Source organism: Kitasatospora sp. NPDC002227 (assembly GCF_040296285.1).
In the GTDB taxonomy this organism is placed as follows: Bacteria; Actinomycetota; Actinomycetes; order Streptomycetales; family Streptomycetaceae; genus Kitasatospora.
The window spans coordinates 56,975-112,860 of the sequence record NZ_JBEOWY010000011.1 but is presented as its reverse complement, the minus strand read 5'-3'; the positions used below and the strand labels follow the sequence as shown (position 1 = coordinate 112,860).

Below are 55,886 nucleotides of genomic sequence, written 5' to 3'. Positions count from 1 at the left end.
CCCGAGGGCGGCAGGCTCGCCGGTGGTGCGGGCACGATTCACCCGGCCGGCGGCAGCGGCGGGGCTCGGCCGTCCACATATTGGTAACAGGTTTGCACCCTGGTCACCCCTTACTGCACACTCGGCAGATGTCCACCACCTACGAGCCCTCGACGGGCACCTCCGCCGACGTCCTGCTGCCCGCTCCGGGCGAGCCCTCCGGCGAGCGTGGTGGTTGGCGACGACTTGGCACAGCCGTCCCGGCGCCGCTGCTCTGCGTGGCGGCGATGTTCACCGTGCAGCTGGGCATCGCGCTCTCCCAGCCGCTGTTCGGGCCGCTCGGCGTGGGCGGGGCGACCTTCCTGCGGATCACCTTCGCCGCCGTGATCCTGCTGGCCCTCACCCGGCCCCGGCTGCGCGGGCGCAGCCCGCGGGAGCTGGGCATCGGGGTGCTGCTCGGGCTGGCCTCGGCGGGCATGACGCTGCTCTTCGCCGGGGCGGTGGACCGGCTGCCGATGGGCACCGCCGCCACCATCGAGTTCCTCGGCCCGCTCAGCGTGGCCCTCGCCTTCTCCCGGCGGCTCAGCCACCTGCTCTGGGCCCTGCTGGCGGCGGGCGGGGTGGCGCTGCTCACCCTGCTCGGCGAAGGCGGCGGCCGCGGGGGTCTCGACCCGACCGGGCTGGCCTGCGCCTTCGGGGCGGCGGCCTGCTACGCGGCGTACATCCTCTTCACCGGCAAGGTCGGCGCCGTCTTCGAGGGTTTCGAAGGCCTGGCGGTCTCCTTCGCGGTGGGCGCCGTGGCGCTGGCCCCGTTCGGGATCGGCCCGGCCTGGCACGGGCTGTCCACCGCCGCGCACCCGGAGCTGCTGCTGCTCGCCGTCGCCGGGGTGGCGCTGCTGCTGCCGGTGCTCCCGTACGCGCTGGAGATGACGGCGGTGCGGCGGCTCGGGCAGCGGGTGTTCAGCGTGCTGGTCAGCCTGGAGCCGGCGGTGAGCGCGCTGGTCGGGATGGTGGTGCTGGGGCAGTTGCTCGGCGGCGTCCAGCTGGCCGGGATCGCCTGCGTGGTGGCGGCCAGCGTCGGCGCCACGCTGACCGGGCGGCGGTAGCGGGCCGCCGGACACGGACGGAGCGGGGCGGTGCCGGGTCCCGGCACCGCCCCGCTCCGTCTGCTCCGCCTGCCCGGAGGAGGTGACCCTTCCCCGCTCCTGGCCGGCCGGCTGCTCCCCCGCGCCACGCGGGCCGTACGGTCCGGGTGCTCAGCTCACCCGGACCGGCCCCCGTGGCGCACCGGCGACGCCCCCGCCGCCGGTGGGGAGACCGGGCCGGTCAGTGGAAGACGGGCGCGAAGACGAAGTGGTAGTCGCGGTTGGACTGGTCGTTGAAGACGAAGCCGGAGTTGTGGTCGACCTGGAAGTTGTTGTTCTGGTTGGAGGCACCGGAGCCCGTGGCGGTCTGCTGGGTGGTGTTGTAGTTGCCGTCCACCGAGCCGAAGATGTTGCCGCTCTCGTGGTTGGAGACCACGCTGCTGTTGGATCCGTTGCCGGCGAAGGCACCGTTGTCCGCGGCGGCCGCGCCTGCTCCGGCGAGCAGCAGCCCGGCGGCGAGCGGGGCGGCGACCAGCAGGCCGGCCAGGCGGGTGCGAATGCGAGCCATGAAAATCCTCCAGGTGACTGACGGGGCATCAGCTCCGCCGGTCGGTTGTTACGTAAGTGCTGTGCTGTTAGCCGGAGTTCACGGCCAGATGAACCCCTGCGGCTGCGACGCCGAGAGAAAGACTCGCCGACCGGCACGGCAGGCCGCCAGCAGTTGATCTCCTTTTCGCCCGTTAGCGTGACTTTGCCGGCGGGCGCGCATACTCCGTGGACGGCCACTTCGTGGGCGGACACTCCGGCGGCCACCGGCGATTTCCACCGAACGGCCGGGCCGGCGGGGCGGGCGGGGAGGGCGCGCGGGCAGGCCTGGCGCGCCCGGGGCTCACAGCGGAGCGGGCCCGCTCAGAGCGTCTTGCCCGGGTTGAGGATGCCGAGCGGATCGAAGGCCGCCTTGACCCGCCGCTGCAGCTCCAGCCCGACCGGGCCCAACTCGCGTGCCAGCCAGTCGCGTTTGAGCAGGCCGACGCCGTGCTCGCCGGTGATGGTGCCGCCCAGCTCCAGGCCGAGCGCCATGATCTCCTCGAAGGAGGCCCTGGCCCGCTCGGTCTGCTCGGAGTCCGCCGCGTCGAAGACCACCACCGGGTGGGTGTTGCCGTCCCCCGCGTGGCTGACCACCCCGATGGTCAGCCCGTACCGCTCCCCGATCGCCTCCACCCCGCGCAGCATCTCGGCCAGCCGGGAGCGCGGCACCGCCACGTCGTCGATCATCGTGGTGCCCAGCCGGTCCAGCGCCGGAAGCGCCAACCGGCGGGCCTGCAGCAGGAGTTCGGACTCGGCCTGGCTCTCCGCCGGGACCACCTCGGTGGCCCCCGCCGCCCGGCACAGCTCGGCCACCGCCGCCAGCTCGCCGGCCGGATCCACCCCGTCGAAGGCGACCAGCAGCAGCGCCCTGGTCGACTCGGGCAGGCCCATCGCCGCCATCGCGTTGACCGCCCGCACGGTGGTGGCGTCCATCAGCTCCATCAGCGAGGGGGTGTGGCCGCCGGCCATCACCGCGCAGATCGCCGCGCAGGCGCTCTCGGCGCTCGGGAATTCCGCCGCCAGCGCCAACTGCGGCGCGGGGGCGGGCCGCAGGGCGAGCACCGCCTCCACCACCACGCCCAGCGTGCCCTCCGAGCCGACCAGCAGCCTGGTCAGGTCGTACCCGGCGACACCCTTGGCGGTGCGGCGCCCGGTACTGACCAACTCGCCGTCGGCCAGCACCACCTGGAGCCCGAGCACGTACTCGCTGGTGGTGCCGTACTTGACGCAGCACAGCCCGCCCGCGCCGGTGCCGATGTTGCCGCCGATCGTGCAGGACTCCCAGCTCGACGGGTCCGGCGGGTAGAACAGCCCGTGCTCGGCCACGGCCCGGGACAACTCGGCGTTGAGCACACCGGGTTGGACGACGGCGATCCGGTTGACCGGGTCGATCTCCAGGATCGCGTCCAGCTTCAGCAGCGAGAGCAGGATGCAGCCGTCCACCGCGTTGGCCGCCCCCGACAGGCCCGTCCGGGCCCCCTGCGGCACCACCGGCACCCGCAGGGCGGTGGCCGTCCGCAGCACGTGCTGCACCTGCGCCACCGTCTCCGGCAGCACCAGCACGGCGGGCTCCCCCGCCGCGCAGAAGCCCGCCATGTCGTACCGGTAGGCGGCCAGCACGTCCGGATCGGTGACGACGGCGGAGGCGGGGATCACCTGGCGCAGCCGGTCGGCGAGATCGGTCACACGACCTATTCTGCCCCCGCCGACCGGCCGCGGTTCAGTCCTTGACGAAGTAGCCGCTCAGGTCGGCGATCACGTCCACCGTGCCGGCGTTGTTGTAGATGCCCACGGCGCTGGTGAACTCGTAACCGCCGCAGGTCTCCAGCGGGCCCACCGCCGTGGTCACCGCATTGGCCACGGTCTGGCCGGCGGTGAAGTTGAGGTTGGAGGTGGAGTCCAGCGGGCGGAACTCGTGGTCCCAGGAGCAGCCCGAGGTGGGGCGCAGGGCGAGGTAGCTCGGGGCGGTGAGCCTGGTCACGGTGACGTTCATCGCGACCCCGGTGACGCCGAACGGCGGCACACCGTACTTCCAGGAGTTCGGCCGGATGTCGAACTCCTTGCCCCCGGCCGCCGGCTTGCCCGGGTCCTTGCGGGTGTCCAGCACCCGGGTCGGCCCGGTCGGCACGAAGGCCGCGCCGGTGGCGGCGTAGTAGCCGCTGAGGTCGGCGACCAGGTCGACGTTCCCGGCGAAGTTGTACAGGTCCACCTTGCCGCCCCGCACCGGCACCGTCACCTGGTTGGGCACGGTCTGCCCGGGGGTGAAGTTGAGGTTCGAGGCGGTCGGGCGGGCGGCGCCGTGCGGGTACGCGGTGACGTAGCCGCCCGCGGTCGACCGGGTGGCCGTCACGTTCAGGGTCACGGCGGTGGCGTCGGGGTGCTCCTTGGCGATGTCCAGGGTCACCGTGCCGCCGGGGCCGACCGGGGCCCAGTGGTCGTAGAACACGCTGCGGGTGTCCATCAGCCGCTTGGGCGCCACGGGGTTGTACCGCTGACCGCTGTCGCCGGCCAGGTAGTAGCCGCTGATGTCGGCGATCAGGTCGACGTCCCCCGCGAAGTTGTACAGGTCGACCATGCCGCCCTGCACCGGCACCGTCACCTGGTTCGGCACGGTCTGGCCCGCCCGGAAGTTGAGGTTCGAGGCGGTGGGCCGCTCGGCGCCGTGCGGGTAGGCGGTGACGTAGCTGTCGGCGGTGCCGCGGGTGGCGGTCACGTTGAGGACCACCGCCGTGACGCCGGTCGCGGGCACCCCGGAGACGCCCGCGATCTTGACGCCGACCGAGCGGCCGGGGCCGACCTTGCCGAGGCCCTGGCGGGTGTCGAGCAGCCGGGCCGGGGTCATCGGCACGAAGGTGCCCGGCGTGCCGGGGGTGTACGGCTGGAAGCCGTCCTGGCCGGTCCAGTCGTAGCTCACCTCGACCTTGCCGCCGGCGTAGGCCGGATCGGTGGGTTCGAGGGTGGCCTTCAGCGGCGCCGTACCGGTGCGCGGGGCGCCGGTGAGCTGCAGGTACAGCCCGCCGTAGGACCGGTCGGCGCCGGTGCTGGCCGGGACGGTGAGCGTGAGCGAGCCGTCCGGCCGCACCGTCCAGTGCCGGAGCAGCCAGTCGTGCCCGAGGGTGGAGGTGTAGCCGGTGCGGACCTGGACCATCCCGGCCAGCTGCTGCGCGGTGTAGCCGGAGGCGGCCACCGACTCGGCGGAGAGCGTCAGCTTGACGTCGGTGGGCACGTAGCCGTTCCGGCTGTCGTCCAGGGCGTACCCGACCCGGCACCAGGAGGGCGCGTCCGTACCGCCGGGGATGGCGACGTGCCTGTCCTTGGGGTCGAACAGGTCGCCGTTGCCGATGTTGGAGCAGAACACCCAGAGCTTGCGGGGCTCGGGGTCGGCGGCCGAGGCCCCCTGGAGCGGGAGCAGGCCGGAGAGCACCAGTGCCCCGGCCGTGGCGGCCAGGGCACGGTTGAGTACGCGCATGGTCTTCGATCCCCCGGAGAGCGGCGGCCCGACCCCCGTCGGACCGGTCCCTCCGATCGTACGACAGCTCGAATCCGGCCCGGCCGTCAGAGCGACTCGCGCCCGTGCGGGGTGAGCAGCAGCTCCGGGTCGGGGCCGTGGGCGACGATCCGGGTCGGGTTCACGAAGTCGTGGGTGGCGTAGTAGTGCCGCTTCACGTGCTCGAAGTTGACCGTCTCGGAGAAGCCCGGGGTCTGGTAGAGGTCCCGGGTGTAGCCCCAGAGCGCGGGGTAGTCGCGGATCTGGCGGATGTTGCACTTGAAGTGGCCGTGGTAGACCGGGTCGAAGCGGATCAGCGTGGGCCACAGCCGCAGGTCGGCCTCGGTGATCTGGTCGCCGACCAGGTAGCGGCGGGTGCTGAGCCGCTCCTCCAGGGCGTCCAGGCGGGCGAACAGGGCCTTCACCGCTCGGTCGTAGGTGGCCTGGGTCTTGGCGAAGCCCGCCCGGTAGACGCCCACGTTGACGTCCTGGTAGATCTCCTTGGCCACGGCGTCGATCTCCGGGCGCAGCGCCTCTGGGTAGATGTCCGGCGCACCCTCGCGGTGCAGCGCCTTCCACTCCGTGTTGAGGTCCAGGGTGAGCCGCTCGAAGTCGTTGCTGACCAGCTTGCCGCTGGCCACGTCGACCAGGCCGGGCACCGAGACGCCGCCGGTGTAGCCGGGCTCGGCCTTGAAGTAGGCCTCGCGCAGGGCGTGGATGCCGAGCACCGGGTCCTTGCCGCCGGGGCCGCCGTGCTCCTCGCTGAACACCCAGTGGTACTCGCCGTCGATCATCTCCTGGACGGGGTCGACGATCGCCAGCGGGATGGCCTCCTGGAGGCCCATCAGGCTGCGGGTCAGGATGACCCGGTGGGCCCACGGGCAGGCCCAGCTGGCGATCAGGCGGTACTTGCCCGCCTCGACCGGCCAGCCGGAGGAGCCGTCGGCGGTGATCCGGGCGGTGAAATGCTGCGGCACCCGCTCGTGCTCGCGCGGCTTGGCCTGGTCGGTGCTCATGTCCTTGCTCTCCGGTCGGGGCGGTACGGCTGTTTCGACGAGCGGCGGGAGGGCTAACGCCTGCTCCGGCACGCAGAGGCGGCTCACGGACGGGCTCGCAGGGCGGCGAGCTGCTGCTCGAACGGGATGAGTACCTCGACCTGCTCGACGCGCTCCGGCTGCCGGCCGAGCGCCTCGGCCAGCTCGCCCGCGGCGCGGGTGATCCGGCCGCCGAGGCTGTCGTTGCCGCCCGCCGAGCCCCAGTCCTCCGAGGCCGCGAAGACGGCCGTCGGCACCACCTGGGCGCGCAGGTAGGCGAAGAGCGGGCGCAGCGCGTACTCCAGGGCCAGCGAGTGCCGGGCCGAGCCGCCGGTCGCGCCGATCAGCACCGGCTTGCCGCGCAGGGCGGTGGTGTCGAGCACGTCGAAGAAGGACTTGAAGAGGCCGCTGTAGGAGGCCGAGAAGACGGGGGTGACGGCGATCAGCGCGTCCGCCCCGGTCACCGCCTCGATCTCGGCGCGCAGCGCCGGGCTCGGGTAGCCCGTCAGCATGTTGTTGGTGATGTCACCGGCGACGTCCCGCAGTTCGACCACGTGGATCTCGCTGGGCAGCAGCCGGTCGGTCTCGGCGGCCAGCCGGTCCGCCAGCAGGCGGGTGGACGAGGGCTGGCTGAGCCCTGCGCTGATCACGGCAAGCTTCGGCATCGTGCGGCCTCCTCGAAGTCGTACGGTCCTAGTGGGCCTGGGCGGGGTGCACCGGGCCGGCCGGGACGGACTCCGGGCGCCCGTTGGCGAACTCCTTGCGCAGCACCGGCAGGACCTCCTCGCCGAGGATGTCCAGCTGCTCGAGCACGGTCTTGACCGGGAGGCCGCCGCTGTCGAGCAGGAAGAGCTGGCGCTGGTAGTCGCCGAAGGTCTCGCGGAAGCTCAGCGTCTTGTCGATGATCTCCTGCGGGCTGCCGACCGTCAGCGGCGTCTGGTCCATGGTCTCCTCCAGCGAGGGGCCGCCGCGGTAGACCGGGGCGTTCTCGAAGTAGGGACGGAACTCCCGGATCGCGTCCTGGGACTTGGGCCGCATGTAGATCTGCCCGCCGAGGCCGACCACCGCCTGCTCGGGCGTGCCGTGGCCGTAGTGCGCGTACCGGGTGCGGTACAGCTCGATGAGCTTCTGGAAGTGCTCCTTCGGCCAGAAGATGTGGTTGGCGAAGAAGCCGTCGCCGTAGTACGCGGCCTGCTCGGCGATCTCGGGGCTGCGGATCGAGCCGTGCCAGACGAACGGCGGCACGCCGTCCAGCGGGCGGGGCACGGCGGTGAAGCCCTGCAGCGGGGTGCGGAACTTGCCCTGCCAGTTGACGTTGGTCTCGCGCCAGAGCTGGTGCAGCAGCGCGTAGTTCTCGATCGCCAGCGGGATGCCCTGGCGGATGTCCTGGCCGAACCAGGGGTACACCGGGCCGGTGTTGCCACGGCCGAGCATCAGGTCGACCCGGCCGTCGGCGAGCTGCTGGAGGGTGGCGAAGTCCTCGGCGATCTTCACCGGGTCGTTGGTGGTGATCAGCGTGGTCGAGGTGGAGAGGATGATCCGCTCGGTCTGCGCGGCGATGTAGCCGAGCAGGGTGGTCGGCGAGGAGGGCACGAACGGCGGGTTGTGGTGCTCGCCGGTGGCGAAGACGTCGAGGCCGATCTCCTCCGCCTTGAGGGCGATCGCCACGGTGCCCTTGATCCGCTCGCGCTCGGTCGGCGGGCGTCCGGTCAGCGGGTCCGCGGTGAGGTCGCCGACGGTGAAGATCCCGAACTGCATCTGTCCACTCATCTCGGTAGCTGGGTCCTCGGTACTCCAACCACCATCGTGCGGCCGGAGGCGGGAGCCCGTGGGAAACCGGCCGTCACTGAGTCAACTCGCTCGGTGACGGCCGGTGTTCGATATCCGGGTCAGGCCATCGCGGGGGTCTCGGTGGTCTGCTCGGACTTGGCGAAGACCTTCGCCCCGTGCAGCCACTCGACCTTGTCCCACATCTGCTCGGGGCTCAGGCTCGCGAGCATCTCGTTGCGGGCCTTGGCGCCCTCGCCGACGGGGTGGTAGACCTGCTTGCCCATCTCGCGGGCGACCAGCTGGATCGCGCCGGTGCGCTCGCGGCGCTCGGCGTTGAACTGCTGGAAGCGCTCGGCGAAGTCCAGCTCGCAGGCGCCGATCAGCCGGCCGAGCACGACCGCGTCCTCGACCGCCTGGCAGGCGCCCTGGGCGGCGTACTGCAGCATCGGGTGCGCGGCGTCGCCGATCAGCACGACCTTGCCGTCGGTCCAGGTGTCGATCGGGTCGCGGTCGCAGAGCACCCAGGCCTTCCAGTTCTCGCCGAGCTCCAGGAGCTGGCGCGGGATCTCGCCCAGCATCGGGAACTCGTTCAGGACGAAGTCCTTCTCCACGGCCTTGCCGATCACGGCCTCGGTGGCGCCGTCGTCGCGGGTGGCGGCCAGGTTGAAGTACTTGCCGCCGCCGATCGGGTAGTGGACGAAGTGCCACTTCGGGCCGGCCCACAGGGTGACGGTGTTCCAGCGCAGCTCCTCGGGCACCTTCTCCATCGGGATGACCGAGCGGTAGATGGTGTGGCCGGAGACCTGCGGGAAGCCGTCGCCCACCAGCTGCTTGCGGACGAAGGAGTTGATGCCGTCGGCGCCGATCAGCGCCGAGCCCGAGACCTCCTCGCCGTTGCCGAGCACCGCGGTGACGCCGGTGGCGTCCTGGCGGTAGCTGACCAGCTGGCAGCCGGTGCGCAGCTCGATCGCCTCGGAGGCCTGGCAGGCCTCGAGCAGCGGGGCGTAGATGTCGATCCGGTGCACGACGGCGTACGGGTTGCCGAAGCGCTCGCGGTAGGCACCGGTGAGCGGCATGGAGGCGACGTGCTCGCTGGTGGTGCCGTCCATGAAGCGGAGCTCGTCGATGTGCACGGCGCGGGCCCGGACTTCGTCGCCCACGCCCAGCTGGTCCAGGGCGTTGAAGGCGTTCGGGCCGAGCTGGATGCCGGCGCCGAGCTCGGTGAAGGCGTCACGGGCCTCCAGCACGACGACCTCGTGACCCTGGCGGGAGACGCTCAGCGCCGTCGCGAGCCCGCCGATACCGCCACCGGCAATGAGTATCTTGGCCATCTTGGCTCTACTTCCTCGTATGTGTTGGGGGGTTGGCAAGAACGCGTTCGGTCAAGCTTGTTCGCCGAACAGACGGCGCAGTTCCTCGTGGAAGCCGGGGAAGGTCTTCCCGACGCACCGCGGGTCGTCGAGCGTGATGCCGGGCACCAGGAGCCCGAGCACCGAGAAGGCCATGGCGATCCGGTGGTCACGGTGGCAGGCGATGAGCGCCCCCGTGGGAGTGCCGGGGTGGACGGTGATCCGGTCCGGGCCCTCCTCGACCTGGACGCCGAGCGCGCGGAGGTTCCCGGCGACGGCGGCGATCCGGTCGGATTCCTTGAGCCTGGCGTGGCCGATGCCCGTGATGGTGATCGGGCCGTCGGCCAGCGGGGCGATGGCGGCCATCGTCATGAAGGTGTCGGAGATGTCGCCCATGTCGACCTCGAAGCCGCCGCGCAGCGGCCCGGTGCCGGTGACGGTGGTCGCCTCGGGGGTGATCTCCACCTCGGCGCCGGCCTTCGCCAGCACGTGGACGAAGCCCAGGTCGCCCTGGAGGCTGTCACTGCCCAGGTGCGGCACGGTGACGGCGGTGCCGGTGACGGCTGCGGCCGCGAACAGGTAGCTCGCGGTGGAGGCGTCCGGCTCGACCCTGAGCGTGGTGCCGGTGTAGCCACCGGTCGCCACCCGCAGGGTGCCGGCCCCGTCCTCCGTGACGCTGCCGCCGAAGCGCCGCATCAGGGCAATGGTCATGTCGATGTACGGGCGGCTGACCAGGTTGGCCACCGCCACCGTGAGCGGTTCGCGCATCAGCGGGGCGGAGAGCAGCAGACCGGTCAGGTACTGGCTGCTGGTCCGCGAGTCGAGGCTCAGGGCCCCGCCGCGCAGACCGGCTGCCCGGACGGTGAGCGGCAGGCCGCCGCTCTCGCCGGGCTCGACCTCGGCGCCGAGTGAGGCCAGGGCCTCGGTCAGCGGCCGCAGTGGACGCACCGTCAGCTGCTCGGTGCCTTCGAAGCGGAACTCGCCCCGGCCGGTCGCGGCGTACACGGGCAGGAAGCGCGCGGCCGTACCGGCGTCGGCGCACCAGATGCGCGCCGGGCCCCGCACCGGCCCGCCGGCGCCGTGCACCACCCAGGCCTGCGAGCCGAACTCCTCGGGATCGCCAGGGAGTTGCTCGACCTCGATGCCCAGGCCGGTGAGGGCGGTGCGGAAGGCGACGGTGTCCTCGCTCTCCAGCGGGGCGTCGAGCCTGGTGGGGCCGGCCGCCGCCGCGGCGAGCAGCAGGGCGCGGTTGGTGATGCTCTTCGAGCCGGGGACTCGTGCGGTCACCGCGGTCATGGTCAGTGGCCTTCGTTCGTGACTGCGCCGATGTGAGAAGACAGGCTCAGGGACGGGCCCCGGGGTGCCGGGCACCCCGGGGAGTGCCGTCAGGCGGTGGCGCCACCGTCGAGGACGAGGTCGTGACCGACCACGAAGCTCGACTCCTCGCTGGCGAGCCAGAGCACGGTGTTGGCGATCTCCTCGGTCCGGGCGACCCGGCCGATCGGCGAGTCCTGCTGGACCTGCACCGTGGCCTCGGAGTCGACCGAGCCGGGGCTGATCGCGTTGATCCGGACGCCCTCGCGGATGTACTCGCGGGCGGCGGTGCGGGTCAGCGTGGAGAGCGCGGCCTTGGAGGCGGCGAAGGCACCGAAGCCGGGGACCCGGCCGTGGATGCCGATGTTGGCCGCGGTGTTGATGATGACGCCGCCGCCGTTCTCCTTCATGTGGGCGATCTCGTGCTTCATCAGCAGCCAGACGCCGGTGAGGTTGGTGGAGAGCACGTCGCCCCACACCGCCTCGCAGATCTCGGCGAGCGGGGTCGGCTCGCTGGCGTAACTGGCGTTGTTGAAGGCGATGTCGATCCGGCCGTGCCGCTCCACCGTGGTCTTGACCAGGCGGATCACGTCCATGCCGTGGGTGACGTCGGCGGGCAGCGCGTCGGCGACGCCGCCCTCCTTCTCGATCAGGGCGACGGTGTCCCGGAGCTCACTCGGCTCGCGCCCGGCCACCATCACCGTCGCGCCCTCGCGGGCGAAGGCGAGTGCCGTGGCCCGGCCGATCCCGGAGCCGCCTCCGGTGACCAGGGCGACCTTGCCGTCGAAGCGTGCGGTCATCAGCTTCCTCCTGTGCTTGGAGATGTACGCGGTCTCAGGCCGCCGCGATGAGAGTGTCGAGTCCGCCCGACCCGGCCCGGATCTCGTCGACCACGGACCTCAGCGCATCGGTGAAGTAGGCGTCCGTCGCCTCGATGAACCTGCTCTCCTCGAGCGCGCGCTCGGTCGCCTCGGGGGCGAGGCTCACGGCCATCGTCATCAGGAGCCCGCCGTCCGCGCCGCGGTCGATCTGGTTCATGATGAACTCGAGCTCGGGGTCACCGGGCTGGCGGTAGACGATGCAGAGCTCCTCGGGCGAGACCTCGACCCGCTGGAAGACCGTGCGGCCGTCCTTGCGGATCTCCCGGGTGAAACCACCGGGGAATCGGTCGAGCACCCGGCAATCGGTGATTGCCGGCACATAGGCGACCGGGTTCTCGGCCTTGTGAAGAAGGCCGGCCCAAAGCTGTGCTGCGTCTATCTGGTTGTCCCCGGAGCTACCGTCGGAATTGACCGGAATGCTCCAGGACATGGTGACCCCGGACATTGCCTCTCCCTGTATCGGCCGATCCACTCTCTGGTTAAAGACTCTGGATCGTGCTCCGGGCAGGGTCAACGCCGGTTCCGCGACTTCGTCAGCTGATGATTACAACGTCAGGTAGCAAACAACTCCTGGTCAAAGCGCTGGGGATTCCGACAATTCCGGAATCCCCAGCCTTGGTTGGTTCGTCGTGCGGGTGGGCGCCCTTGACAGCAGGGCGCCAAATGGGTCAGGCGCTCTCGAAACCGCGCTTCAGCGCCGAGGCGATCTCCACCGAGCGGCGGGCCTGGAAGGCGATGGCCGCGAGGTTCTCCTCGGTCGGGCCGGAGTGGCCGTGGTTGGAGACCGAGCTGGTGCCGTACGGGTTGCCGTTGGTGTGGCCGAACTGCACCTCGTCCGCGTAGCCGGGGGCCACGATGATGGCGCCCCAGTGGTAGAAGGTGTTGTTCAGGGCGAGCAGGGTGCTCTCCTGGCCACCGTGCTGGGTCGAGGTGGAGGTGAAGGAGGAAACCACCTTGTTCTCCAGCTTGTGCTGGAACCACAGGCCACCGGCGGTGTCGATGAACTGCTTGAGCTGGGCGGCCGGGAGGCCGAAGCGGGTCGGGGTGCCGAAGAGCAGCACATCGGCCCACTCGAGGTCGTCGAGGGAGGCCGTCTCGATGTGCGCGGTGGCCTCGGTGTGCTCGGCCCACTCCTTCTTGCCGGCCACGACAGCGGCCGGGGCGAGCTCGGCACACTTGCGCAGACGGACCTCGGCACCGGCCTTCTCGGCCGCCTGGGCAGCTTCCTGAGCGAGCTGGTACACGTTCCCGGTGGACGAGTAGTAGATGACGGCGACGTTCGTCACTGTGCGCAACTCCTGTTCGGAAGAGATCAGTTGTGCGGGGTGCCGTGGTGCGCCCGCCATCGTGAGTCTCACCGGAACGCCGCCGACCCGGCAAACCGCGCCCGGGCACTTCATCACCTTGCGCGGGCGCGTGATCGGACGTACACCTTTGGCGGTGGCTCCCGCCGTGGGGGAGCCACCGCCAGGAGCGGGCTCAGCTGATCCGCATGGTGCCCATCATGCCCATCGCGCCGTGGTCGAACATGTGGCAGTGGTAGAGGTAGGTGCCCCGGTAACTGTCGAAGGTCATCTGGATCTTGACGGTCTCGCCGGGCAGGACCGCGACGGTGTCCTTGAGGCCCTGCTCGCTCGGGTCCGGTGCCTTGCCGTTGCGCTCCAGGACGCGGAACTGCACCAGGTGGACGTGGAAGTTGTGCGGGGCCTTCACGTTGGCGTTGGTGACCGTCCAGACCTCGGTGCTGCCCCAGGCGATCTCGGTGTCGATCCGGTCGGGGTCGTACAGCTGGTCGTTGATGTACGCGTTCGGGTTGGGCCGGCCGTCGTCCTCCATCCGCAGCACGAAGGTGCGGTTGACAGTGGCGATCTCCGGCGTGGGCAGGGTGCGCAGGCGGCTCGGCACGTAGCTGAAGTCCCGTGCCTCCCGCACCACGTCGAAGCGCATAATCTTGCCGATCAGATCGGCCGGGCCGGGGCCGTTGGCGTTCTGCAGCACGATCTTGGTGCCGGTCTCGTACCGGGAGAAGTCGACCACGATGTCGGCCCGCTCGCCGGGGGAGAGCTTGAGCGTGCTGGTGGTGTACGGCTTCTCCAAAAGGCCGCCGTCGGAGCCGATCTGGGTGAAGGAGCCGCCGTCCGAGAGGCCGAACACGAAGAACCGCAGCGAGCTCGCGTTGAGGATCCGGAACCGGTACTGCCGGGCGGCGACCTGGAGGAAGGGCCACGGGCGGCCGTTCACCAGGATGGTGGTGCGGTTGTTGAAGTCACCCATGGTGTAGACGAGTTGCCCGGTGGTGTCGATCTGGACGTCCCGGATCACCAGCGGGATGTCGTAGGCGCCGGACGGCAGCGGCTGCGCGCGGTCGTTCTCGTCGGAGAGCAGGTACATCGCCTGCAGGCCGCGGTAGACGTGCTCGGACTCCGCGTGGTGCGCGTGGTCGTGCAGCCACAGCGGCGAGCCGGGCTGGTTGTTGGGGTAGGTGTAGGTCTTGGTCCCGCCCGGCGCGATGGTGTTCATCGGGGAGCCGTCGCTGTCCATCGGCACCTCGGCGCCGTGCAGGTGGACCGAGGCCGGCATGTCGAGCTCGTTGGTCTGGGTGACCACCACCCGGCGGCCCGATCGGGCCTTGATGGTCGGGCCGGGGAACTCGCCGTTGTAGGTGTGCACCTCGCTCTGCAGGCCGGGGATGATCTCCTTGACGGCCTTCTTCATCGTCACCGAGTAGTAGTCGGTGGTGGCCGAGACGGCGGTGGGCCGCAGCACCGGCGGCACGGTGAGCGGCACCGCGAACATCGGGGTGGTGGCCGAGACGGCGGCGGCCACGGTGTCGGCGGCCGCGGCGGGCGCCAGCAGCGGCGCGGCCAGGCCGGCGCCGCCGACCAGGCCGGTGGTCACGGCCCCGGCCTTGATGGCGCTTCTTCGGGACAGCTTTCGGTTCAGCATGAGACTCCCCGGTCTCCCATGGGTGGGCTTTTGGGGGAACACTGCTGATTCTTCACACAATCGATCAAATATGGTCCGGAATCCCTGTCAGCTCCGGCCTACTCCGTCAGTTTTCGCATTGACATTCAGCGCTCAACTTGCTACAGAAATAAACAAGTTCCGCGGCCGAGGGCCGGTCTGCCGGGCAGGCGCTCCGGTGACGAAGTATCGGCGATCGGGGGTCAGCTCCACCACAGAGCTGACTCTGTGCCACCGCCTTGCACGCGCTGTACCCGCCGCCTTGCCTAAGGTGGCAAATCCCGGGGAAACCGGCGAGTCCGACAGGTCCGGTGCCAGCCCCCTACGCGGAAGGAGCCCCATCCACCATGCGAGTAGACACGAGGGCAGGCGTCGACCGCCCCAGGCCACGCCGTCAGTCGGCGCACCGCGCCGCGGTGCTCGGCTACCCCGTCGACCAGTCGCTCTACCCGGTCATGCACCGCGCGGCCTACACCGCGATGGAACTGGACTGGACGTACACGGCGGTCGAGTGCGAGGAGCCCGGCCTCGAGCAGCTCATCGGCTCGCTCGACGGATCCTGGGCCGGCCTGTCACTGGGCATGCCGCTCAAGCGCGCGGCACTGCCGCTGATCGACGAGGTCAGCGACCTCGCGATGGACGTCGGCGGCGTCAACACGGTCGTCTTCCGGGACGGCCGCTCCTACGGCGAGAACACCGACGTGCACGGCTTCCTGGCCGCGCTGCGGGACGCCGACGTGAACGCGCTCACCTCCGCCGTGGTGCTCGGCGGCGGCACCGCCGCCTGCTCGGCGCTGGCGGCCGTACGCGAGCTCGGCGTCAAGGAGCCGGCGGTCGTGGTGCGCGAGCCCAGCCGGGCGGCCGAGGCGCATGCCGCGGCGGGCCGGCTCGGCATGGCGGTGGACGTCTACTCCTTCAACCAGTTGGACGGCCTGCTGCACGGCGCGGGGCTGGTCATATCCACCCTGCCCGCCGGCGCGGCCGACTCCTACGCGGCGGCCATCGTGCACTCCCGCGCGGCGATCTTCGACGTGGTCTGCTCCGCCTTCCCCACCCGGCTCGCCAAGGCGGCCGGCTTCGCCGGGTCCACCGTGGTGGACGGTCTCTCGCTGCTCACCTACCAGGCCGCACGCCAGGTGCAGTTGATGACCGGCCGGGAGGACGTCCCGGTGCGGGTGATGCGCGAGGCCGCCCAGGCCGAGCTGACCCGCCGGGCCGGCTGAACCTCCGCTCCCCACCACCCGCACCGTACGTCTCCCCCTGTTTTCTCCGTCATCTCCGCCACTCCGCTCAGGCCGAGAGCTCCTGGGACTTGTCGAATCCCTGGCGCCGGGCCGAGGAGAGCACCGAGATCGCGTGGGCCACCGAGCAGAGCGTCGCGTGCCGGTGCCACCCGGCGTACGACCGCCCCTCGAAGTCCCGCATGCCGACCCGGGTCGAGACCTCCGAGAAGTCCTTGGAGACCCGCCGGGTGAGCCGGCCCAGCCGGAGCAGGGCGACCGGGGGCACCTCGATCAGGTTGGACAGCCACAGCTCGGCCGGCTTGCCCTTCGGGCCGGACCAGCCACCGACCAGCGTCAGTGCGCGCTCGGGCGGCAGGGCCGCGCCGGGCCGGCGGACGGCGGGCAGGGTCACCCGAGTACCGCTGACCAGGATCGAGCGGGTGATCGAGTAGTCCGGGTCCACCCAGCCCACCGGCCGGGAGAACCGCTTGGCCCACTCGACCAACTGCTGGGCCTGGAAGAGGCGTTCGCCCCGGCCGGGCAGGCTGAGGTCGTAGCCCACCAACCGCGTGGAGCCGCTCACCCGCATCACGAAGGGCACCCCACGGCGGGTGAACTCCTCCACGAGTACGGCCGAGTCCAGCTCGCGCGCGTCCAGCACCGCCGGGCGGCGGCGCAACCCCCACTCGGGGCGGGAGAGCTCCGCGACGGTGTTCACCGCACACAGCTCGGGGGACGCGGCGCAGACGTCGTCGGGGATCTTCGCGCGCTTGCGGCGCTCGGCGTCCTCCAGCCACTCGGGCGGCAGGATCAGGTCCCAGTTGACCGGAGCGCTGGTTTCCTCGTTGGCGAGCCAGACTCCGTACGCCTGCTGACTGTTGACGACCCGTCCGAGCTCGGTCCGGAAGGACTCCTCGACACCGACGGAGTGCTCCCCGGCCTTCGGGATCGCCATCGAGTTCAGCACCCAGGCCTGCGGGAGCATCACCCGGTCCAGATGGCGGGCCAGGGCCTGCCGGACTGGCTTCCACCCCCACGAGGAGTCGCTGATGAAGTGGTGCAGGCTCTGCTCCGCCGCACCGTGACCGGCCACCGAGGCGAGCGCCCGCATGGACTTCCGCCCCGGGACGGTCAGCAGCCCGGCGATGTACCACTGGCCCCGGGCGCGCTGGTCGCGCCGCTTGAGCGAGGCCAGCATGCGACGGGAGAACTCGGTGACGAAGTCGTCGGCCACGTCGCCCCACACGTGCTCAGGAACGTCTTTCTCTATGACACCTTCCACAGCCCCCGACTCCTCTTCTGCGCTCGCGGACATGGGGCCTCCGGGCGCAAGCGGGCACTCGGAGATCAGACGCGAGATGCTGATGGCAGCACCTTACAGAACCGACCAGTTGGTTTGCTAGGCCCGTTCACGACTGTCCGGAACGGGGCGGCGGGTCTGCTCCAAGTATAGATACCGCTCGGTTGGTTTGTTAAGCTGTCCGCACACCCAAACAGCGCCAGCCCTCCGGCCGCGCTCCACAGGAGGGAGCAGGATGTCCCGCCAGGAACGTGCGTCCCGCACGCGGCAGCTCATCATCCAGGCGGCCGCCCAGGCCTTCGACCTGGAAGGATTCGCCCTGACCGGGCTGAGCGAGATAGCCCAGCTGTGCGGGGTCTCGAAGGGGGCGCTGTACTTCCACTTCGGGTCCAAGGAGCAACTCGCCGACGCGGTGATGACCGAGTCCCGGGAGACCCTGCGGGACATCGTCCGGCAGGCCCGGAGCCGGCGCGGCGCCGGGCTGCAGTACCTGATCGACCTCTGCCACGGCCTGGCCCGGCAGCTCGACCAGGACGTGGTCTTCCGGGCCGGCCTGCGCCTCACCGAGGAGCCCGGCCTGGCCGACGGCAGCTGCCCGAGCCCGTACCCCGCCTGGGAGCGCCTGGTGGGCCGCCAACTGGCCCGCGCGGTACGGGACGAGGACCTCCACCCCGACGTCCTGCTGGCCGAGGTCACGGCCCTGCTCGCGGCCACCGCGGCGGGCATCGAGTCGCTCTCCCGGCGGGACAAGGGCTGGCTCAGCCCGCACGTCACCACCGGGCTGTGGAACGCCGTGCTGCCCGCGCTCACCCCGGTCGACCGGCTGGGGAAGATCCGGACGGCGCCCGAGGGCGCCGCGGCGGCCCTGCCCGAGCAGGGTGGCCCGCACCACTGGGGCGTCGTGCCCGAGGCGGCCGCGCTGGTGGCCCGCGCCCAGGGCGCCTGAGCCCGGCAGAGCACCTCCGGGTCAGAGCACTTCCGGGTCAGAGCACTTCCGGCCGTACCGCGCCGCGTACCAGGGTGCGTGCTCGGCGAAGCGGGCGGCGAAGCCGGGCCCCGGCGGGCAGCCGGTGATCCGCCACAGCTCCTCGCTGCGGTACCAGTGGTCCACCCCCAGCAGCGACAGCCGCCGCCCCCAACTCCCGCCCCCGAGCGCCTCGGTGGCCTCCGCCAGGCTCAGCGAGCCGCTCGGCGCGGGCCGCCCCAGCGCCTCGGCGGCCAGGGTGAACAGCTCCCGCACCCGGACCGGCTCGGGGTGGCAGGCGTGGTACGTCCGCCCGCCGGCCACCGGCTCCCAGGGGGCCAGCGCGAGCGCCGCCAGCGGCCGTGCCAGGTCGTCCACCGCCGTCATCGAGATCCGGGCCCGCCCGTCGTCGATCCAGTGCGGCAGCCGGGCCAGCAGGTCCGCCACCGCGGGCAGCACCCAGGTGTCCCCCGCCCCGTAGACCAGGTGCGGGCGCACCACCGTGCCGCCGGCGGCCAGCACCAGCCGCTCGGCCAGCATCCGGCTGCGGCTGGTCGCTGAGACCGGTTCGACAACTGCCTGATGCTCCGTCAGATCCCGGTGCACGCCGTCCCGGTAGACCGCCGTGGTGCTGAGCTGGACGATCCGCCGCACCCCCGCCCGGGCCGCCTCGGCGAGCAGCGCCGCGGTGCCGTCCACGTTCACCCGGTGGCACAGCTCGGCGTCCCCGCCCACCTGCGAGGCCAGGTGCAGGACGGTGTCCACCCCCGTGCAGGCGCCGCGCAGCGAGTCGGGGTCGAGCAGATCGGCCCGGTAGGGCTCGATCTCGACCCCCGCCCCGACGGTCGGTTGCGGCATTTCACCCCGCGAGAGCACCCGCAGGGAGTACGCTGGGTGAGCGGTGGTCGACGCAGGGTCGGCAAGCAGGCGCAGGGTCTCTCCCCCGATGAAACCCGTGCCACCCGTCAGCAGTATCCGCATGACTCCGAATCCCCGTTCTTCACCGGCAGGTTGACGTCGGTTGGCTCTGCTGGGCCCTGCGCCTGAAAGCGGTCAGGCGCAGGCGTCGGCGGGCAGCGGGCGCAGCTGGAGGATGCCCTTGGCCACGGGCTGTCCGGCCTGCTCCAGGACGACGCCGACGGTGCGGTCCTGACCCTCGCCGACGGGGCCGAGGCCCGCGCGGACGTAGACCGGCAGGTGCAGTTCGGCGTAGCGCGTGAAGAGGCAGTCGAGCCCGAAGGGGGCGAGCGACTGGCCCTCCGCGACGGCGGCGGCAGCCTGCCGCATCGCCTCCACCAGCACCATCCCGGGCACGTGGTCGACGGCGTGGTCGAAGAGCACCGGGTGGCGCCGGTCGGCCTGCACCAGCCAGCGGTTGGGCACCTCGGTGGGCGTGATCACGGTGTTGGAGATGGTGTCGTCACCGCTGACCGCCTGCTGCGGGAAGCGGAATGACGGAGCGTCAGCCAGGAACGGCGCGCGGATCCGGGCATAGGTGGCCGGGGCCATGCAGTCGAACTTGGCGCTGCCGCCGCCGAGTCGCTCGGTGCCGCGGTAGATGTCGACGTGGTAGGTCATGCCCGCGAGCGCGCCCCGGCGGAAGCGCGGGTCGCAGGTGACCTCGACCGTGAGGTCGGCCGGGCACCAGTTGACCACCATCTGCTCGGGCACGGCCTGGTAGGAGAGGTCCCACATCACGAAGGGGAAGTCCAACGGGACGTTGTACCCCACGTGTGCGACCAGGAGCCCGGCCTGACGGACCGTCTCGGCCAGCAGCAGCGGGTCGTACACCCAGGCGACCGGGCGGTAGAAGCTGTGCGTGCGCGGCCACTGGGCGCCCAGCAGGAACTGGTCCGGAGCGGTGCGCTGCCAGCCGGTGAGCAGGACCTCCGAGACGGAGGCGCGGTGCACGTACCTGCGCGGCACGGTCTGCTGGTGGAGCTCCACGTCACTGCCGGCCGGCCTCTCGGCGGTGAGCAGGCCTATCGTGTCTGACAGTACTGACGTCATTTCGGTCCCCCCTGGACGAGTAAGAAAGAGCCACTGGCCAGTGCTGGATCACGTGCGGTGCCCGGGCGGCGCTGGTGGGGCCCGCGCCGGGGCGGGGCGGCTGGGACACGCCACGGGTTGTCCGTGTGCCCGGGACCGCTCGACCAATTCGGTTGTGAAACTATTGACCGCACTCAAGTAGGCCGCTCCCCCGCGAGGTGCCACATCGGCACCGGGCCCGGCGCAACGCGCGCCACGGCTCAGGCCGCTGCTTGACGGGGTTGGACTTCAAACACTGCTGGTCGGGACCTGGTCCCTTACAGCTAGCGTAGAGTACCATCCGGTCGGTTTGTAGCGGGGGAGCGTTAATTAATCGGGAGAACTATGGCTCAGCAGGCGCGAGCGGTGAAGACCCGTCGCGAGATCATCAAGGCCGCGGCCGAGGTGTTCGAGCGTCGTGGCTACGCCGCCGCCACCATGGCCGAGATCATCGCGGCGGCTGGCGTCACGAAAGGAGCGGTCTACTTCCACTTCGCCTCGAAGGAGGAACTCGCCCAGGCCGTCATCGACGTGCAGTCCGACTGGGTCGACACCGGCCTGGAGCCGGCGCCCGGGTTCCAGGCCGTCATCGACGCGACGATGGTCTACGCGAACGCTCTGATCAACGACGTGATCGTGCGGGCCACCAACCGGCTGGTGATCGAGCACGGCAGCTTCGACATGCCGAACTCGGAGCCCTACCAGACCGACATCCTGACGATCCGCGATCTGGTGATCCGGGCCGACGAGGCGGGGGACATGCTCCCGCGGCTCGACCCGTACGCCGTCGCGAAGACCATCACCGGTGCGTTCACGGGCATCCAGCTCAGCTCGCAGGTGCTGTCCCAGCGGACCGACCTGGTCGAACGGCTGGTCTTCATGTGGCGCGTACTGCTGCCCGGGCTGGTCCAGCCCGAGCGGCTGCTCACCCTGGACCCGACGGGCTCACCCCACGTGCGCCCGAGAGCGGCCGCCTGAGCTGCGCCAACCCTGCTCGACCCGCCCGGGGGGCCGCCACCTCCGGGCCGGACTGTGTCACCTCGCGCCGGAGAGGGGAGAACCGGCCGGGGGTACGCACCTCAGTCACTGAGCTGTCACCGGGGACCGGTCGGCCCAGGGCCTGTCCGGAGCAGCGCGGCGATCCGTGCGGCGACCAGCCGGGACGGGCCGTCCCCGGAGACGGTGTGGCTGGCCAGGCGCCGGTAGATCGGGGTCCGGACGGCGAGCAGGGTCCGTAGCCGGGCCTGCGGGTCGTCGACCAGCAGGGGGCGGCTCTTGGCCCGGCCGATCCGGCTGGTCAGCTGGCCCACCGAGACCTCCAGGTGCACCACGGTGTGCCCGCGCAGCATCGCCTGCGTCGACTCCTCCAGGACGGCGCCGCCGCCGAGGGCCAGCACGCCGTCGTGCTCGGTCAGCGCCCGGTGCACCACCGCCCGCTCACGGACCCGGAAGTGCGCCTCGCCCTCCTCCTCCAGGATCTGCCGGATCCGCCGCCCGGCGGCGGCCTCCACGTCCCGGTCGGTGTCGCGGAAGCCGACCCCGAGCAGCCGGGCGAGCGACTTGGCCACCGTGGTCTTGCCCGACCCGGGCGGGCCGATCAGCACCGCCACCGGTCTCCTGCGCACCGTGAGCGGCACCGCCGTCAGCTCCCCGCGCCGAAGGCCAGCCCGAGCCGGCTCAGCCCCTCGAGGGAGTGCGGGCCCTCCACCGTGGCCTCCACGTCGAAGGCCTCCCGCCGGCTCGGCGGGTAGCCGATCAGCTCGGCCGCCCGGGCCGGGATCGGTCGCGCCGCCGCCTCGGCGGACTCCCAGAACAGCACCGCCCCCCACCGGTTCTCCGCCGGATCGGCCAGCCAGGCCTTGAACACCAGCCCCTCCACCCCGGCGAAGCGGTCCACCGCCTCCTCCCGCAGGAACTGCCGCAGGTCCTCGATCGTGCGGCCGGAGGCGGCGAGGTCCCACCAGACGACTACGGCGTGCATACGGGCGGCTCCTCGAAGGTCGGTGGACGACTGTGTCAGGTGTCCGGGCGGGCCGAGTGGCCTTCCCGAAAGGGCAGAGTCCGCGCGCGGAAGCCGGCCGCACGTGGCGGCCGGCTTCCGTACGGGCGCGGGGTCAGGCGAGCAGGCAGCTCAGGGCGTCGCTGATGATGCCCAGGCCGTCCTGGCTGAGGATCGACTCGGGGTGGAACTGGACCGAGCGGAAGCCCGGGCCGCGCAGGGCGTGGATCTGGCCGTTCCCGGGGTCGCGGCTGACCTGGACGGTGGCGCCGAGCGCGGGGACTTCGACCTCGTCCAGCTCGCTGTGGCCGGCGAAGGTGTTGTAGAAGCCGACCAGCTGGGTGCGGCCGAAGAGGTCGATCTTCTTGGCCACGCCCTGGTTCGGCCGGTCCCGGCGGACCAGGTCGAAGCCGAGCGTGTGGCAGAGCACCTGGTGGCTCAGGCAGACCGAGAGGAACGGCGTGCCGCTGCCGAGCAGCTGGCGGGTGGCCGAGCGCATGTGGGCGATCTTCGGGTGGTCCAGCTCCTGCGGGTCGCCCGGGCCGGGGCCGAGCACCACCAGGTCGTACCCCTCGAAGCTGTACTGCTCGTCGAAGCGGCGGACGGTGACGTCCAGGCCGAAGGAGCGCAGCTGGTGGTCCCACATCGCGGTGAAGGTGTCCTCGGCGTCCACCACCAGGACCTTCTTGCCGGCCAGCGCCCGCACCGAGCGCTGCCGCTCGTCCGGGCACTCCAGCCAGAACGGCGCGAGCGCGACGTTGCGCTGGGCCAGCGCGCCGAGCACCTCGGGGTGCTTGGCGAAGCGCTCCCGCCCCTTGAGCCCGCGGACCGGCGGCGGGGTGCCGCGCAGCGCGGCGAGCAGACCGGCGGTCTTGGCCGCCGTCTCGCTCACCTCGGAGGCCGGGTCGGAGTCGCGCACCAGCGTGGCGCCCACGCCGATCCGCACGGTGCCGTTCCCGTCCAGCTCGGCGGTGCGGATCAGGATCGAGGAGTCCAGCGTGCGGCCGCCCGCGGCGTCCCGGCCGATCAGCGCGACCACGCCGCTGTAGTAGCCGCGGCCGGCCGGCTCGTACCGGCTGATCACCTTGGCCGCGCTCTCCAGCGGGCTGCCGGTGACGGTCGGGGCGAACATCGTCTCGCGCAGGATGTCGCGGACGTCGCGGTCGCTGCGGCCCTCGATGAAGTACTCGGTGTGGGCCAGGCTGGCCATCTCCATCAGGTGCGGGCCGGAGACGGAGCCGCCGGTGTCGCTGATCCGGGCCATCATCTTGAGCTCTTCGTCCACCACCATGTAGAGCTCGTCGGCCTCCTTCGGGTCGCTCAGGAAGGAGAGCACGCCGTCCAGCGTCGGGCCGGTCTCGGGGTAGCGGTAGGTGCCGCTGATCGGGTTCATCAGCGCGACCCCGCCGGCGAGGCTGACGTGCCGCTCGGGGGTGGCGCCGACGAAGGTCCGGCAGCCGGTGTGGATGACGAAGGTCCAGAAGACGCCGCACTCGCGCTCGAGCAGCCGGCGGAAGAAGGTCAGCGCGGCGGCCGGGGTGTAGTTCTCGATCTCCACCATGAACTCGCGCCGGATGACGAAGTTCGCGCCCTCGCCCTGGCCGATCTCGTTGGTGATGATCTCCCGGACGACCTCGGCGTACGCCTCGTCGTCCAGGTCGAACCTGCCCTGCGTCACGGAGAGCTGCTCGTCCGGCAGCCGCTCGAGCAGGTGCGCCAGGCTCACCTCGCCCTGCTCGGTGACCGAGAGGGTGACCAGCGGGGCGCCGTCGTCGGCCGCGGCGAAGCCGCGCTCGGCGATCTGGCGGTACGGGACGAGCGCCAGCACCTCGTGCTCGGCCCGGCCGGTGCCGGCCACCCGCTGCCCCTCGGTGGGCAGCGGGATGTCGGCCAGCGCGCCGAGGTGGGCGGTGTCCCCGAGCAGCACGTCGACCCGGTCGGCCCCAGCCACCGTCGGGCGGTACAGCACGGCGAACGCCGGGGGCTGCTCGGCGAGGATCCGGTCGAGGAGCGCCTCGCCCTGCTGGGTCTGCGGGTACGTCATGGTGCCTGCCTCCGTGATCTGGTGCGGTACTGGCCGTTCGAAGGAGAAGTGGCGCGCCCTTGAGCCGGCGCCGCGTCAGCCGAGCTCGGTGAGCACGGTCTTGGTGGTGACCGTCATGGCGCAGCGCTCCGCGGCGTACTTGAGGGCCGAGCGGTGGTACTCGAGCGAGAAGTCGGCGATCCCGTCACCGACCAGGAAGGGCTGGATGTCGTAGGTGAAGGCGTCGCAGGTGGACATCAGCACACCGACGTGCGCGTACACGCCGCAGACGATCAGCTGGTCACGGCCCGAGGAGCGCATGAACTCGAGCAGCTCGGTGCGGTGGAAGGCGCTGTAGCGCCACTTGGTGAGCACCAGGTCGCCCTCGCGCGGCTCCAGCGGGGGGACGACCTGCTTGTGCTCGGGCGAGGGCGTCATGCCCGGGCCCCAGAAGTCCTTCAGCAGGCCGCGCTCGGCCTCCGTCATGCCGCCCGGCTGCGCCGTGTACGCGACCGGCACGCCCAGCTCGGCGGCCCGCTCGCGGATCAGGGTGACGTTGCGGACCAGGTCGGTCACCGGGGACTCGCCCGCGGCGAACGGCTGCAGGAAGTACTTCTGCATGTCGTGGATCAGGAGCACGGCCCGCTTCGGGTCGACCGTCCACCGCGCGACGTTCTCGGGCAGGTCGCCCTCGGAGGGCATCGGGTAGGGGGAGATGGCCGGGATTCCCATGGGGGTGTCCTTCCGGAGCGGGGTGGCTGAGCGAGGGTCGGGCGGGCCGGGCGCCGCCGGGCCGGGCCGGGTGGGGCCCGGCCGCGGCGACTGCCGGTCAGGTGTCCGAGGGGCCTGAGAGGGCCTCAGGCACCTCAGGTACCTCAGGTACCTCGGTGACCTCAGTGACCGAGGGCGGCGCCGCCGTCGACGGTCAGGTCGTGCATGGTGATGTGCGCCGCCTGGTCGGAGAGCAGGAAGAGCACCGCGTCCGCGATGTGGCCGGGCTGGGCGAGGCGCCCCAGCGGGATGCCGACCCGGTAGGCCGAGGCGACACCCTCGATGGACGCCTGCGTCGCGGCGCTGGTGTCCTCCCACATGGCGGTCAGCATCGGCGTGTCGGTGGAGCCGGGGGCGACCACGTTGCAGCGGATGCCGAACTTGGAGACCTCCAGCCCCAGGCACTTGGTGAACATGGTCGCCGCGGCCTTGGAGGCCGAGTAGGCGGACATCTCCAGGCGGGCGGTGGCCGCCGCGTTGGAGGCGATGGTGACGATCGCGCCCCGTCGGCCGCCGTCCACCATCCGGTTGACCACCGCGCGGGAGACGAAGAAGACCCCGGTGGTGTTGACCGCGAAGGTGGTGGCCCAGTCCGCGTCGCTCAGCGCCTTGGCCTGGCCGAGGCGGAGCACCCCGGCGCCGTTGACCAGGTAGTCGATCGGTCCGAGGTGCTGTTCCACCTCGTCGATCACGGCCTCCACCTGGGCACTGTCCGTCACGTCGATCGGGAAGGGCTCCGCCCGCCCGCCCTCGTTCCGGATCTCCTTGGCGATCTCGTCGAGCCGGTCGAGGTTGCGGTCGACCAGCGCGACGGTGACCCCGCGCGCGGCCAGGGCCCGCACCACGGCCTCGCCGATGCCGCCGGCCGCGCCGGTGACGACCGCGACCTTGTTTTCCATCCCATAGATATTCATAGCGACCCCAAAAATCGAGGATGATCGACCAGAGTCGGCCGGATGTGGTGGTGCGCCCTTTTTATGTCGGGCTGCTCAGCTCCGGGCTGCTTCGCCGACCGGGCCGTTTCACAGCCGCCCCGCCATGCCCGCCGGACGAAATTCCGACCATCCGGTCTCTTTCCCGGTCTCCCGGGCTTTTCTCCGGCCTTGCGGAATTCCGTCCGGCGGCCTCCGACGATCGGGTCGCTGTGCGGATCGGCGATGTTCCCGCGATTGTCAGCCGCGCCAGGCCGCGGCGATCTCGAGCGCCTGCGCCGGGTTCAGCCGGGGGTCGCAGAAGCTCGTGTACTTGTCCGGCACCCGCGCCAGCGACCGCTCGTCGTGAGCGCACTCGGTCACGTCGTCCGGCGTGGTCTCCAGGTGCAGGCCGCCGACCACGGCGCCCGCGGCGGTGATGGCCTTCTGGAACTCCTCGACCTCGTGGCGGACGGTCTCCACCAGGCGGGTCTTGAGCCCCTCGGGGCCGTTGACGGTGTTGCCGTGCATCGGGTCGGTCAGCCAGACCACGGGGTGGCCGGCCGCCTTGACGGCCGCCGCCATCGCGGGCAGCTTGGCCGCGATCTTGTCGGCGCCCATCCGGGCGATCAGGGTGAGGCGGCCGGGCTCGCGCTCGGGGTCGAGCAGCTCGCAGAGCTCGAGCAGCTCGTCCAGGGCCATGCTCGGGCCGACCTTGGAGGCGACCGGGTTCGCCACCGAGGCCAGCAGCATGACGTGCGCGCCGTCCAGCTGGCGGGTGCGGTCCCCGATCCAGGGGAGGTGGGTGGAGGCCAGGTAGCGGCGTCCGTTGTCGTCGTAGCGCAGCAGCGGGACTTCGTAGTCCAGCAGCAGCGCCTCGTGGCTGACCCAGACCGGCGCGCCCACGGCGCCCAGACCCCGGTCGGCCCGCTCGCGCAGGGTGCTCATGGCCAGCGCGGCGGCGTCGTAGCCGGCCAGCAGACGGCGCGGGTCGGGGCGGCGCAGCTCGGCGTCGGGCTCCGGGCTGTTGACCATGTGACCGCGGTAGACGGGCAGCTCGACACCGCCCACCAGCTCGGTCGGCTTCGAGCGCGGCTTGCCGAACTGGCCGGCCATCCGGCCGATCCGGACCACCGGACGCGGGCTGTGCAGGGCCATGACCCCGGCCAGCGCGTCCAGCAGGCCGACCTTGCGGGTCACGTAGCCGGGTTCGCACTCCGCCGGGTCCTCGGCGCAGTCGCCCGCCTGGACGACCTGCAGCTTGCCCTCGGCCACCTCGGCGAGCAGTGCGCGCAGCCGGGCGACCTCGGACGAGCTGACCAGCCCCGGGCGGTCGGCGAGTTCGGTGCGGATCTCGCCCAGGAGCTCCGCGTCGGTGGACTCCCACTCCGGCTGCTGGTGGGCGGGAAGCGACTTCCAGAAGTCGATCCCACCCTCCGACAGCGCCGTATCGGCGGCTGCCGGCCGCGGCGCAATCGCGTCGCTGATCATCCAGAACCTCCATGGTTACGAATAGCGCTCATGGCTGGAAAGCACCAGGGAAGCCGAACATTCCGACTATTGCCCGGCCTTCCTTTTCTCCGAGTCTGGATAGGCCTCAGAGGGGGGTCAACGGGCCTCAAAAAACTTCGTCAGATGTTCTGGACTCCGTCACTTGGGCCGCAATTGCCGCACGCGCATCAGATACTCCGATTCCCCGGATAAATGACCCGGGGAATGGCAGGTGGAGTAATTTCGGAAAAGCAGCCGGGCCGCTGTGTCAGAAAGCATGGACCTGACGCCCCGGACTCGTGACTGCGGCAGGTCGGCCCGGCTCGGCGAAGTAGGCGGCCCAGTGCGTCAGGTCCGCCCCGCCCCGGGAACGACCGAGGGCCCGACCACCTCGGGGGAGAGAGGGTGGTCGGGCCCTGGGCCGGCCGCCTCAGGGGGGAGTCGCCGTGCCGGGGGAGGTCACGGTGGGCGGCTGGCCGGTGGGGTGGAACTCTCTTCGGTACTACGAGGCCTGACGGTGCGACTGCTCCCCGCTGCGCCGCGCGTGCGCGAGGCTGGCCCGCGCCTGGGCGGCGACCAGCTCGGGGGTGAATCCGTACTGGTCGTGCAGCGCCCGGTACGGGGCGGCCAGGCCGCAGCGGCCGAGGCCCGCGGCGGCGCCGTGCTCCCCCGCCAGCTCCCGGGCCAGCTCGCCCGCCATCGCGTACCAGCCGAGCTCGGCCGCGGCCCCGACCGAGACCCGGGCCCGGACGGCGGGCGGCAGGACGGCATCCCGGTAGGCCGCGTCCTGCTCGTCGAACCAGGCCGCGCAGGGCATCGAGACCACCCTGACCGCCTTGCCCTCGCGCTCCAGGATCTCCCGGGCGCGCAGCGCCGTCGGCACCTCGCTGCCGGTCGCGATCAGGATCACCTCGGGCTCGCCCGTACCGGCCTCGGCCAGTACGTACCCGCCCCGGGTGACGCCGTCGGCCGAGGCGGCGGCCAGGCCGCGCTCCAGGTCGCTCCACTGGAAGGGCGTGGCGAGGAGTTGGTTCCTCATGGTCATCGGAAGGCTCAGAGCTCCTCTCCAAGAGGCTGGGCGGCGAGACCGGACGGTGAGCGTGGTTCACGGCGGTGCGCTGAGCATCTCCGACTGTCCGTCAGCGGCCTGGCGCCCGGCAACGGGTGGGGGCGGACTCCGTCAGCTGGACTGCCCGCCCACGGTAAATCCGCTTGCCGAAGCCCCGCTGAAGCTCCCACCATCCGGCCATGGACCAAGACGCCACCACCGACTTCAGCCACAAGCCCACCCTGCTCGGCGAGCGGGTCCGACTGCGGCCCTTCGTGCCCGAGGACGTCGCCGCCCTCGCACCCGCCTTCGTGGACCACGACGTGATGCGCCTGACGGGCAGTCACCACTCCTCCACCGAACCGCTGTTGCCGCTCGACCCGGCGCGCGCCGAGGAGTTCCGCCACTGGCGCAACGAGCAGCCGGACCGGCTGGACCTCGCCGTGGTGGAGCTGGCCACCGGGCGCTGCGTCGGCGAGGTGGTGCTCAACGAGTGGCACCCGGCCAACCGGAGCTGCAACTTCCGCATCCTGCTCACCCCCGAGGGCCAGGACCGGGGCCTGGGCACCGAGGCCGCCCGGCTGCTGATCGGCCACGGCTTCGAGCGGCTGGGCCTGCACCGGGTCTCGCTCTCGGTGTTCGCCTTCAACCCGCGTGCCCGGCACGTCTACGAGAAGCTGGGCTTCGTGGCCGAAGGCACCCTGCGGGACGAGTTCCGCTACGACGGGGCCTGGGTGGACTCGATCGTCATGTCCGTACTCGCCCACGAGTGGGCGGGCTGAAACTCACTGGCCGGTGGGCCGCGCCCCGGCTATCGTCCGGGAATGACTGACCGGACCTTCCGTGTGACGGTGCGCGGCACCTTCGACGGCCTCACCCCCGAACAGACCGCCGAGCTCCTCGCCGAGGCGGCCGAGCACGACATGCTGCACGCCTCCTTCACCCGCGAGGGCCACCTCAGCTACGACCTCGCCGCCCGCCCGTTCTTCACCTTCCGCTACCTGGAGTCCGGCGAGGCCGAGGAGGACATCGCCCCCGCCTCGCTGCGCGCCCAGACCGCCGCCGAACTCTGGCTCACCGACCGCGGCTACGGCTACAAGAACCTCCGCGTCCAGGCCGAAGACCTCTCCCAGGCCGCCCTCGGCAAGCGCCAACGCCGCGCCCGCGCCGGCGCCTGACCGCCCCGCAACACCGAGACGGCCCCTGACCACGCTGGTCAGGGGCCGTTTCACGGGCGGAGAGTGTGGGATTTGAACCCACGGTGCGGGGTCACCGCACGACAGTTTTCAAGACTGGTCCCTTAGGCCGCTCGGGCAACTCTCCTGGCGGAGGTCAGCCTAACGGGTCCGGCGGGGTTCGGTGCACCCGGTTTGCGGCCGGGCGTCACCGGAGGGGTCAGTTGTCGCCCTTGCGCTCGCCGAGGGTGATGGTGGTCTTGGCGGCCTTGCCGTCGCGGGTGTACTCGACGTCGACCTTGTCGCCCGGCTTGTAGGTCCAGATCTCGCTGACCAGGGTCGGGCCGCTGTCGATCGGGTGGTTGCCGAGCTTGGTGATGACGTCGCCCGGCTTGAGGCCGGCCTGGTCGGCCGGGCCGCCCGGGGTGACGGCCGGGGTGCTGCCCACCGGCCCGGTCTGGATCTGGGCGCCGTCGCCCTTGTAGTCGTCGTTGCGCAGCACGCCGAAGATCGCGTACACCGGCTGCCCGGTCCTGATCAGGTCCTGGGCGACCCGCTTGGCCTGGTTGATCGGGATGGCGAAGCCGAGCCCGATGCTGCCCGCGCGGCCGGTGGAGCCGCCGGTGTTCGACTGGATCGCCGAGTTGATGCCGATCACCGCGCCGGCCGAGTTGAGCAGCGGGCCACCGGAGTTGCCCGGGTTGATCGAGGCGTCCGTCTGGAGCGCGTTCATGTACGAGTTCTGCTGGCTGGTCTCGTCCCCGGAGGCGACCGGACGGTCCTTGGCGCTCACGATGCCGGTGGTGACGGTGCCTTCGAGGCCGTAGGGCGCACCGATCGCGATGGTCGGGTCCCCGACCGCGACCTTGTCCGAGTCGGCCAGCGGGAGCGGGACGAGCCGGTCCTTCGGCGGGTTGTCCAGCTTGATCACCGCGACGTCGTACCCCTTGGCCCGGCCGACCACGGAGGCCGAGAAGGAGGAGCCGTCGGAGAACTTGACGGTCAGTTTGCCGCCACCGTCGGCCGCCGGGGCGACCACGTGGTTGTTGGTCAGGATGTGGCCCTCGGTGTCGAAGACGAAACCGGTGCCGGTGCCCGACTCGGTGGCGCCCGAGGCCTTGATGGTCACGGTGCTCGGCAGCGCCTTGGCGGCGATCCCGGCCACCGAGTCCGGCGAGCGGTCGGAGGCCTTCTGCGGGTCGCCCACGCTGATGGTGGTGCTGGTGCGGCTGGTGGTGCCCGGGCCGGAGTCACCCCGGTCGGCGATACCGACGCCGATCGCGCCACCGGCCACCCCGGCCACCAGCGCGACGGCCGCGACCAGGGCGATCAGCCCGCCGCGCTTGGGGCGGCGCGGCACCGCCGGACCGCCCGGGTACTCGGCGGTCGGCTCGTGGCCCGCGCCGCCGTGCGGCGGCTGGCCCCAGCCGCCGACCGGGTGGCCGGCGCCGAAGGGGTGGTGCGGCTGCTCGGCGGCGTAAGGCGGCTGCTGGGCGGCGTAGGGCGCCTGCGCGGCGGCCGCGGGGGCCGCGTACGGGTTCACCGGGGCCTCGGCGGCCGGCACCGGAGCCTCGGCGGCCGGCCCGGGAGCCGGAGCCGGGGCAGGGGCCGCTGCGGCCGGGGCGGGCCCGGCGGACGGCGGGCCGGAGGGCGGCGGGGCGTCCAGGTACGAGGGAGCCGCCGGCGCCGCCTCGGGGGCGGGCTTGTCGAACGAGAGCGTCGGCGTGGCCTCGGCCTCGGCCGGAACCGACTCCCCCGGGCCGGTAGCCCCACTCGAGTGCTCGCTGCTCACGGACGACCTCCATAGCTGACAGGACCTTGGACCATAGTTTTTCGCATCCCTGATTCGGTTGGGGTAAGGAGGCCCCTGAAGAAGTCATAAGAATCCTTACGGCCCACCGACCACAGGCCCCCTGGCCTTGGCCTTCACCGCTTCGGCCGCTACCCTGGCGCTCCAAACTGACACGCGGGAGCTTGGACCGACCAGGCTGAGAGTGCGCTGTTCGACCGTACCCAACAAAGGGGCGTCGAGGGAGCGCTGACCGCTCGAACCTGTCCGGGTAATGCCGGCGTAGGGAGAAAAGGCCATGACGGCTGCCCCGCCCCTCGATGCCCCTGCCGCCAAGGCGCCGCACGCCGAGGCCCCGCTCACGCTCGACACCGCCCCGCCGCGCACCCTCGGCTTCAGCGGCCAGTTCGCGCTCTGGGCCAACCTCGGCGTCAGCCTGATCGGCTTCACCAGTGCCGCGACCGTGCTCGGCGCCCCCGGCTCAGAGCTCTCCTTCACGGCCGCCGTGACGGCGATCGTGGTCGGCACCGCGATCGGCACCGCGATGCTCGGCGTCGCCGCCGTGATCGGCGCCCGGACCGGCGCCCCGGCGATGGCCGTGCTGCGCGGGCTCTTCGGGACCAAGCTCAGCTACCTGCCGACCGTGCTCAACATCGCCCAGTGCGTCGGCTGGGGCGTCTACGAGCTGATGGTCATCGCGATGGGCGCCCAGACGGTGGCCGGCACCCAGGGCTGGCACTGGCTCTTCGTCCTGCTCGCCGGGGTGCTCACCACCACGCTGACCATCTGGCCGCTCGGCTCGATCGCGGTGCTGCGCAAGTACGTGGCGGGCCTGGTCGGCGTGGCGATGGTCTACTTCACCGTCCAGCTCGGCCGCCAGGGCTTCCCGAACCCGGGCGCGGGCAACTGGAAGGGCTTCCTGCACGCGACGGACGCGATCATCGCCGTGTCGATCTCCTTCGTGCCGCTGGCCGCCGACTACACCCGGCACTCGCGCACCCCGCGTGCCTCCTTCTGGGGCACCTTCTCCGGGTACACCCTGGCGCAGGTCTGGTGCTACGTGCTCGGGCTGATCGCGCTGCTGCAGTCGAACGGCGACTCGACCAAGATCTTCGGCTCCTTCACCGGGGTGGCCGCCGGATGGGCCTTCCTGCTGGTGCTGGTGCTGCGCGAGTCCGACCAGTCCTTCGCGAACGTCTACTCGACCGCGATGTCGATCCACAACCTGCTGCCGAAGGTGGACCGCCGGGTGCTCACCGGCGCCGTGGGGGTGCTGGTCACCGGGCTGGCCCTGAAGATCCAGGAGTTCAACGACTCCTACTCCAACTTCCTCTACCTGATCGGCTCGGTCTTCGTGCCGCTGCTGGCCGTGCTCGCCGTCGACTACTTCCTCGGCGCCGGCCGCCGCGGCTGGAACCTCGGCCAGGACGCCCCGGCCCGCTGGCTGATGCTGCTGCCCTGGGCCCTCGGCTTCGCGGTCTACCAGTACCTCGCCCCCACCCCGATCGCCGGCTGGTGGACCACCTTCTGGACGAACGCCCAGAGCACGCTGCACTTCACCCCCCAGGAGTGGAGCTCGGCCTCGCTGTTCAGCTTCCTCGTCCCGGCTCTGGTGACCTGGGTGATCACCCTGCTCCGCAAGGAGTAGGGCCTGTCCTGGTCGCAACCCACCCTTCTCCTGGCGTTCACCCCCGGGCTCGTAAAGTGGTCGGGTGGACACCCGTGACCTGCCTGCACCGCCGCCCGCCGCGATCGACCGCACCGCCGTGCGCGTCGTCGCCCACCGCGGTTCCTCCGCCGCCGAGCCCGAGCACACGCTGGCGGCGTACCGGCGGGCGATCGAGGAGGGCGCCGACGCGCTGGAGTGCGACGTCCGGCTGACGGCGGACGGGCAGCTGGTCTGCGTGCACGACCGGACCGTCCGCCGGACCTCGGACGGCACCGGGGTGGTCTCCACCATGACGCTCGCCCAGTTGGAGAAGCTGGACTTCGGCTCCTGGAAGACCGGCTCCGGCCCGCAGCCGGTGCTGACCCTGGCGCAGCTGCTCGAGCTGGCGGCGGACGCCGGCCGCCGGGTCGAGCTGGCGATCGAGACCAAGCACCCCGTCCGGCACGCCGGGCAGCTGGAGGCCGAGCTGCTCAAGATGCTCGGCCACTACGGCCTGCTCCCGACGGACCAGGAGAGCTCGCAGATCCGGATCATGAGCTTCTCCGAGCGCGCCGTGCGCCGGGTCCGCCAGGCCGCCCCCCAGGTGCCGACGGTCTACCTGCTCGAGCGCCGCCTCCCGCTGCGCGGCCGCATCCGCAACCTCCCCGGCGGCGCCCCGATCGCCGGCCCGGGCATCGACCTGGTCCGCGCCGACCCGGGCCTGGTGACCGCGCTGCGGGCGGCCGGGCACCGGGTGCACGTCTGGACGGTGGACGAGCCGGCCGACGTCGAGCTCTGCCTGGAGCTGGGCGTCGAGGCGATCATCACCAACCGCCCCCGCGAGGTGCTCACCCAGCTCGGCCGCTAGCCGTCGCGTGCGCCCTTCGCGGCGTCGCGCAATTGGCGTACGCGGGCGCGAGCGATGGGGCGTGCACCCCAGCGCATGACGAATTACGTCACCTTTCACAACCGTACGTGAGCATGGAATCACCATTTGCGTACCGTGAGTTGCGGTGCGCGTAATTGTCGCGTAGCGATCGCCGAAGTGCCGTTTCCGACGCATTAACGAGGGGCATCCATCCCTCGGTAATCGCTGAAGGAGGTCCGGGGGTGGCACTGATGGTGGCGCACGAGGTGCCGGCTTCATCGACCCTGGCAGTGCCGCACGGCCCTGCCAGCGTCGGCGTCGCTCGGCGGCGCCTACGCCGTGATCTGGGGGAGCGCGAGATACCAGACACGGTCATCGACGACGCGGTCCTGATCCTTTCCGAGCTGCTCAGCAATTCCTGCCGGTACGCCCGCCCGCTCGGCCGGCTGGCCGATCTGGATCTGGAGGCGCCGGACGCGCTTCTGGTCGGGGCGCACTCCCCCACCCGGCGCACCGCGCCCTGTGCGGACGGCGAGTGGGATTCCGGCGGGGTGCTGGTGCGGTGGCAGATGCACCGGGACGGCTCGCTCACCTTGGAGGTCACCGACGGCGGCTCGGCCACCCGGCCGGTCCCGGCCCGGCCCTCCCTGACCTCGCGCGGGGGGCGCGGCCTGAGCATCGTGGGGAGACTGGCCAGCGAGTGGGGCGTCCGGGACGAACCGGGCCAGGTCACCGTCTGGGCGGCGCTCCCGACCGGCGGCACGGCTCGGTAGGGCCTGACCGGCCGATCACGTCGGATCAGCGGGCGTCGTCGGGTGACGCGCGGGCGGCGCCGAGGAGGAAGTCCATGCGGAGCATCGGCGACCGACGGGAAGCCGGCGAAGGGCCCCTCCCGCCCGATGCCGGGCAAGGAGGGCGCGTGCCCCGGCGGCGACCGCCCGGCGTGGTCGGCCGGTCAGGTCCTAGGGCCTGACCGGGGCAAAACCTCAGTAGGCTGCCGGGGAGCAAGTGTCCTCGTCCCCGGGAGAGCCGCACCATGGCCAAGAAGGCCGCGAAGAAGTCGCCGCAGCGCAGCCAGTCCACCCCCGTGACCTCGGGTGAGATCCCCGTCGTCGGTGCCCGGGAGGACTGCCCGTGCGGTTCGGGCCGCCGGTACAAGGCGTGTCACGGCCGGGAGGCCGCCCACGCCGTGCAGGAGCTGGTGCACCGCCCGTTCGAGGGTCTGCCGGGCGAGGCGGACTGGGTCGCGCTGCGCGAGCTGGTGCCCGCCGCCACCGTGCCGCTGAAGCTGGCCGCCGGGGTGGCCGAGGCCGCCGTCGGCGAGGTGCCCTCGGTGACGCTGGCCACCGTGCTGCCGCTGGCCTGGCCCGCGCTGCGCCGCCAGGACGGCTCGATCCTGCTCGGCCTGCAGACCCAGTCCGCCTCCGGCGACCTGAGCCGTGACCTCGGCGACGCGCTCGAGCTGGCCCTTGCCACCGAGCCGGGCACCCCGGTCGCTGCCCGCCGGACCGCCCACGGCGGCCGCCGCCTGCAGGAACTCCTGGACCTCACGGCCGAGTTCACCCCGGCCGTGCACACCGGCTTCGAGTTCTGGCTGGAGGACGCGGAGAGCGCCACCGGCGAGGTCGCCGCCTCGCTGGAGCGGGCCAACGCCTCGGCCATCCCGACCGAGAAGATCTCCAGCGTGCCGAACGCCTACTGGTGCAAGGCCCCCGACAAGAACCACCTGCGCTGGGTCATGACGGTGCCGGAGGAGAAGCTGCTCGACGCGCTGGCCCGCCTCACCGCCGCCGACCGCTCCTCGCTCGGCGAGGACACCCGCCTGGTGGGCTCGTTCCGCGCCCACGGCCTGACCGTGCCGGTCTGGGACCTGCCCTCCGAGATGACCGCCGAGCAGTGCGAGAAGCCCGCCGCGGCCTTCGCCGAGCGCCTGGCCGAGACCCTCGCGGGCCTCGACGCGCAGCCGCTCACGGCCGAGGAGCGCCGGGCCCGCGCCAACCTGGTGAACCGTCAGGTCACCCTGAACTGACGCGGATCGAGCCGGAAATGTGACTCGCATCACATTTCCGGCCGTTCGGGAAAATGTCCTGGTCGCAAGCCCGATGGACAAATTGGCTCGGACGCGGATCTTTGTTACCATTTAAACGATCCGGTCGCTGGTGCATCCCCCGTCGCCAGCGGCCGGATCTTTTCATTTCCGGAATCAGTCGCTCCGGACGGGGTTCAGTACGCGAGCCGGCTTCCCCCGGAAGCCGCGCTGCTGGCCGCGATCAGCGCCCCGAGCAGCGTGCCGACCTGCGGCAGCCAGGGCCGGTCCTCGACCGGCGGCCGCAGCCAGCGCACCGGCCCGCTCCCCGTCCGCGAGGGCGGCAGCACCAGGAAGCCGTCCGGCCCGTGGTAGCGCAGCGAGCCCGGCACCCAGGGCTGCTCGGCCAGCAGCTCGCCCAACTCCTCCAGCGTGTACGGCGCGACCAGCAGCACGTACCTGGTCGGGGTGGCGAGCACCGGCCCGAGCGGCACCCCGTGCAGCCGGAAGTGCTCCAGCGCCCGCGCCCCGGCCTCGGCGGGCAGGCTCACCGCACAGACCGTCCGCCCGGTGGCGACCAGCACCGAGGACTCCGGGCTCCGCTCGCCCCACCACCAGGCCACCATCCGGGCGTCGGTGCTGGCGGCGAGCAGCGGCGGATCGTGCGGGTGGGCGCCGGGCGAGGGGCAGCAGGGCTCACCGCAGGAGCAGGAGCCGAGCAGCCCCGGCACGCCGTAGGCGCCCGGCACCACCGGCCAGCCCCGGGCGGCCGAGGCGAGGGCCGTGGCCAGCAGCCCGGCCCTGGTGCGGCGGCGCGCACCGGGCAGCCACAGCCGGCCCCAACGGTGACGCGGCCGGAACGGGCTCGACCAGGGGAGGCGCTTGAGCTGCATGAGCGCTCGTCCTTCACGACGGGTACGACGGGGGGCGGGGGCCCGGAGAGGTCGGCCCCTGGAACGAGAATCCACCATGCGACCTGAGGGACGCGGCCCGGAGCCGGTCGGTTCCACCGTACGAGTGAGTGGTGCGTGGCCTGGCAGGACGCCGGGGGCGCGAAGCATACGATCCGGACCGCCACTTGACGGACCGTCGGCACCTCCCGGGCCGCACCGCCCGCCCGGAGCCTCCCCCGGCGGCTCCGCGGACCGTCTGGACATGCCCCTTTCGGCCTGTGTACAAGTGGGTGATTGATGCCGAAGTAGAGATATAGACGTCGATTTGGGCGGTCTGTAGGGGTCCTGCGTGACACGTACCAGTGTGTGGGGAGTTGGGACATGACCGACGCCAAGCCGCTCGACCTGCCCAGGAGCGGCGAGCTGCCGAGGGCCCTGGTGCCCGCCGCCCTCCGTGGTCCGGAGCGGTTGCAGGACCGTTTGGCCGCACACCCGTCCGAACACCCCGAGACGACCAAGGCCGACTACGCCGCCCTGCACGAGCATGCCGGCCGGCTCGCCGCCGCCCGCGGCCTGGCCGACACCCTGGACACCGTGCTCGCCTCCGGCGCCGCCCTGCTCGGCGCCCCGCGCGGGCTGATCACCACCACCGCCCGCGGCTCCGCCCGCGCCGTCGGGCTCGGCCTGGACCGCGCCGAGCTCGGCGCACTGGAGACCGTACCGGCCGAACACGGGCCGTTCGCGGGCCTGTTGAGCGAGACCGGCCGCCCCGGCCGGCTGCTCATCGCCGACCTCGCCGCCGATCCGGCGGCCGACCCGGCGGTCAGTCCCCGGCTGCGCGAGGTGGCCGCCCAGCTCGGCCTCGGCGCCTGCTACGCCCAGCCGCTGGCCACCGAGGCGGACGGGCCGCTCGGCACCGCCGTCTGGTTCTACGACGAGGCCACCGAGCCCGAGCCGTACCGGCGCCGCCTGGTCCAGCTCTACTGCGAACTGGCCGCCCCGCTGCTCGCCACCCAGCTGGCCGCCGAGCGGGCCCGGCAGTCCACCGAGGCGCTGCGGCGCGGCCTGCTGCCGGACCGGCTGCCGACCGTCCCGGGCCTGCGGCTGGCCGCCCGCTGCGTACCCGCCGGGCTGGACCACGCGACCAGCAGCGACTGGTACGACGCGATCGCGCTGCCCGACGGCTCGGTGGGCCTGACCGTGGGCAGCGTGCTCGGCGACGGCCCGGGCGCCGGGCCCGACTCCGCCCCGGGCGCGGCCACCGCGATGGGCCGGCTGCGCTCGGCGCTGCGCGCGTACGCCGTCCTGGAGGGCGAGGACCCGGTCTCGGTGCTCGGCGACCTCGAGCTGCTGCTCAAGACCACCGAGCCGAGCCGCTCGGCCACCGCCGTCTACGCCTGGGTCGAGCCCGACGAGCACCGGATCACCCTGGCCGGAGCCGGGCACTGCCCGCCGGTGCTGGTCACCCGCTACGGGGCCAACTTCGTGGAGACCTCGCTCTCCGCCCCGCTCGGCATGCTCAGCTGCTGGGAGGCCCCCCGGGTCGAGCTCGGCGCCGAGCGGGGCGACCTGCTGCTGCTCTACACCGAGGGCCTGGCCCGCCGCTTCGGCCCCACCCTGCACGCCGGGCAGGCCGCCCTGCGCCGGGCCGCGGCCGACGCCCCGCGGGACGTCCGGCACGACCCCGACCGCTTCTGCGCCCACCTGCTCACCGTCTGCGGCGAGCCGGACAGCCCGGCCACCGACGACCTGGTGGTACTCGCAGCGCGATTTGCATAACAAGTGTTGTGCACCCGTTCAGCCGTTCGGTTCCGGTCCGTACGATGGAGCCAGGACCGCCCACCGGCGGCACACCACTCGCAAGGAGGCGACGAAGTGACCGAGGACCGTACCCCCGCGGCAGCCGAGAACCCCGAGGGCGCCGTGGACGGCGACGCGGAGCAGCCGATCAAGGGGCGCAAGAACGGCCTCTACGACGAGGTGTCCGACGAGCTGGCGGCCTCGATGAAGTCCGGCTGGGGCGACACCGAGCTGCGCGGCCTGCAGCCGATCGACCAGGCCGCCCACACCGCCGCCCGCCGCGCCGCGCTCTCCGCCGCCTTCCCGGGCGAGCGCCTGGTCGTCCCGGCCGGCAACCTGCGCACCCGGTCCAACGACACCGAGTACTCCTTCCGCGCGGCCAGCGAGTACGTCCACCTCACCGGCAACCAGACCGAGGACGCCGTCCTGGTCGGCGAGCCGGTCGAGGGCGGTCACGAGTTCACCCTGTACCTGCTGCCCCGCTCCGACCGCGAGAACGGCGAGTTCTGGCTGGACGGCCAGGGCGAGCTCTGGGTCGGCCGCCGGCACAGCCTGGCCGAGTCCGAGGCGCTCTACGGCCTGCCCACCCGGGACGTCCGCAAGGCCGCCGAGGAGCTGGCGGCGGCCGCCGCCGCGCCGACCCGCCTGGTCCGCGGCTACGACGCCGGCCTGGAGTCCGCCCTCGCCGAGGTGCTCGACGAGGACCGCGACACCGAGCTGAAGGTCTTCCTGAGCGGGCTGCGCCTGGTCAAGGACGAGTGGGAGATCGGCCAGCTGCGCGCCGCCTGCGACGCGACCGTGCTCGGCTTCACCGACGTGGTCCGCGAGCTGGGCCAGGCCGTGGCCACCTCCGAGCGCTGGATCGAGGGCACCTTCTGGCGCCGCGCCCGGGTCTCCGGCAACGACATCGGCTACGGCTCGATCTGCGCCGCCGGCCCGCACGCGACCACCCTGCACTGGGTCCGCAACGACGGCGACGTCCGCCCGGGCGAGCTGCTGCTGCTCGACGCCGGCGTGGAGACCCACACCCTCTACACCGCCGACGTCACCCGCACCCTGCCGATCAACGGCACCTTCTCGCCGCTGCAGCGCAAGATCTACGACGCCGTGCACGCCGCCCAGGAGGCGGGCATCGCGGCGGTCAAGCCGGGCGGTCGCTTCCGCGACTTCCACGACGCCGCCCAGCGCGTCCTGGCCGAGCACCTGCTCGCCTGGGGCCTGCTCGACCCGGCCGTGTACACCGTGGAGAAGGTCCTGGAGCTGGGCCTGCAGCGCCGCTGGACCCTGCACGGCACCGGCCACATGCTCGGCCTCGACGTGCACGACTGCGCCCAGGCCCGCCGCGAGGAGTACGTCGATGCGCTCCTGGAGCCCGGCATGTGCCTCACCGTCGAGCCCGGCCTGTACTTCCAGCTGGACGACCTGACCGTCCCCGAGGAGTACCGCGGCATCGGCGTCCGGATCGAGGACGACATCCTGGTCACCGCCGAGGGCAACGAGAACCTCTCGGCCGGCCTGCCCCGCACCTCCGCCGAGGTCGAGGCCTGGATGGCCTCGCTGGCCTGATCGCTCGGTACAGCCGTGCCCCCGACCGCTGCGGCGGCCCGGGGGCACGGTCGTACGGTCAGGGAGCCTGGGTACCCGGGCTGCTGATGTTGGTTTCGGCCTTAGCGACCAGGGTCTGGCCCTTCGGATCGGCCTCCCCGGACACCTGGATGACCCAGGCCCCCAACTTGATGTCGGCGCCCTGGTCAGGCATCAGTTCCAGCCGGTACTTGACGGTGACACTCTGGCCCGGGGCGAGGTCGTGAGCCTGCCACTCCCTGGAGGCGACTCCGGCGACCAGGGCCGAGCTGTCGACCCGCTGCCAGGACCTGCCGTTGTACCAGTCGACCTGTGCGACGGAACCGACGGGCGCGCCGACCTGGAGCCCAAGCGGGCCGTACCCCCCACCGATGACGTCGGTCATCGTGACCCTGAACTCCACATACCGGAGACCGCTCCCGTCACTCGGCCGGGGCGTCACCTGGTCGATGGTGACCTTGGCGTCGCCCGGCGCGGCCGGACGGTTCGGCGGCACGTCGAAGCCGGTGAAATCCATGCTGCTGAGGATCGACTGGACGTCCTGCTGGTAGTCCTCCTTGAGCCCGCTCGCCAGCAGGAACACCCGGTAGTTGTCCAAGCCCCACATCCGCGCGGTGTACGACGCCTTGGCGTTGCAGCTCACCTGCCAGGTGGTGTCGGCCTCCTCCTTGCCGCCCACCTTGCCCGTCCGGCGCACCGGACTGCCGACCAGGTGGAAGTCCGAGTAGTCGTACACCCAGCCACCGTCCGGGGCGCCCCAGACCGGGCAGTCCCGCTCATCGGCCCAGCCGTTGTCGTCCCCTGCCAAGGCTTCCTTGCTCGGCCAAAGCTCCTTCTGCTGCTCCGCCGGACTCCGGTGGGTGATGAGCCGGACACCGTACGGACTGCACCTGCCCTTCCGGTCGGTCTGATGAGGAGCCAGCAGACAGACCTCGTCCGACTGCTGGCCCGGCGCGGCAGTCCAGCCCGGCGGCAGCTTGAGGCTGATGCCCCGAAAGCTGTACAGGGTGCTGGTGGCCGGCGGGACGGCGACGGTGTACGGCTTGACGGTCAGCAGGCCGATGACCAGCGCCGCGGCCAGGGCGAGGACGGTGACCACCGCGGTCTTCACCGGGCCGAGGCGGCGCGGGCGCCGCGACGGCGGGTCGGCCGGGCGCAGGTCGTGCGCGGTGATCAGGCCGGCCCGGGCGGCCAAGGCCTCGCGGAGCAGACGCTCGGTCGGGGCCTCGCGCCCGTGCTGATCCCTGCTGCTCATCGGGCCTCCTCCAGCTGCTTCTCCAGGGCGTCCAGCGCCCGGCTCGCGGTGGACTTCACAGCGCCCCGGGAGAGCCCCAAGGTCTCGGCTATCTGCGCTTCCGACAGGTCGGACCAGTAGCGCAGCACCAGCACCTCGCGCTGGCGCGGGGTCAGCTCCTGGAGCGCGACCAGCACCCGCCGGTGCTCGTCGTTCAGCACGGCGTGGTCCTCCGCCGAAGGCGCGTCGGCCTCGTGCGGCGGCACGTACTCCCGCGCCGTCCGACGCCGCCGGAGCACCGACCGGGCGCCGTTGACCACCGAGGTGTGCAGGTACCCGAGGGCGTTGTCGAGGTCGTCCAGGTACTCGCCGTGCCGCTGGTACAGCGCGGTGAACGCCTCTTGGACAACGTCCTCCGCCAGGTCCTGGCGGTCCACCAGGAACACGGCCGTCCGCACCAGGGAGAGCCGGTGTGCGTAGTAGAGCTGAGTGACCGTCGACCGCCCCTCGTCGGCCGAGCGGCCTCCGCGCAGCAGCCGGAAGCCGGACCTGCGGACGTTCCGTTCCGCCGGGTCATCGGGCGGCAGGGCCTCCTGGGCCCCGAAGAGCAGCCGGAGGAACTTTCGTGGGCCGCACCGCACGGAGCGTGGGCAAGCGATCGCCGTGGACATACGAAATGATCCCCCAAGGACGTGGCCGGTCAGGGTGTGCGCCGGTCTTCCCGGCCCACACCCTGACAGACGTCCATCCCCTCAGGGGGTTGCAGGTGACTTCGAAAAAGTCTTTCGGGCCCCTCCGGGCCCTGGTTCAGCAGACCAGGCCCAGGTCGGCGGGGGTGGCGGCGGCCGGGTCGATCGGGCGGCGGCCCTCGGTGGGCCAGCCCTCGCGGACCCAGTACTCCAGGCCGCCGATCATCTCCTTGACCTCCCGGCCCAGCGCGGCGAGCTTCATCGCGCCCTTGGTGGAGCCGTTGCAGGCGGGGCCCCAGCAGTAGACCACCAGCAGGCCCGGCGGCAGTTCGGCCACCCGCTCGGCGGTGATCTCCGCGATCGGCAGGCTGATCGCCCCCGGCAGGTGGGCCTTGCGGTGGGCCCCCTCGGCGCGGACGTCCAGGACGGTGAAGTCCTGCTGCCCATCGCGCATCGCGTACCAGACGTCCGCCGGATCGGCCTGGCAGCCGAGCCGCTCGGCGAAGAAGGCGAAGGCCCGCTCGGGAGAGAGAGCCGGGATCTCGGTCACGGGAGAGGTGGTCATGGTCTGGCTCCTGACGATCGGTTTCCGTCCTGCGGCGATGTACCGATCTTCGTTTCCGATCACCACCCCCCGACAGTGGCGGGAACGACTACACTCGCCAAGATCCCGCCAGCCCGGAACCGCCAGGGAGCCCCTCGATGGCCAGCACCACCACCCGTACCGGCCCCGTCCCGGTCACGATCGGCCCGCCGCCGGAGCCGGTGCACACCATCGCGGTGTACGCCTTCGACGGCATGGCGCCGTTCGAACTCGGCGTCGTGGTCGAGGTGTTCGGCCTGGCCCGGCCGGAGCTGACCGGGCTGCTGGCGGCGCCCTGGTACGGGCTCAAGGTCTGCGCCGACCGGCCCGGCACCCAGCTGCGGGCCGTCGGCGGCTTCTCCCTGACCGCCCATCACGGCCTGGACGAGCTGGCGGACGCGGACACCGTGATCGTGGTCGGGGTGCCGAACACCTTCAGCGGCGAGGTCTCCCCCGGGCTGGTCGCGGCGCTGCGCACGGCCCACGAGCGCGGCGCACGGATCGTCTCGATCTGCTCGGGCGCCTTCGCGCTGGCCGCCGCCGGCCTCCTCGACGGCCAGGAGGCCACCACCCACTGGCGCTACGCCGAGCTGCTCCAGCGGCGCCACCCGGCCGTCAAGGTCAACCCCGACGTGCTGTACGTCGACAACGGTGACGTGCTGACCAGCGCGGGCAGCGCCGCCGGGATCGACCTCTGCCTGCACCTGGTGCGCAGCGACCACGGCGCCAGGGTGGCCAACACGGTGGCCCGCCGCTTCGTGGTGCCGCCGCACCGGGCGGGCGGCCAGGCGCAGTTCATCGAGGCCGCCGTCACCCCGGTCGAGGAGGAGGACGACGGCATCGCCCGCAGCATGCAGTGGGCACTGGACCACCTGACCGACCCGCTGACCGTCTCGGTGCTGGCCAGGGCTGCGCGGATGTCCGACCGGTCGTACCTGCGGCACTTCACGGCCCGCAACGGCACCAGCCCGATGCGCTGGGTCATCACCCAGCGGATCGCCGCCAGCCTCCCGCTGCTCGAATCCCCCGAGGGCAGCATCGAGGAGATCGCCGCCGCCGTCGGCTTCGAGAGCGCCGCCACCTACCGCCACCACTTCGGCCGGGCCATGCGCACCTCCCCGACCGCCTACCGCCGCACCTTCGCCGCCTGACCGGGGCCGAGACGGTTCGTACACCTCGACTGTTCGCGTGGTGACGGTCTCCGCCATGATGGCCGGAACAGTACGAACGGCCGCCGCCGGGCACCTCCGGCGTCGCACTCTCGGGGGCAGTCACCAGCATGCGCGCCACTCCCTTGCCCAGACTCACCGGCCTGGCCGGCTCCGCCGCCCTGGCGCTGGCCGTCCTCACCCCGGCCGGCTCCGCCGTCGCGGCCGACGGCCCGGGCGACACGCTGTACGTCGCCAAGGCCAACTGCTCGCCCACCGGCCCCGGCACCAAGGCGCAGCCGTTCTGCACCGTCCAGGCCGCCGCCGACGCCGTGCAGCCGGGCCAGACCGTCAAGGTCGGCCCGGGCAACTACGCGGAGCAGGTCAGCCTGACCCGCTCCGGCACGGCTGACCACCCGATCACCTTCGACGGCGGCGGCATCCTGGCCCCGGCCCGGATCGGGGCCACGCAGCAGCACGGCCTGACCGTGACCGGCGCGGCGTACGTCACCGTCCGGGGCTTCCTGGTCAACGGCACGGCCGAGGCGGTCGTGCTCGACCACACCGACCACGTCACCCTCGACGGCAACCGGATCGGCGCCGGCTCCCTCTCCAACATGGCCCCGGCCACCGTCCGGCTGACCGGCGGGCCCACCGCCACCACCCTGAGCCGCAACCACGTCTACGGCAGCTCCTACCGCACCGTCTCGGTCGAGGCCGGCGCGACCGGCACCGTGCTCACCGGGAACTCGGTCATCTCGTACGCGAGCGCCGACACCGTCGTGGTGACCGACGCCCCCGGCACGGTGATCACCAACAACTCGGTGCAGACCGACTGCGGCACCGCCCTCAGCCTCGCCGGCTCCTCCGCCGGGGCGACCGTGGCCAACAACATCCTGGCGGGCGGGGACCGCGCGATCGTCGCCGCCGTCTGCGACCAGCTGCCGACCAAGCTCGCCGTCGCCGCCACCGCCGAGGCGGGCACCCGCGTCTCGTACAACCTGCTCAACCCGTACGTCTCCGCGTACGGCGGCACGTTCGGCCGGGGCACGGCCTACCGCTGGGGCGGCAAGGACTTCTCCACCGTCGCCGACTTCACCACCGCCTCCGGCCAGGGCGCCCACGACCTGATCGCCGACCCGAAGCTGTCGGTCAGCCCCACCGGGATGTCCGTGCAGGCCGGCTCGCCCGCCATCGACTCCGGTGACGCGGACGCGCCCGGCGTGCTGGACGCCGACTTCCTCGGCCACCACGTGGTCGACGACCCGGACGTCCCCAACACCGGCCCCGGCGGCGGCTACCGCGACCGGGGCGCGCAGGAGTTCACCGACTCCCCCGGCTGGCCGGCGCTCTCCAGCCGGACGGTGCCGACCGACAGCCCGGTGACCGTCACGCCCGCCACCGATCCGATGTGGTCGCCGGCCGTCTCGTACCGGATCGACTTCGGCGACGGGAGCACGCCCGTCACCGAGGACAAGCCCCTTCCGGTGACGCACAGTTGGCCCGCCACCGGGACGTACCAGGTCGCCGTGACCACCTACCGGGCGAACGGGGACGCGCTCACCGTCACCCCGAGCGTGCAGGTCAACACACCGGGCCCGCTGGTGCCCCACTTCGACCCCTACCAGCGCGACGGGCTGACCTACACGGTCTCCGCCTACGGCACCTCCCCCTGGGACGTGACCGCCACCGCTGTCGACTTCGGCGACGGTTCGCAGCCCGCCTCGGGCCCCTACCTGTACGTCGACCACACCTGGCCGAGCCCCGGTGACTACCAGGTCACCGTCACCGTGACGGACGCCGGCGGGCGCACCGAGAAGCTGGTCAAGCCGTTCCACGTGGACTACCACCGCAGCGGCTACCACCCCGTCACCCCGACCCGGGTGATGGACACCCGGACCTCCGGCCTGAACCGCCCCCTGGGCACCGGCGAGTCCCTGACCATCCCGCTGGACCAGCTGCCGGCGCACGTGACGGCGGTCGTGCTCAACGTCACCGCCGTCTCCGAGTGGGGCGGCGGGTACCTCACCGTCTACCCGGCCGGCGGGGACCGGCCCAGCACCTCGAACCTCAACTTCCGCGCGGGCGCGACCGTGCCCAACCTGGTGACGGTGCCGGTCGGCCACCAGAACGGGGTGAGCGTCTACAACTTCGCCGGCAACACCCACGTGGTCGCCGACCTGCTCGGCTACTACACCGAGGGCTCGGGCGACCGCTTCACCGCGCTCGCCCCCGCCCGCCTGCTCGACACCCGCGCCTCGGGCCGGGCGCTCGGTGCGGGCGGTGAGCAGACACTCCAGGTCACCGGCCGCGGCGGCGTGCCGGCCGGTGCCACGGCGGCCGTGCTCAACGTGACCGGCACCCGCTCCACCAGCGGCGGCTACCTCACCGTCTACCCGACCGGCCAGGCCCGGCCGGGCACCTCGAACCTCAACTTCACGGCCGGCCAGACCGTGCCGAACCAGGTCGTGGTGCCGCTCGGCGCGGACGGCAAGGTGACGCTCTACAACCGCTTCGGCAGCACCGACGTGGTGGTGGACGTGTTCGGCTACTACAGCCCGACCGGTGACAGCCTCTTCGTCCCCGTCCGGCCGACCCGGCTCGCGGACACCCGCCGGAGCGGCAACCCGCTCGGCACCGGCGGCACCCTCACCGTCCCGGGCGGCACCCCCGCCGGGGCCACCGGCGCCGTCCTCAACGTCACCAGCACCGCCGCCACCACCGGCGGCTACCTCACCGTCTGGGCCCACGGCACGCCCCGGCCCGGCACCTCCAACCTCAACTTCACCGCCGACCAGACCGTCCCGAACCACGTCACCACCCCGCTCGGGGCGGACGGCTCCTTCGACGTCTACAACTTCGCCGGCTCCACCCAGGTGGTCGCCGACCTGTTCGGCTTCTTCCTGAAGTAGCCCGAGCCGCGAGCGAGTCGGCCTCCCGGTCCCGCGACCGGGAGGCCGGTCCGTCCCCTCACTCCGCCCGGTCGGCGTTGGCCAGGATCGCGTCGTGCAGCCACCGCGCCAGGCCCGGAGCGAGCTTCTCGTAGGTCGCCGTGAACCGCGGGTCGGCGACGAACATCGCGGCCAGGCCGCGGTGGATCTCGTACCCGCAGTCGTAGTAGTGCGCCACGATCTGCTGCCGGTGCTCCTCGGCCAGGTCCATCGCCGCCTCGCTCCCGGCCGGCACACCGGCCGTCACGGCGGCCGCCAGCCGGGCGTTGAGCCCGTCGGCCTGCTCCTTGATCCGGGCCCAGTCCGCCTTCGAGTAGCCCCGGGTGCGCCGCCGGGACTCCTCCCAGGGCGAGGTGCCGCCGTACTTCCGCTCCGCCTCGGCCTCCCAACTCTCCTGGTAGTCCGGCCCGAAGACCTCGAACTTCTCCTCCGGGGTCAGCTGGATGCCCATCTTCTCCGCCTCCAAAGCGTCCTCGACCGCGGCCGCCAGGGCCTGGAGCCGTCCGATCCGCGCGCTGATCAGCTCGTGCTGCCGCCGCAGGTGCTCGGTCGCCGTGACCGAGCGGTCGTCCAGGATGGCCGCGATCTCCTCCAGGGGGAACCCGAGTTCGCGGTAGAACAGGATCTGCCGCAGCCGCTCCAAGTCCGCCTCCTCGTACCGGCGGTACCCGGCCGGGGTGCGGCCGCCGGGCGTCAGCAGCCCGATCCCGTCGTAGTGGTGCAGCGTCCGCACGGTCACCTTGGCGATCCGTGCCAGCTCGCCGACCGAGTACGCCACCGGCGCGGCCCCGCTCATCGGGTCACTCCCTTCCTTACGGGCTCCACCCTGCGGCCTCCCGTCGCGTGAGGGTCAAGCCGTGCGAGTGTCCTACTCCGGCACCCCCACTGACCAGGCGGTTGGTCGTACCGGCCGATTGACCGACGAACCGGCCCTGGCCAGCATGGCCGCATGACGACCCCGCCCCTCGCCAACCGCCTCGCCGCCGAGTGTTTCGGCACCGCCGTGCTGGCCGCCGTCCTGATCGGCTCCGGCATCCGGGCCACCGGCCTCAGCGCGGACGGCGGGGTGCAGTTCCTCGCCAACGTGCTCGCCTCGGTGCTCGCCCTCGGCATGCTGATCCTGCTGCTCGGCCCGGTCTCCGGCGGGCACTTCAACCCGCTGCTCTCGGCCGCCTTCTGGTGGAGCGAACGCCGCTCGGGCACCGGCCTGACCACCCGCGAGCTCGGCGGGTACGTCCTGGCCCAGCTCACCGGCGCGGTGGCCGGGGCGGCGCTGGCCAACCTGATGTTCGGCCGCCCGCTGCTCCAGCTCTCCGGCCACCACCGCGCCGGCGGCCGCCTCTGGCTGGCCGAGGCCGTGGCCACCGGGGTGCTCATGCTGCTGGTGCTCGGCCTGGTCCGCACCGACCGGGCCCGGTACGCCCCCGTCGCGGTCTCGGCCTGGATCGCCGCCGCCTGCTGGGGCACCTCCTCCGGCAGCTTCGCCAACCCCGCCCTCACCCTCGGCCGCGCCCTGAGCGACAGCTACACCGGCATCGCCCCGGGCTCCGTGCCCGCCTTCGTGCTCGCCCAGACCCTCGGCACGGCGGGCGCCCTGGCCCTGCTCCCGCTGCTCCTCGGGGCGGAGCGCGGCGCTGTGACGGAGGTTGCGGTACGACCGTAGCCCCCGACCCGGATTCGCCGGGCAACCCGATCGTCGTGTTCGGTGGTCTGTACGGCTGTAGGGATCCGAACAGGTGAAAGGGGGTACGGCTGCCGATGGGCATCGACGACGAGGCGGAGTTCAGCAGCTTCGTGCAGGGCAGGTGGAACGGGCTGGTGCGGACGGCGTACCTGCTCACCGGGAACCGGCACGACGCCGAGGACCTGGCGCAGACGGCCCTCACCAAGGTGTACGCCTCCTGGCGCCGGGTGCGGCGCTCCGACCACCCGGACGCCTACCTGCGGCGGGTGCTGGTCACCTGCAACATCGACCGCTTCCGCAAGCGCCGCCCGCACGAGCACCCCACCGACGAGCTCCCCGAGCCGTACGGCCCGCGCCAGGGCGACGCGAGCCACCAGGTCGACCAGCGCCAGGTGCTGCTCGCCGCCCTGGCCGGCCTGCCGCCGCGCCAGCGTGCCGTGGTGGTGCTGCGCTACTGGGAGGACCTCTCCGCCGAGCAGACCGCCGCCGCCCTCGGCTGCTCGGTCGGCACGGTCAAGAGCCAGGCCGCCAAGGGCCTGGCCAAGCTCCGGGCCTTCCCCGGCCTGCACCCGCTGACCCCCGCTGCCCCGCTGGAGGCGTGCCATGACCAGGCCTGACCCGATCGCCGACCTCCCCGAGGACGCCGCCCTGCGCCACGCCCTGGCCGCCGGAGCCGACGGCCTCACGCCCTCCCCCGCCCCGTACGCCGCGATCGTGCACGGCGGCCGCCGCCTGCGCCGCCGCCGCACCGCCACCCGGGCCGGGCTGCTCGGCGCGGCCGTGCTGGTCCCCGCTCTCACCCTCGCCCTGCTGCCCGGCCACCGCCCCGGTGCCGCCCCGGCCGGCCCGGCCTCCTCCCCGACCGCCACGAAGGTCGCCTTCGAGGCCGCGCACGACCCCGGGGTGCCGGACGACGTCCGGATGACCAAGCTGAGCGGGCGGGTGTCCGGGGTCTCGGGCGAGATCCTGGTCTGGCTGCCGCCGCAGTACGACGACCCGGCCTACCAGGGCAAGACCTTCCCCGTGGTCGAGCTGCTCTCCGGCCGGCCGGCCGCACCCGACGTCTGGTTCTCGGCCGCCGGCGCCTCCGAGCAGCTCAAGCCGCTGGTCGGAGACGGCTCCGCCCTCCCGTTCATCCTGGTCGCCCCGCAGACCAGCCGCCTGGCCGGGGAGCAGGACAACGGCTGCGCCGACCGGCCGGGCGGCCCGAAGGCCGAGAGCTGGCTCACCAAGGACGTGCCCCAGCTGCTCCTCGAGCACTTCCGCGTCCAACCCGAGCCCCAGCACTGGGCGTTGGCCGGCTACGCGAACGGCGCCCACTGCGCGACCCGGCTCGCCCTGAACCACCCCGACCGCTACGGCGCGGCGGTGAGCATCAACGGCTACAACGACCCGGCCACCCAGCCCGGTTCACCCGTCGGCCCGGAGGGCAACCCCCTCACCCTGCTGTCGCACAGCTCCCCCAAGCTCGCCGTCTACGCCACCGGCAACCCCGACGCCCAAGCCCTCGCCGCCGCCGCCCACTCCCCCACCACCGTCACCGTCGCCCCCGCCACCGACCCCCACGACATCGGCGTCTGGCGCACCGCCCTCCCCGGCGCCTACCGCTGGCTGACCCAACAGCTCAAGTGAGGTCGAACCACCAAGGGGCGCGGGCCCGTCATCGGCCCCGCGCCCCTCAGTAGTTCAACCGACCCTCAGCGATCAGCTGTTGACGGGCTCCGCGAAGAACTCCTCCGCGATCTCCCGCGTCCGCGGCAGCTCCCCGAGCGGCTCCCCGACGATCCGCCCCGCCAGCTCCACGGCCACCCGGACGACGTCCTCCCGCAGGGCCGCCTCCGCGATCACCTTGTCCGCGGCCAGCTGCACCTGCGCCTGCGCGACCAACTCGTCCCGCTGCGCCTGCCCCTGCGCCCGCACCTCGGCCAGGTGGGCAGCCCCCTGCTCCACCGCCGTCTGCCGGATCGCCGCGGCCTCCTGCCGAGCGGCCGCGATCTCGGCCCGGTACTGCTCCAACACCCGCTGCGCCTCGGCCTGCTGGGCCTCGGCCCGTTCGAGCCCACCCTCGATGGCGTCCGAGCGCTGGGCCAGCACCCGTTCGATCCGGGGCAGCAGCACGGCGCCGAGTATCCCGAAGATGAAGAAGAAGACGATCAGACCAAGTACGAGTTCCGCCGCGTTCGGCTCCAGAGGTCCCATATGGATGATCCTACTAACCCGGGTGAGCGCCGCCCAGGGCAACCCCCCTTCGAAGGCGCACCACTGACGTCGGATCAGCCCAGCGACTCCACCAGCGCCAGCGCGTCGTCCACGGACCCGGCCGGGTCCGGCAAGGGGTAGAGAACCCCCTGGACGACGCGCTCGTCGTCCACCACCAGGGTGAGCCGCTTGAGGCGGTCCACCCCCGCGGCCCGGAAGGTCGGCAGGCGCAGGCCTGCCGCGAGTTGGAGCTCGGCGTCGGAGAGCAGGGGGAACTGGATGCCTTCGTGTGCCGCGAAGGAGGCCAGCTGGTCCGGGCGGCCGGTGCTCACGCCGTACACGGCGGCGCCGCGGGCGGCGAAGTCGGCCAGCCGGTCGCGGTAGGTGCAGGACTCGAGGGTGCAGCCCCGGGCGCCGGGGATCTGCCCCCAGTCCACCGGGAGGGCCTGGATGCCCGGCAGGTACGCGCCGGGGTAGCAGTACAGGACGGTCCAGCGGGTGTCCGCGACCGGGTCCAGCTCGCCGCCCGGGCCGGCGGCCGTGGCGGCGGGCAGCAGCAGCTCGGGCACCCGGGCGCCGACCAGCGCGTGCACCCGCCGGGCCTCGGCCGAGTCCGGCTCGCTGGTCGCGGAGAGGGTGCCGTCACCCACCACGTACCGCGCTCCCCAGTCCTGCAGCGCGACCAGCACGGGCAGCAGGCCGCGCCCGGCCCCGGTCAGCCGGTACTCGTAGCGGGGCGGGCGCTGGTGGTAGAGCCGCTTCTCCAGCACGCCGTCCTCGACCAGGGCCTGCAGCCGCTGGGTCAGCACCTTGCGGCTGATGCCCAGGCGCTCCTGCAGGGCGTCGAACTGGTGCACCCCGCCCGCGATGTCCCGGACCACCAGCAGCGTCCAGGCGTCGCCGACCACGCCCAGCGCCTGGGCAATGGTGCAGTCGGTGTCGCCCGTCAGGTCCGTGTAACGCATCCCCCCATCCTGCCGCAGGCGAGTACCCGCTAGAGTGAGTTCCCAAAAGGAACTGACTCGGGGGTGGCGATGACGGCAGCAGTGCGACAACAGACCGGTCCGGCGGAGGGGGCCGCCGGGAGCGCGGTGTTCTGGCGCTACTTCACCGCCTCGGCCATCAGCAACACCGGCAGCGCCGTGACCACCGTGGCCCTGCCGCTGATCGCGGTCACCGCGCTGCACGCCTCCAACTTCCAGATCAGCCTGCTCACCGCCGCCGGGAACGTCGCCTGGCTGCTGGTCAGCCTCCCGGCCGGGGTGCTCGCGCAGCGGCTGCCACTGCGCGGCGTGCAGGTCTCGACGGACCTCACCCGGGCGCTCGCGATCCTCTCCGTACCGGTCGCCGCCGCCTTCGGGCTGCTCTCACTGGCCCAGCTGGTGCTGGTCTCCCTGCTGGTCGGCATCGCCACCGTCGTCTTCGACGTGGCCAACTCCTCCTTCCTGCCCTCGATCGTCCCCAAGGAGCAGCTGACCGCCCGCAACAGCCTGACCTCGCTCTCCGGCGCCGCCACCCTGCTCGGCGGCCCTGCCCTGGGCGGCCTGCTGGTGCAGCTCGTCGGCGGCGCGGCCGCCATGCTCGCCGACGCCGTCAGCTACCTCGCCTCGGCCGGCCTGCTGCGCAGCCTCCCGGCCGTCCCGCCCAGCGCTCCGACCACCCGGCAGCCGTTCCTGGAGCAGATCAAGGAGGGGCTGCGGTTCGTCGGGCGGCACCCGGTGATCCGGGTCTGCGTGCTGGACGCCACGCTGATCAACTTCGGCTGCGGGGCGCTCGCCGCCCTGGTGCCGGTCTTCCTGGTCCGCACCCTGGACGCCCCGGCCGGTCTGGTCGGCCTCCTGATGGCCACCGAGGGCATCGGCTCCGTCCTGATGGCCGCCCGCACCCCCGCGCTCGGCCGCCGCTTCGGCAGCGCCCGGGCGACCGTCCTGGCCGGGTGCTTCGCCGCCGGCACCGCCTTCCTGATGCCGCTGGCCGGGCCCGGCTGGGGCCTGCTGGTCTTCGCCCTCGGCAACGCGGGCTTCTCCGCCGGCGTGGTGGTGACCAGCATCCTCACCCGCACCCACCGCCAGACCGTCACCCCGCCGGAGCTCCTGCCCCGGGTGATGGCCTCCGTCCGCTTCATCTCCTGGGGCGCCATCCCCCTCGGCGCCCTCGCCGCGGGCGCCGCCGCCACCGCCTACGGCCCCCGCGCCGCCCTCGCCCTCACCTGCGCGGCCATCACCCTCTCGCCCGCCGTCCTCCTGGTCAGCCGGGTCCGTCACCTGCGCGAATTCACCGATTGAGGTCACCGCCATGCCTGAACTGATCACCCCCACCACCCGCCTGCACGCCTCCTGGCTCGAAGCCCGAGCGGAGTTCGACGGCGCCCACCAGGACGGCTCCGGTCTCGCCCCCGACGACGAGACGGACAGCCCGGCCGGCTTCGCCGCCTGGGTCGACCGGCTGCTCCGCCGGGCCGACACCTCGGTGCCGCCCGAGGAGGGCCGGGTGCACGCCACCCACCGCTGGATCGTCGAGGGCGACACCTACCTCGGCGCGATCGACCTGCGCCACGAGCTCAACGACTTCCTGCTGGAGGCCGGCGGCCACATCGGCTACAGCATCCGCCCCTCGGCCCGCCGCCGCGGCCTCGCCACCTGGGCCCTCGGCGAGAACCTCCACCTCGCCCGCCGCCTCGGCCTCCCCCGGGTCCTGGTCACCTGCGACCCCGGCAACGAGCCCTCCGCCCGCACCATCCGGAGCAACGGCGGCGTCCTCGAGGACGTCCGCGAGACCGTCATCGGCCCCACCTCCCGCTACTGGATCGGCCTCTCCCGGAGCTAGGCCCTCTCTTTCGGATCACGTCGGACGCCCGCCCGGCGTGATCCGAAAGAGAGGGCCTGGGCAGAGGCCGGGGCCACGACGGACTCACAGCAGTACGTCGTGGCCCCCGACCAGCACCGTGCGACGGGCGGACGACACCTGTCCGGGCCCCACACGGCCCGGCCCACCCCCGATGGCCGGCGCCCCTCGCACACCCTCCACTCTGGATTCGATCTCCGGCAAGGACAAGTGACCGTCTGTTGACCGCACCGCTTAGCATCACTGAAATGTTCAACCTCGAACGCCTGCGGGTGCTGCACGCGGTGGCGACGGCCGGCTCCGTCGTGAGCGCGGCGCGGCTCCTGCACGTCACCACCTCGGCCGTCTCGCAACAGATCGCGCGGCTCGAACGCGAGACCGGCACGGACTTGGTGGAGCGTCAGGGCCGGGGCCTGCGCCTGACCGAGGCGGGCACCCTGCTCGCCGAACAGGCCGCCGAGCTGCTCGCGCACATGGAGCGCGTCATGGCGACGATGGCGCGGCACCACGGCGCGGTGACCGGTGACCTCACGATCGCGGCCTTCCCCACCGCCGCCCGCGCCCTGCTGCCGGGGGCGCTGCGCGCCCTGCGCTCGCGCCACCCGGAGCTGACGGTGTCGGCGCGGGAGCAGGAGCCGTCCGAGACCGTCCCGGCGGTGCGGCGCGGGCTGCTCGACCTGGCCGTCGCGGAGGACTGGACCGATCACCGGCTCGCCCTCCCGCCGGGGCTGGACCACCGCGTGCTCCTCGAGGACACCTACGACCTCGCCCTGCCCGCGGACCACCGGCTGGCCGGCCACCCGAGCCTGAGCCTGGACGAGCTCGCCGAGGAGGACTGGATCACCTCCAGCAACGGACAGTTGTGCCACGACTGGCTGCTGCGCAACCGCCGAGGGGCCCGCATCGCCCACACCGCCGCGGAGCACCCCACCCAGCTCGCCCTGGTCGCGGCCGGCCTGGGGGTCGCGATCATCCCGCGCCTGGGACGCCAGCCGACCACCGCCCGGGTGCGCTTCGTACCGCTCGCGGACGCCCCTCGGCGCCGGGTCTTCGCCGTCTGGCGGTCCACCTCGGCGACGCGCCCCGCGATCGGCGTCGTGGCCGACGCCCTGGCCGAGGCCGGCGCGGCCACCGACGCGGGAGCCCCCGTCGACGCCCCGGCCTCGCACGCGATCGGGCGAACGGCAGTCCCGGTACGACGAGAGCCGGTGCCCGCATGCTGCGGATACCGGCTCTGACCTGCAAGTCCCTATGGAGCGGGCGACGAGAATCGAACTCGCGCTAGAAGCTTGGGAAGCTCCTGTTCTACCATTAAACTACGCCCGCGTGACGAGTCGTCAGTGACGCTCGATCTTCGCCCACTCTACCCCATCCGGCCGGGTGCTCGTGCCAGGTCGACGAGCCGGTCACGAGCCGGGCGACGGGGTCGGCGAGCCGAGCCGGGTGGTGCCCGGTAGATCCCCTAATGTGTCGCTGTTCCTGGCGGAGTGGGAAGGGGATCGATGGAGCAGCGGACCGTCGTTCGGTGTGCCGATGGGCACCTGTTCAGCACCACCAAGTTCCCGATGCAGAACCTCGGCACGGCCCGGCTCGGGCCCGGCCGGCTGATCCGGTGCCCCAAGTGCGGGCGGCTGCGCAGTTCGGTGCGGGCCGACGTGAGCGAGCTCTCGGGGGCGCAGCTGGCCCGGGCGTTGCAGTTGGAGGCGGCGGAGTTCCTGGCCTGAGCAGCAGGCGGAGCAGTGGCAGCGGGCTGGGCGGATTCGTCCAGCCCGCTGTCATGCACGTAACCTCGAAGCGTGCTGCTCTCTGACAAGGACATCCGTACCGAGATCGACAACGGCCGGGTCAAGATCGACCCGTTCGACCCGGCCATGGTTCAGCCGTCGAGCATCGACGTCCGGCTGGACCGTTTCTTCCGGGTGTTCGAGAACCACCGGTACCCGTACATCGACCCCTCCCAGGAGCAGCCGGACCTCACCCGGCTGGTCGAGCCGGAGGGCGACGAGGCGTTCATCCTGCACCCGGGCGAGTTCGTGCTGGCCTCGACGTACGAGACGGTGACGCTGCCGGACGACATCGCCTCCCGGTTGGAGGGCAAGTCCAGCCTCGGCCGCCTCGGGCTGCTGACGCACTCCACCGCCGGCTTCATCGACCCCGGCTTCAGCGGCCACGTCACCCTGGAGCTCTCCAACGTGGCGACCCTGCCGATCAAGCTCTACCCGGGCATGAAGATCGGACAGCTCTGCCTCTTCCGGCTGTCCTCGCCCTCCGAACACCCGTACGGCTCCGAGCGGTACGGCTCCCGCTACCAGGGCCAGCGCGGCCCGACGGCCTCGCGCTCGTACCTCAACTTCCACCGCTCCGAGGTCTGAGCCCTCAGGACATCAGGACACGCGAAAGGGCGGCGGGCCGGACAGGCCCGCCGCCCTCTCGCGTACCAGGACTCAGGCCCGCTTCGGCCGCGTCACGGCCACCAGCTCGCTGCCGTCCTCGGAGAGCCGCAGCTCGGTGCGGAGCTCGGCCAGCTCGCCCAGGTGGTGCAGGTGGGTGCCGCCGCAGAAG

At 72.2% G+C, this 55,886-nt stretch carries 53 protein-coding genes and 2 tRNA genes (1 of these 55 cut by a window edge); 22 read left to right on the top strand and 33 right to left on the bottom strand.

The genetic code is table 11. The features are described from left to right. Positions 1-128 precede the first annotated feature (128 nt). Positions 129-1,085, top strand: a complete 957-nt coding sequence (locus ABT095_RS12835; RefSeq protein ID WP_350529388.1) for an EamA family transporter — start codon at positions 129-131, stop codon at positions 1,083-1,085. A gap of 220 nt (positions 1,086-1,305) precedes the next feature. On the opposite strand, the gene ABT095_RS12830 is transcribed toward ABT095_RS12835, so the two are convergent. From ABT095_RS12830 to ABT095_RS12775, 12 genes are all read right to left on the bottom strand, one after another. Beyond that, on the bottom strand, positions 1,306-1,632 hold the full coding sequence (locus ABT095_RS12830) for a hypothetical protein (RefSeq protein WP_350529387.1): 327 nt from the start codon (positions 1,630-1,632) through the stop codon (positions 1,306-1,308). A 341-nt stretch (positions 1,633-1,973) separates the two neighbouring features. Further along, entirely contained in the window at positions 1,974-3,338 is a 1,365-nt protein-coding gene (locus tag ABT095_RS12825; protein ID WP_350529386.1) for an FAD-binding oxidoreductase, read from the bottom strand. A gap of 34 nt (positions 3,339-3,372) precedes the next feature. Continuing rightward, on the bottom strand, positions 3,373-5,121 hold the full coding sequence (locus ABT095_RS12820; RefSeq protein WP_350529385.1) for a hypothetical protein: 1,749 nt from the start codon (positions 5,119-5,121) through the stop codon (positions 3,373-3,375). A gap of 86 nt (positions 5,122-5,207) precedes the next feature. Beyond that, the gene (locus tag ABT095_RS12815) at positions 5,208-6,155 is read right to left on the bottom strand and encodes a glutathione S-transferase family protein (RefSeq protein ID WP_350529384.1); all 948 of its coding nucleotides are present in this window, start codon (positions 6,153-6,155) and stop codon (positions 5,208-5,210) included. Positions 6,156-6,238: 83 nt separating this feature from the next. Then, a complete protein-coding gene (locus tag ABT095_RS12810; RefSeq protein WP_350529383.1) occupies positions 6,239-6,838 on the bottom strand; it encodes an FMN reductase in 600 nt (199 codons plus the stop codon). Between the two features lie 28 nt (positions 6,839-6,866). Then, positions 6,867-7,931 carry a CE1758 family FMN-dependent luciferase-like monooxygenase gene (locus tag ABT095_RS12805; protein ID WP_350529382.1) on the bottom strand — a complete coding sequence of 355 codons (1,065 nt, stop codon included), beginning with the start codon at positions 7,929-7,931 and terminating at the stop codon, positions 6,867-6,869. 131 nt (positions 7,932-8,062) lie between these two features. Then, a complete protein-coding gene (locus ABT095_RS12800) occupies positions 8,063-9,274 on the bottom strand; it encodes a 3-hydroxybenzoate 6-monooxygenase (protein ID WP_350529381.1) in 1,212 nt (403 codons plus the stop codon). Positions 9,275-9,325: 51 nt separating this feature from the next. Beyond that, entirely contained in the window at positions 9,326-10,588 is a 1,263-nt protein-coding gene (gene aroA, locus ABT095_RS12795) for a 3-phosphoshikimate 1-carboxyvinyltransferase (RefSeq protein WP_350529380.1), read from the bottom strand. Between the two features lie 89 nt (positions 10,589-10,677). Further along, on the bottom strand, positions 10,678-11,406 hold the full coding sequence (locus ABT095_RS12790; RefSeq protein ID WP_350529379.1) for an SDR family NAD(P)-dependent oxidoreductase: 729 nt from the start codon (positions 11,404-11,406) through the stop codon (positions 10,678-10,680). Positions 11,407-11,440: 34 nt separating this feature from the next. After that, positions 11,441-11,932 (bottom strand): AtaL-like protein, encoded by a 492-nt coding sequence (locus tag ABT095_RS12785; protein ID WP_350529378.1) that lies wholly within the window; start codon positions 11,930-11,932, stop codon positions 11,441-11,443. A gap of 223 nt (positions 11,933-12,155) precedes the next feature. Then, positions 12,156-12,773 (bottom strand): NAD(P)H:quinone oxidoreductase, encoded by a 618-nt coding sequence (wrbA, locus tag ABT095_RS12780; RefSeq protein ID WP_350529377.1) that lies wholly within the window; start codon positions 12,771-12,773, stop codon positions 12,156-12,158. Positions 12,774-12,966: 193 nt separating this feature from the next. Further along, positions 12,967-14,433 (bottom strand): multicopper oxidase family protein, encoded by a 1,467-nt coding sequence (locus tag ABT095_RS12775; RefSeq protein WP_350529376.1) that lies wholly within the window; start codon positions 14,431-14,433, stop codon positions 12,967-12,969. A 365-nt stretch (positions 14,434-14,798) separates the two neighbouring features. Here ABT095_RS12775 and ABT095_RS12770 point away from each other — a divergent pair, with 365 nt between their 5' ends. Next, positions 14,799-15,674 carry a shikimate dehydrogenase gene (locus ABT095_RS12770; RefSeq protein ID WP_350529375.1) on the top strand — a complete coding sequence of 292 codons (876 nt, stop codon included), beginning with the start codon at positions 14,799-14,801 and terminating at the stop codon, positions 15,672-15,674. Positions 15,675-15,741: 67 nt separating this feature from the next. Here ABT095_RS12770 and ABT095_RS12765 read toward each other — a convergent pair whose 3' ends face one another. After that, complete coding sequence (locus ABT095_RS12765; RefSeq protein ID WP_350529374.1) at positions 15,742-16,956, bottom strand: IS701 family transposase; 1,215 nt, start codon at positions 16,954-16,956, stop codon at positions 15,742-15,744. Between the two features lie 253 nt (positions 16,957-17,209). Between ABT095_RS12765 and ABT095_RS12760 the strand changes: the two genes are divergently transcribed. Beyond that, positions 17,210-17,920, top strand: coding sequence for a ScbR family autoregulator-binding transcription factor (locus ABT095_RS12760; RefSeq protein WP_350529373.1), 711 nt, complete (start codon positions 17,210-17,212; stop codon positions 17,918-17,920). Positions 17,921-17,941: 21 nt separating this feature from the next. Here the strand turns inward: ABT095_RS12760 and ABT095_RS12755 are convergent, their stop codons facing one another. Continuing rightward, positions 17,942-18,919 carry an NAD-dependent epimerase/dehydratase family protein gene (locus tag ABT095_RS12755; RefSeq protein WP_350529372.1) on the bottom strand — a complete coding sequence of 326 codons (978 nt, stop codon included), beginning with the start codon at positions 18,917-18,919 and terminating at the stop codon, positions 17,942-17,944. Between the two features lie 72 nt (positions 18,920-18,991). Continuing rightward, complete coding sequence (locus ABT095_RS12750; RefSeq protein ID WP_350529371.1) at positions 18,992-19,948, bottom strand: ScbA/BarX family gamma-butyrolactone biosynthesis protein; 957 nt, start codon at positions 19,946-19,948, stop codon at positions 18,992-18,994. Between the two features lie 384 nt (positions 19,949-20,332). On the opposite strand from ABT095_RS12750, the gene ABT095_RS12745 reads away from it, so the two are divergent. Then, positions 20,333-20,944, top strand: coding sequence for a ScbR family autoregulator-binding transcription factor (locus tag ABT095_RS12745; RefSeq protein WP_350529370.1), 612 nt, complete (start codon positions 20,333-20,335; stop codon positions 20,942-20,944). A 116-nt stretch (positions 20,945-21,060) separates the two neighbouring features. Here ABT095_RS12745 and ABT095_RS12740 read toward each other — a convergent pair whose 3' ends face one another. The 7 genes from ABT095_RS12740 to ABT095_RS12710 form a co-directional block, all read right to left on the bottom strand. Then, complete coding sequence (locus ABT095_RS12740) at positions 21,061-21,576, bottom strand: shikimate kinase (protein WP_350529369.1); 516 nt, start codon at positions 21,574-21,576, stop codon at positions 21,061-21,063. A 32-nt stretch (positions 21,577-21,608) separates the two neighbouring features. After that, positions 21,609-21,947 carry a hypothetical protein gene (locus ABT095_RS12735; RefSeq protein WP_350529368.1) on the bottom strand — a complete coding sequence of 113 codons (339 nt, stop codon included), beginning with the start codon at positions 21,945-21,947 and terminating at the stop codon, positions 21,609-21,611. Positions 21,948-22,080: 133 nt separating this feature from the next. Continuing rightward, the gene (locus ABT095_RS12730; protein ID WP_350529367.1) at positions 22,081-24,009 is read right to left on the bottom strand and encodes an anthranilate synthase family protein; all 1,929 of its coding nucleotides are present in this window, start codon (positions 24,007-24,009) and stop codon (positions 22,081-22,083) included. 75 nt (positions 24,010-24,084) lie between these two features. Continuing rightward, positions 24,085-24,720, bottom strand: coding sequence for an isochorismatase family protein (locus ABT095_RS12725; protein ID WP_350529366.1), 636 nt, complete (start codon positions 24,718-24,720; stop codon positions 24,085-24,087). A gap of 161 nt (positions 24,721-24,881) precedes the next feature. After that, entirely contained in the window at positions 24,882-25,658 is a 777-nt protein-coding gene (locus tag ABT095_RS12720; protein ID WP_350529365.1) for a 2,3-dihydro-2,3-dihydroxybenzoate dehydrogenase, read from the bottom strand. Positions 25,659-25,931: 273 nt separating this feature from the next. Beyond that, entirely contained in the window at positions 25,932-27,161 is a 1,230-nt protein-coding gene (locus ABT095_RS12715) for a 3-deoxy-7-phosphoheptulonate synthase (protein ID WP_350529364.1), read from the bottom strand. A 502-nt stretch (positions 27,162-27,663) separates the two neighbouring features. Next, positions 27,664-28,206: a transketolase-like TK C-terminal-containing protein gene (locus ABT095_RS12710; protein WP_350529363.1), complete on the bottom strand. Its 543-nt coding sequence runs from the start codon at positions 28,204-28,206 to the stop codon at positions 27,664-27,666. Between the two features lie 203 nt (positions 28,207-28,409). Here ABT095_RS12710 and ABT095_RS12705 point away from each other — a divergent pair, with 203 nt between their 5' ends. Then, positions 28,410-28,991: a GNAT family N-acetyltransferase gene (locus ABT095_RS12705; protein ID WP_350529362.1), complete on the top strand. Its 582-nt coding sequence runs from the start codon at positions 28,410-28,412 to the stop codon at positions 28,989-28,991. 42 nt (positions 28,992-29,033) lie between these two features. Then, complete coding sequence (locus tag ABT095_RS12700; RefSeq protein ID WP_350529361.1) at positions 29,034-29,387, top strand: DUF6204 family protein; 354 nt, start codon at positions 29,034-29,036, stop codon at positions 29,385-29,387. A 57-nt stretch (positions 29,388-29,444) separates the two neighbouring features. Here the strand turns inward: ABT095_RS12700 and ABT095_RS12695 are convergent. Both ABT095_RS12695 and ABT095_RS12690 read right to left on the bottom strand, forming a co-directional pair. After that, positions 29,445-29,532 (bottom strand) — tRNA-Ser (locus ABT095_RS12695). Between the two features lie 72 nt (positions 29,533-29,604). Next, entirely contained in the window at positions 29,605-31,176 is a 1,572-nt protein-coding gene (locus tag ABT095_RS12690) for a S1C family serine protease (RefSeq protein ID WP_350529360.1), read from the bottom strand. A 295-nt stretch (positions 31,177-31,471) separates the two neighbouring features. Between ABT095_RS12690 and ABT095_RS12685 the strand changes: the two genes are divergently transcribed. From ABT095_RS12685 to ABT095_RS12670, 4 genes are all read left to right on the top strand, one after another. Further along, a complete protein-coding gene (locus ABT095_RS12685; protein ID WP_350529359.1) occupies positions 31,472-32,821 on the top strand; it encodes a purine-cytosine permease family protein in 1,350 nt (449 codons plus the stop codon). A 64-nt stretch (positions 32,822-32,885) separates the two neighbouring features. Continuing rightward, the gene (locus ABT095_RS12680; protein ID WP_350529358.1) at positions 32,886-33,689 is read left to right on the top strand and encodes a glycerophosphodiester phosphodiesterase; all 804 of its coding nucleotides are present in this window, start codon (positions 32,886-32,888) and stop codon (positions 33,687-33,689) included. 251 nt (positions 33,690-33,940) lie between these two features. Then, positions 33,941-34,462, top strand: coding sequence for an ATP-binding protein (locus ABT095_RS12675; RefSeq protein WP_350529473.1), 522 nt, complete (start codon positions 33,941-33,943; stop codon positions 34,460-34,462). Positions 34,463-34,725: 263 nt separating this feature from the next. Beyond that, the gene (locus tag ABT095_RS12670) at positions 34,726-35,718 is read left to right on the top strand and encodes a DUF5926 family protein (RefSeq protein ID WP_350529357.1); all 993 of its coding nucleotides are present in this window, start codon (positions 34,726-34,728) and stop codon (positions 35,716-35,718) included. 194 nt (positions 35,719-35,912) lie between these two features. Here the strand turns inward: ABT095_RS12670 and ABT095_RS12665 are convergent, their stop codons facing one another. After that, on the bottom strand, positions 35,913-36,608 hold the full coding sequence (locus tag ABT095_RS12665; RefSeq protein WP_350529356.1) for a bifunctional DNA primase/polymerase: 696 nt from the start codon (positions 36,606-36,608) through the stop codon (positions 35,913-35,915). 381 nt (positions 36,609-36,989) lie between these two features. Between ABT095_RS12665 and ABT095_RS12660 the strand changes: the two genes are divergently transcribed. Together ABT095_RS12660 and ABT095_RS12655 are read left to right on the top strand one after the other, a co-directional pair. Further along, entirely contained in the window at positions 36,990-38,387 is a 1,398-nt protein-coding gene (locus ABT095_RS12660) for a PP2C family protein-serine/threonine phosphatase (RefSeq protein ID WP_350529355.1), read from the top strand. A 96-nt stretch (positions 38,388-38,483) separates the two neighbouring features. Further along, positions 38,484-39,974 (top strand): aminopeptidase P family protein, encoded by a 1,491-nt coding sequence (locus ABT095_RS12655; protein ID WP_350529354.1) that lies wholly within the window; start codon positions 38,484-38,486, stop codon positions 39,972-39,974. Between the two features lie 58 nt (positions 39,975-40,032). On the opposite strand, the gene ABT095_RS12650 is transcribed toward ABT095_RS12655, so the two are convergent. From ABT095_RS12650 to ABT095_RS12640, 3 genes are all read right to left on the bottom strand, one after another. Then, entirely contained in the window at positions 40,033-41,247 is a 1,215-nt protein-coding gene (locus ABT095_RS12650; RefSeq protein WP_350529353.1) for a hypothetical protein, read from the bottom strand. Beyond that, positions 41,244-41,897 carry an RNA polymerase sigma factor gene (locus ABT095_RS12645; RefSeq protein WP_350529352.1) on the bottom strand — a complete coding sequence of 218 codons (654 nt, stop codon included), beginning with the start codon at positions 41,895-41,897 and terminating at the stop codon, positions 41,244-41,246. The genes ABT095_RS12650 and ABT095_RS12645 overlap by 4 nt, the downstream gene beginning before the upstream one ends. Positions 41,898-42,033: 136 nt before the next feature. Then, positions 42,034-42,480 carry a rhodanese-like domain-containing protein gene (locus tag ABT095_RS12640; protein ID WP_350529351.1) on the bottom strand — a complete coding sequence of 149 codons (447 nt, stop codon included), beginning with the start codon at positions 42,478-42,480 and terminating at the stop codon, positions 42,034-42,036. A 200-nt stretch (positions 42,481-42,680) separates the two neighbouring features. Here ABT095_RS12640 and ABT095_RS12635 point away from each other — a divergent pair, with 200 nt between their 5' ends. Both ABT095_RS12635 and ABT095_RS12630 read left to right on the top strand, forming a co-directional pair. Next, positions 42,681-43,649, top strand: a complete 969-nt coding sequence (locus ABT095_RS12635) for a helix-turn-helix domain-containing protein (protein WP_502884865.1) — start codon at positions 42,681-42,683, stop codon at positions 43,647-43,649. Positions 43,650-43,792: 143 nt separating this feature from the next. Then, positions 43,793-46,558, top strand: a complete 2,766-nt coding sequence (locus ABT095_RS12630) for a PKD domain-containing protein (protein WP_350529349.1) — start codon at positions 43,793-43,795, stop codon at positions 46,556-46,558. A 58-nt stretch (positions 46,559-46,616) separates the two neighbouring features. Here ABT095_RS12630 and ABT095_RS12625 read toward each other — a convergent pair whose 3' ends face one another. Next, positions 46,617-47,375 carry a MerR family transcriptional regulator gene (locus ABT095_RS12625; protein WP_502884864.1) on the bottom strand — a complete coding sequence of 253 codons (759 nt, stop codon included), beginning with the start codon at positions 47,373-47,375 and terminating at the stop codon, positions 46,617-46,619. Positions 47,376-47,546: 171 nt separating this feature from the next. Between ABT095_RS12625 and ABT095_RS12620 the strand changes: the two genes are divergently transcribed. The 3 genes from ABT095_RS12620 to ABT095_RS12610 all read left to right on the top strand — a co-directional run bounded on the left by ABT095_RS12620 (position 47,547) and on the right by ABT095_RS12610 (position 49,913). Continuing rightward, positions 47,547-48,260 carry an aquaporin gene (locus ABT095_RS12620; RefSeq protein ID WP_350529347.1) on the top strand — a complete coding sequence of 238 codons (714 nt, stop codon included), beginning with the start codon at positions 47,547-47,549 and terminating at the stop codon, positions 48,258-48,260. Between the two features lie 95 nt (positions 48,261-48,355). Beyond that, a complete protein-coding gene (locus ABT095_RS12615; RefSeq protein ID WP_350529346.1) occupies positions 48,356-48,898 on the top strand; it encodes a SigE family RNA polymerase sigma factor in 543 nt (180 codons plus the stop codon). Beyond that, on the top strand, positions 48,885-49,913 hold the full coding sequence (locus ABT095_RS12610) for an alpha/beta hydrolase (protein ID WP_350529345.1): 1,029 nt from the start codon (positions 48,885-48,887) through the stop codon (positions 49,911-49,913). The genes ABT095_RS12615 and ABT095_RS12610 overlap by 14 nt, the downstream gene beginning before the upstream one ends. Before the next feature lie 72 nt (positions 49,914-49,985). On the opposite strand, the gene atpF is transcribed toward ABT095_RS12610, so the two are convergent. Both atpF and ABT095_RS12600 read right to left on the bottom strand, forming a co-directional pair. Continuing rightward, the gene (gene atpF / locus ABT095_RS12605) at positions 49,986-50,480 is read right to left on the bottom strand and encodes a F0F1 ATP synthase subunit B (RefSeq protein ID WP_350529344.1); all 495 of its coding nucleotides are present in this window, start codon (positions 50,478-50,480) and stop codon (positions 49,986-49,988) included. 74 nt (positions 50,481-50,554) lie between these two features. Beyond that, positions 50,555-51,445 (bottom strand): winged helix-turn-helix transcriptional regulator, encoded by an 891-nt coding sequence (locus ABT095_RS12600; RefSeq protein ID WP_350529343.1) that lies wholly within the window; start codon positions 51,443-51,445, stop codon positions 50,555-50,557. A 69-nt stretch (positions 51,446-51,514) separates the two neighbouring features. Here ABT095_RS12600 and ABT095_RS12595 point away from each other — a divergent pair, with 69 nt between their 5' ends. The 3 genes from ABT095_RS12595 to ABT095_RS12585 all read left to right on the top strand — a co-directional run bounded on the left by ABT095_RS12595 (position 51,515) and on the right by ABT095_RS12585 (position 54,562). Next, a complete protein-coding gene (locus ABT095_RS12595) occupies positions 51,515-52,765 on the top strand; it encodes an MFS transporter (RefSeq protein WP_350529342.1) in 1,251 nt (416 codons plus the stop codon). Positions 52,766-52,775: 10 nt separating this feature from the next. After that, positions 52,776-53,306, top strand: a complete 531-nt coding sequence (locus ABT095_RS12590; RefSeq protein WP_350529341.1) for a GNAT family N-acetyltransferase — start codon at positions 52,776-52,778, stop codon at positions 53,304-53,306. Positions 53,307-53,572: 266 nt separating this feature from the next. After that, on the top strand, positions 53,573-54,562 hold the full coding sequence (locus tag ABT095_RS12585) for a LysR family transcriptional regulator (protein ID WP_350529340.1): 990 nt from the start codon (positions 53,573-53,575) through the stop codon (positions 54,560-54,562). Between the two features lie 14 nt (positions 54,563-54,576). On the opposite strand, the gene ABT095_RS12580 is transcribed toward ABT095_RS12585, so the two are convergent. After that, positions 54,577-54,650, bottom strand: a tRNA-Gly gene (locus tag ABT095_RS12580). 176 nt (positions 54,651-54,826) lie between these two features. On the opposite strand from ABT095_RS12580, the gene ABT095_RS12575 reads away from it, so the two are divergent. Both ABT095_RS12575 and dcd read left to right on the top strand, forming a co-directional pair. Continuing rightward, positions 54,827-55,048, top strand: coding sequence for a hypothetical protein (locus ABT095_RS12575; protein ID WP_350529339.1), 222 nt, complete (start codon positions 54,827-54,829; stop codon positions 55,046-55,048). Positions 55,049-55,120: 72 nt separating this feature from the next. Next, positions 55,121-55,696: a dCTP deaminase gene (dcd, locus tag ABT095_RS12570; protein WP_350529338.1), complete on the top strand. Its 576-nt coding sequence runs from the start codon at positions 55,121-55,123 to the stop codon at positions 55,694-55,696. Between the two features lie 72 nt (positions 55,697-55,768). On the opposite strand, the gene ABT095_RS12565 is transcribed toward dcd, so the two are convergent. Next, on the bottom strand, positions 55,769-55,886 hold the 3' portion of the coding sequence (locus tag ABT095_RS12565; RefSeq protein WP_350529337.1) for an alanyl-tRNA editing protein. Its footprint extends 776 nt past the window's final position; 118 of the gene's 894 nt are visible here — the last part of the coding sequence; its start codon lies beyond the right edge, outside the window; it ends in the stop codon at positions 55,769-55,771.

Coding starts and splice junctions, on each gene's coding strand:
- ABT095_RS12820 (WP_350529385.1), bottom strand. CDS start 5,121: ATGCGCGTACTCAACCGTGCCCTGGCCGCCACGGCCGGGGCACTGGTG.
- ABT095_RS12830 (WP_350529387.1), bottom strand. CDS start 1,632: ATGGCTCGCATTCGCACCCGCCTGGCCGGCCTGCTGGTCGCCGCCCCG.
- ABT095_RS12775 (WP_350529376.1), bottom strand. CDS start 14,433: ATGCTGAACCGAAAGCTGTCCCGAAGAAGCGCCATCAAGGCCGGGGCC.
- ABT095_RS12810 (WP_350529383.1), bottom strand. CDS start 6,838: ATGCCGAAGCTTGCCGTGATCAGCGCAGGGCTCAGCCAGCCCTCGTCC.
- ABT095_RS12700 (WP_350529361.1), top strand. CDS start 29,034: ATGACTGACCGGACCTTCCGTGTGACGGTGCGCGGCACCTTCGACGGC.
- ABT095_RS12640 (WP_350529351.1), bottom strand. CDS start 42,480: ATGACCACCTCTCCCGTGACCGAGATCCCGGCTCTCTCTCCCGAGCGG.
- ABT095_RS12720 (WP_350529365.1), bottom strand. CDS start 25,658: ATGGAAAACAAGGTCGCGGTCGTCACCGGCGCGGCCGGCGGCATCGGC.
- ABT095_RS12610 (WP_350529345.1), top strand. CDS start 48,885: ATGACCAGGCCTGACCCGATCGCCGACCTCCCCGAGGACGCCGCCCTG.
- ABT095_RS12805 (WP_350529382.1), bottom strand. CDS start 7,931: ATGCAGTTCGGGATCTTCACCGTCGGCGACCTCACCGCGGACCCGCTG.
- ABT095_RS12755 (WP_350529372.1), bottom strand. CDS start 18,919: ATGCGGATACTGCTGACGGGTGGCACGGGTTTCATCGGGGGAGAGACC.
- ABT095_RS12650 (WP_350529353.1), bottom strand. CDS start 41,247: ATGAGCAGCAGGGATCAGCACGGGCGCGAGGCCCCGACCGAGCGTCTG.
- ABT095_RS12705 (WP_350529362.1), top strand. CDS start 28,410: ATGGACCAAGACGCCACCACCGACTTCAGCCACAAGCCCACCCTGCTC.
- ABT095_RS12790 (WP_350529379.1), bottom strand. CDS start 11,406: ATGACCGCACGCTTCGACGGCAAGGTCGCCCTGGTCACCGGAGGCGGC.
- ABT095_RS12735 (WP_350529368.1), bottom strand. CDS start 21,947: ATGCACGCCGTAGTCGTCTGGTGGGACCTCGCCGCCTCCGGCCGCACG.
- ABT095_RS12595 (WP_350529342.1), top strand. CDS start 51,515: ATGACGGCAGCAGTGCGACAACAGACCGGTCCGGCGGAGGGGGCCGCC.
- ABT095_RS12710 (WP_350529363.1), bottom strand. CDS start 28,206: ATGACCATGAGGAACCAACTCCTCGCCACGCCCTTCCAGTGGAGCGAC.
- ABT095_RS12725 (WP_350529366.1), bottom strand. CDS start 24,720: ATGGGAATCCCGGCCATCTCCCCCTACCCGATGCCCTCCGAGGGCGAC.
- ABT095_RS12675 (WP_350529473.1), top strand. CDS start 33,941: ATGGTGGCGCACGAGGTGCCGGCTTCATCGACCCTGGCAGTGCCGCAC.
- ABT095_RS12815 (WP_350529384.1), bottom strand. CDS start 6,155: ATGAGCACCGACCAGGCCAAGCCGCGCGAGCACGAGCGGGTGCCGCAG.
- ABT095_RS12615 (WP_350529346.1), top strand. CDS start 48,356: ATGGGCATCGACGACGAGGCGGAGTTCAGCAGCTTCGTGCAGGGCAGG.
- ABT095_RS12685 (WP_350529359.1), top strand. CDS start 31,472: ATGACGGCTGCCCCGCCCCTCGATGCCCCTGCCGCCAAGGCGCCGCAC.
- ABT095_RS12600 (WP_350529343.1), bottom strand. CDS start 51,445: ATGCGTTACACGGACCTGACGGGCGACACCGACTGCACCATTGCCCAG.
- atpF (WP_350529344.1), bottom strand. CDS start 50,480: ATGGGACCTCTGGAGCCGAACGCGGCGGAACTCGTACTTGGTCTGATC.
- ABT095_RS12590 (WP_350529341.1), top strand. CDS start 52,776: ATGCCTGAACTGATCACCCCCACCACCCGCCTGCACGCCTCCTGGCTC.
- ABT095_RS12645 (WP_350529352.1), bottom strand. CDS start 41,897: ATGTCCACGGCGATCGCTTGCCCACGCTCCGTGCGGTGCGGCCCACGA.
- ABT095_RS12835 (WP_350529388.1), top strand. CDS start 129: ATGTCCACCACCTACGAGCCCTCGACGGGCACCTCCGCCGACGTCCTG.
- ABT095_RS12715 (WP_350529364.1), bottom strand. CDS start 27,161: ATGATCAGCGACGCGATTGCGCCGCGGCCGGCAGCCGCCGATACGGCG.
- ABT095_RS12760 (WP_350529373.1), top strand. CDS start 17,210: ATGTCCCGCCAGGAACGTGCGTCCCGCACGCGGCAGCTCATCATCCAG.
- ABT095_RS12800 (WP_350529381.1), bottom strand. CDS start 9,274: ATGGCCAAGATACTCATTGCCGGTGGCGGTATCGGCGGGCTCGCGACG.
- ABT095_RS12620 (WP_350529347.1), top strand. CDS start 47,547: ATGACGACCCCGCCCCTCGCCAACCGCCTCGCCGCCGAGTGTTTCGGC.
- ABT095_RS12585 (WP_350529340.1), top strand. CDS start 53,573: ATGTTCAACCTCGAACGCCTGCGGGTGCTGCACGCGGTGGCGACGGCC.
- ABT095_RS12660 (WP_350529355.1), top strand. CDS start 36,990: ATGACCGACGCCAAGCCGCTCGACCTGCCCAGGAGCGGCGAGCTGCCG.
- ABT095_RS12750 (WP_350529371.1), bottom strand. CDS start 19,948: ATGACGTCAGTACTGTCAGACACGATAGGCCTGCTCACCGCCGAGAGG.
- ABT095_RS12575 (WP_350529339.1), top strand. CDS start 54,827: ATGGAGCAGCGGACCGTCGTTCGGTGTGCCGATGGGCACCTGTTCAGC.
- ABT095_RS12670 (WP_350529357.1), top strand. CDS start 34,726: ATGGCCAAGAAGGCCGCGAAGAAGTCGCCGCAGCGCAGCCAGTCCACC.
- aroA (WP_350529380.1), bottom strand. CDS start 10,588: ATGACCGCGGTGACCGCACGAGTCCCCGGCTCGAAGAGCATCACCAAC.
- ABT095_RS12785 (WP_350529378.1), bottom strand. CDS start 11,932: ATGTCCGGGGTCACCATGTCCTGGAGCATTCCGGTCAATTCCGACGGT.
- ABT095_RS12665 (WP_350529356.1), bottom strand. CDS start 36,608: ATGCAGCTCAAGCGCCTCCCCTGGTCGAGCCCGTTCCGGCCGCGTCAC.
- ABT095_RS12770 (WP_350529375.1), top strand. CDS start 14,799: ATGCGAGTAGACACGAGGGCAGGCGTCGACCGCCCCAGGCCACGCCGT.
- ABT095_RS12730 (WP_350529367.1), bottom strand. CDS start 24,009: ATGACGTACCCGCAGACCCAGCAGGGCGAGGCGCTCCTCGACCGGATC.